This is a genomic window from Rhizobium sp. P1_C7, assembly GCF_056406295.1.
The window spans coordinates 54,926-110,147 of the sequence record NZ_JBFUAL010000011.1 but is presented as its reverse complement, the minus strand read 5'-3'; the positions used below and the strand labels follow the sequence as shown (position 1 = coordinate 110,147).

General features: G+C 60.0%; 56 protein-coding genes and 7 pseudogenes (2 of these 63 cut by a window edge). 34 read left to right on the top strand and 29 right to left on the bottom strand.

Annotated features, from left to right (window positions below):
* The 11 genes and pseudogenes from AC1D2R_RS18590 to AC1D2R_RS18540 all read right to left on the bottom strand — a co-directional run.
* A protein-coding gene (locus AC1D2R_RS18590) for a BtpA/SgcQ family protein (RefSeq protein WP_477969210.1) crosses the window boundary here: on the bottom strand, positions 1-170 show its start. The gene continues 673 nt to the left of window position 1, outside the view; the window shows 170 of its 843 coding nt (coding positions 1-170); its start codon is at positions 168-170; its stop codon lies off the left edge, out of view.
* The gene (locus tag AC1D2R_RS18585; RefSeq protein WP_477969208.1) at positions 167-1,081 is read right to left on the bottom strand and encodes a ribokinase; all 915 of its coding nucleotides are present in this window, start codon (positions 1,079-1,081) and stop codon (positions 167-169) included. Before AC1D2R_RS18585 ends, AC1D2R_RS18590 begins: the two co-directional genes overlap by 4 nt.
* A gap of 3 nt (positions 1,082-1,084) precedes the next feature.
* A complete protein-coding gene (locus AC1D2R_RS18580) occupies positions 1,085-1,855 on the bottom strand; it encodes a glutamine amidotransferase (protein WP_477969206.1) in 771 nt (256 codons plus the stop codon).
* Between the two features lie 28 nt (positions 1,856-1,883).
* Complete coding sequence (locus AC1D2R_RS18575; RefSeq protein ID WP_477969204.1) at positions 1,884-2,972, bottom strand: phosphotriesterase family protein; 1,089 nt, start codon at positions 2,970-2,972, stop codon at positions 1,884-1,886.
* 1 nt (position 2,973) lies between these two features.
* Positions 2,974-3,999 (bottom strand): ABC transporter permease, encoded by a 1,026-nt coding sequence (locus AC1D2R_RS18570; RefSeq protein ID WP_477969202.1) that lies wholly within the window; start codon positions 3,997-3,999, stop codon positions 2,974-2,976.
* Complete coding sequence (locus AC1D2R_RS18565) at positions 3,996-4,790, bottom strand: ATP-binding cassette domain-containing protein (RefSeq protein ID WP_477969200.1); 795 nt, start codon at positions 4,788-4,790, stop codon at positions 3,996-3,998. Before AC1D2R_RS18565 ends, AC1D2R_RS18570 begins: the two co-directional genes overlap by 4 nt.
* 80 nt (positions 4,791-4,870) lie before the next feature.
* Entirely contained in the window at positions 4,871-5,812 is a 942-nt protein-coding gene (locus tag AC1D2R_RS18560) for an ABC transporter substrate-binding protein (protein ID WP_477969198.1), read from the bottom strand.
* Between the two features lie 132 nt (positions 5,813-5,944).
* The gene (locus tag AC1D2R_RS18555; RefSeq protein ID WP_477969196.1) at positions 5,945-6,565 is read right to left on the bottom strand and encodes a cupin domain-containing protein; all 621 of its coding nucleotides are present in this window, start codon (positions 6,563-6,565) and stop codon (positions 5,945-5,947) included.
* A gap of 175 nt (positions 6,566-6,740) precedes the next feature.
* Entirely contained in the window at positions 6,741-7,187 is a 447-nt protein-coding gene (locus AC1D2R_RS18550; RefSeq protein ID WP_477969408.1) for a DoxX family protein, read from the bottom strand.
* Positions 7,188-7,256: 69 nt separating this feature from the next.
* Positions 7,257-7,463 (bottom strand): annotated as a pseudogene (locus AC1D2R_RS18545) (tetratricopeptide repeat protein); the annotation flags it as partial.
* Between the two features lie 108 nt (positions 7,464-7,571).
* Positions 7,572-9,104, bottom strand: coding sequence for an MFS transporter (locus tag AC1D2R_RS18540; RefSeq protein WP_477969194.1), 1,533 nt, complete (start codon positions 9,102-9,104; stop codon positions 7,572-7,574).
* Between the two features lie 171 nt (positions 9,105-9,275).
* On the opposite strand from AC1D2R_RS18540, the gene AC1D2R_RS18535 reads away from it, so the two are divergent.
* Both AC1D2R_RS18535 and AC1D2R_RS18530 read left to right on the top strand, forming a co-directional pair.
* On the top strand, positions 9,276-10,163 hold the full coding sequence (locus AC1D2R_RS18535; RefSeq protein ID WP_477969192.1) for a LysR family transcriptional regulator: 888 nt from the start codon (positions 9,276-9,278) through the stop codon (positions 10,161-10,163).
* Positions 10,164-10,521: 358 nt separating this feature from the next.
* Entirely contained in the window at positions 10,522-10,746 is a 225-nt protein-coding gene (locus tag AC1D2R_RS18530) for a hypothetical protein (protein WP_477969190.1), read from the top strand.
* Positions 10,747-10,793: 47 nt separating this feature from the next.
* Here the strand turns inward: AC1D2R_RS18530 and AC1D2R_RS18525 are convergent.
* The 3 genes and pseudogenes from AC1D2R_RS18525 to AC1D2R_RS18515 form a co-directional block, all read right to left on the bottom strand.
* Positions 10,794-11,321 (bottom strand): annotated as a pseudogene (locus AC1D2R_RS18525) (GlxA family transcriptional regulator); the annotation flags it as partial.
* Between the two features lie 65 nt (positions 11,322-11,386).
* Entirely contained in the window at positions 11,387-12,382 is a 996-nt protein-coding gene (locus AC1D2R_RS18520) for an extracellular catalytic domain type 1 short-chain-length polyhydroxyalkanoate depolymerase (protein WP_477969188.1), read from the bottom strand.
* Positions 12,379-12,858: an NUDIX hydrolase gene (locus AC1D2R_RS18515; RefSeq protein ID WP_477969186.1), complete on the bottom strand. Its 480-nt coding sequence runs from the start codon at positions 12,856-12,858 to the stop codon at positions 12,379-12,381. Before AC1D2R_RS18515 ends, AC1D2R_RS18520 begins: the two co-directional genes overlap by 4 nt.
* A 74-nt stretch (positions 12,859-12,932) precedes the next feature.
* Here AC1D2R_RS18515 and AC1D2R_RS18510 point away from each other — a divergent pair, with 74 nt between their 5' ends.
* Complete coding sequence (locus tag AC1D2R_RS18510; protein WP_477969184.1) at positions 12,933-14,015, top strand: CYTH and CHAD domain-containing protein; 1,083 nt, start codon at positions 12,933-12,935, stop codon at positions 14,013-14,015.
* Positions 14,005-14,376, top strand: a complete 372-nt coding sequence (locus AC1D2R_RS18505) for a CHAD domain-containing protein (RefSeq protein ID WP_477969182.1) — start codon at positions 14,005-14,007, stop codon at positions 14,374-14,376. Before AC1D2R_RS18510 ends, AC1D2R_RS18505 begins: the two co-directional genes overlap by 11 nt.
* Positions 14,377-14,551: 175 nt before the next feature.
* On the opposite strand, the gene AC1D2R_RS18500 is transcribed toward AC1D2R_RS18505, so the two are convergent.
* From AC1D2R_RS18500 to AC1D2R_RS18485, 4 genes and pseudogenes are all read right to left on the bottom strand, one after another.
* Positions 14,552-15,181 carry a hypothetical protein gene (locus AC1D2R_RS18500; protein ID WP_477969180.1) on the bottom strand — a complete coding sequence of 210 codons (630 nt, stop codon included), beginning with the start codon at positions 15,179-15,181 and terminating at the stop codon, positions 14,552-14,554.
* A 27-nt stretch (positions 15,182-15,208) separates the two neighbouring features.
* Positions 15,209-16,603, bottom strand: coding sequence for a selenium-binding family protein (locus tag AC1D2R_RS18495; RefSeq protein ID WP_477969178.1), 1,395 nt, complete (start codon positions 16,601-16,603; stop codon positions 15,209-15,211).
* A 535-nt stretch (positions 16,604-17,138) separates the two neighbouring features.
* Positions 17,139-17,237: pseudogene (locus AC1D2R_RS18490) on the bottom strand (IS630 family transposase); the annotation flags it as partial.
* Between the two features lie 206 nt (positions 17,238-17,443).
* Positions 17,444-17,869, bottom strand: a pseudogene (locus tag AC1D2R_RS18485) (sterol desaturase family protein); the annotation flags it as partial.
* A gap of 802 nt (positions 17,870-18,671) precedes the next feature.
* On the opposite strand from AC1D2R_RS18485, the gene AC1D2R_RS18480 reads away from it, so the two are divergent.
* Complete coding sequence (locus tag AC1D2R_RS18480) at positions 18,672-18,998, top strand: hypothetical protein (protein WP_477969176.1); 327 nt, start codon at positions 18,672-18,674, stop codon at positions 18,996-18,998.
* Positions 18,998-19,180, top strand: coding sequence for a GNAT family N-acetyltransferase (locus tag AC1D2R_RS18475; protein WP_477969174.1), 183 nt, complete (start codon positions 18,998-19,000; stop codon positions 19,178-19,180). The genes AC1D2R_RS18480 and AC1D2R_RS18475 overlap by 1 nt, the downstream gene beginning before the upstream one ends.
* 47 nt (positions 19,181-19,227) lie before the next feature.
* Here AC1D2R_RS18475 and AC1D2R_RS18470 read toward each other — a convergent pair.
* Positions 19,228-19,677: pseudogene (locus tag AC1D2R_RS18470) on the bottom strand (LLM class flavin-dependent oxidoreductase); the annotation flags it as partial.
* Positions 19,678-19,824: 147 nt separating this feature from the next.
* Here AC1D2R_RS18470 and AC1D2R_RS18465 point away from each other — a divergent pair.
* From AC1D2R_RS18465 to nuoG, 14 genes are all read left to right on the top strand, one after another.
* A complete protein-coding gene (locus AC1D2R_RS18465; RefSeq protein WP_477969172.1) occupies positions 19,825-20,325 on the top strand; it encodes an NADH-quinone oxidoreductase subunit J family protein in 501 nt (166 codons plus the stop codon).
* Positions 20,325-20,627 carry an NADH-quinone oxidoreductase subunit NuoK gene (nuoK, locus tag AC1D2R_RS18460; protein WP_477969170.1) on the top strand — a complete coding sequence of 101 codons (303 nt, stop codon included), beginning with the start codon at positions 20,325-20,327 and terminating at the stop codon, positions 20,625-20,627. Before AC1D2R_RS18465 ends, nuoK begins: the two co-directional genes overlap by 1 nt.
* Positions 20,628-20,632: 5 nt before the next feature.
* Complete coding sequence (locus AC1D2R_RS18455; protein WP_477969168.1) at positions 20,633-22,096, top strand: monovalent cation/H+ antiporter subunit D family protein; 1,464 nt, start codon at positions 20,633-20,635, stop codon at positions 22,094-22,096.
* Entirely contained in the window at positions 22,093-22,347 is a 255-nt protein-coding gene (locus AC1D2R_RS18450) for a hypothetical protein (protein WP_477969166.1), read from the top strand. The genes AC1D2R_RS18455 and AC1D2R_RS18450 overlap by 4 nt, the downstream gene beginning before the upstream one ends.
* On the top strand, positions 22,340-24,100 hold the full coding sequence (locus AC1D2R_RS18445) for a Na(+)/H(+) antiporter subunit D (RefSeq protein ID WP_477969164.1): 1,761 nt from the start codon (positions 22,340-22,342) through the stop codon (positions 24,098-24,100). Before AC1D2R_RS18450 ends, AC1D2R_RS18445 begins: the two co-directional genes overlap by 8 nt.
* An 8-nt stretch (positions 24,101-24,108) precedes the next feature.
* The gene (locus AC1D2R_RS18440; RefSeq protein ID WP_477969162.1) at positions 24,109-25,584 is read left to right on the top strand and encodes an NADH-quinone oxidoreductase subunit M; all 1,476 of its coding nucleotides are present in this window, start codon (positions 24,109-24,111) and stop codon (positions 25,582-25,584) included.
* The gene (locus AC1D2R_RS18435; RefSeq protein WP_477969160.1) at positions 25,581-27,020 is read left to right on the top strand and encodes an NADH-quinone oxidoreductase subunit N; all 1,440 of its coding nucleotides are present in this window, start codon (positions 25,581-25,583) and stop codon (positions 27,018-27,020) included. The genes AC1D2R_RS18440 and AC1D2R_RS18435 overlap by 4 nt, the downstream gene beginning before the upstream one ends.
* Before the next feature lie 157 nt (positions 27,021-27,177).
* Positions 27,178-27,543 carry an NADH-quinone oxidoreductase subunit A gene (locus AC1D2R_RS18430; RefSeq protein WP_477969158.1) on the top strand — a complete coding sequence of 122 codons (366 nt, stop codon included), beginning with the start codon at positions 27,178-27,180 and terminating at the stop codon, positions 27,541-27,543.
* Positions 27,531-28,034 (top strand): NuoB/complex I 20 kDa subunit family protein, encoded by a 504-nt coding sequence (locus AC1D2R_RS18425; protein ID WP_477969156.1) that lies wholly within the window; start codon positions 27,531-27,533, stop codon positions 28,032-28,034. Before AC1D2R_RS18430 ends, AC1D2R_RS18425 begins: the two co-directional genes overlap by 13 nt.
* Complete coding sequence (locus tag AC1D2R_RS18420) at positions 28,031-28,567, top strand: NADH-quinone oxidoreductase subunit C (protein ID WP_477969154.1); 537 nt, start codon at positions 28,031-28,033, stop codon at positions 28,565-28,567. Before AC1D2R_RS18425 ends, AC1D2R_RS18420 begins: the two co-directional genes overlap by 4 nt.
* 29 nt (positions 28,568-28,596) lie before the next feature.
* The gene (gene nuoD / locus AC1D2R_RS18415) at positions 28,597-29,811 is read left to right on the top strand and encodes an NADH dehydrogenase (quinone) subunit D (RefSeq protein WP_477969152.1); all 1,215 of its coding nucleotides are present in this window, start codon (positions 28,597-28,599) and stop codon (positions 29,809-29,811) included.
* Positions 29,812-29,827: 16 nt separating this feature from the next.
* Positions 29,828-30,340 (top strand): NADH-quinone oxidoreductase subunit NuoE, encoded by a 513-nt coding sequence (gene nuoE / locus AC1D2R_RS18410; protein ID WP_477969150.1) that lies wholly within the window; start codon positions 29,828-29,830, stop codon positions 30,338-30,340.
* A 4-nt stretch (positions 30,341-30,344) separates the two neighbouring features.
* The gene (gene nuoF / locus AC1D2R_RS18405; protein ID WP_477969148.1) at positions 30,345-31,628 is read left to right on the top strand and encodes an NADH-quinone oxidoreductase subunit NuoF; all 1,284 of its coding nucleotides are present in this window, start codon (positions 30,345-30,347) and stop codon (positions 31,626-31,628) included.
* 14 nt (positions 31,629-31,642) lie between these two features.
* Entirely contained in the window at positions 31,643-34,270 is a 2,628-nt protein-coding gene (nuoG, locus tag AC1D2R_RS18400; RefSeq protein ID WP_477969146.1) for an NADH-quinone oxidoreductase subunit NuoG, read from the top strand.
* 5 nt (positions 34,271-34,275) lie between these two features.
* Here nuoG and AC1D2R_RS18395 read toward each other — a convergent pair whose 3' ends face one another.
* The 3 genes from AC1D2R_RS18395 to nuoH are packed head-to-tail and all read right to left on the bottom strand — an operon-like array spanning position 34,276 to position 36,340.
* On the bottom strand, positions 34,276-34,716 hold the full coding sequence (locus AC1D2R_RS18395; protein ID WP_477969144.1) for a CBS domain-containing protein: 441 nt from the start codon (positions 34,714-34,716) through the stop codon (positions 34,276-34,278).
* A 45-nt stretch (positions 34,717-34,761) separates the two neighbouring features.
* Positions 34,762-35,328: an NADH-quinone oxidoreductase subunit I gene (locus tag AC1D2R_RS18390; protein ID WP_477969142.1), complete on the bottom strand. Its 567-nt coding sequence runs from the start codon at positions 35,326-35,328 to the stop codon at positions 34,762-34,764.
* A 10-nt stretch (positions 35,329-35,338) separates the two neighbouring features.
* Positions 35,339-36,340, bottom strand: a complete 1,002-nt coding sequence (gene nuoH / locus AC1D2R_RS18385) for an NADH-quinone oxidoreductase subunit NuoH (protein ID WP_477969140.1) — start codon at positions 36,338-36,340, stop codon at positions 35,339-35,341.
* Positions 36,341-36,978: 638 nt separating this feature from the next.
* Here nuoH and AC1D2R_RS18380 point away from each other — a divergent pair.
* From AC1D2R_RS18380 to AC1D2R_RS18365, 4 genes are all read left to right on the top strand, one after another.
* The gene (locus AC1D2R_RS18380) at positions 36,979-37,296 is read left to right on the top strand and encodes a PepSY domain-containing protein (RefSeq protein WP_477969138.1); all 318 of its coding nucleotides are present in this window, start codon (positions 36,979-36,981) and stop codon (positions 37,294-37,296) included.
* Positions 37,297-37,335: 39 nt separating this feature from the next.
* A complete protein-coding gene (locus tag AC1D2R_RS18375) occupies positions 37,336-37,944 on the top strand; it encodes a general stress protein (protein ID WP_477969136.1) in 609 nt (202 codons plus the stop codon).
* A gap of 96 nt (positions 37,945-38,040) precedes the next feature.
* Positions 38,041-38,544, top strand: coding sequence for a YciE/YciF ferroxidase family protein (locus AC1D2R_RS18370; RefSeq protein ID WP_477969134.1), 504 nt, complete (start codon positions 38,041-38,043; stop codon positions 38,542-38,544).
* A 689-nt stretch (positions 38,545-39,233) separates the two neighbouring features.
* A complete protein-coding gene (locus AC1D2R_RS18365; protein WP_477969132.1) occupies positions 39,234-39,542 on the top strand; it encodes a DUF736 domain-containing protein in 309 nt (102 codons plus the stop codon).
* 171 nt (positions 39,543-39,713) lie between these two features.
* Here AC1D2R_RS18365 and AC1D2R_RS18360 read toward each other — a convergent pair whose 3' ends face one another.
* Both AC1D2R_RS18360 and traG read right to left on the bottom strand, forming a co-directional pair.
* Positions 39,714-39,959, bottom strand: a complete 246-nt coding sequence (locus AC1D2R_RS18360; RefSeq protein ID WP_477969130.1) for a hypothetical protein — start codon at positions 39,957-39,959, stop codon at positions 39,714-39,716.
* Positions 39,960-40,391: 432 nt separating this feature from the next.
* Positions 40,392-42,350 (bottom strand): Ti-type conjugative transfer system protein TraG, encoded by a 1,959-nt coding sequence (traG, locus tag AC1D2R_RS18355; RefSeq protein WP_477969128.1) that lies wholly within the window; start codon positions 42,348-42,350, stop codon positions 40,392-40,394.
* 384 nt (positions 42,351-42,734) lie between these two features.
* Here traG and traF point away from each other — a divergent pair, with 384 nt between their 5' ends.
* Entirely contained in the window at positions 42,735-43,520 is a 786-nt protein-coding gene (traF, locus tag AC1D2R_RS18350; protein WP_477969126.1) for a conjugative transfer signal peptidase TraF, read from the top strand.
* Positions 43,510-44,673: a conjugal transfer protein TraB gene (locus AC1D2R_RS18345; RefSeq protein ID WP_477969124.1), complete on the top strand. Its 1,164-nt coding sequence runs from the start codon at positions 43,510-43,512 to the stop codon at positions 44,671-44,673. Before traF ends, AC1D2R_RS18345 begins: the two co-directional genes overlap by 11 nt.
* A 183-nt stretch (positions 44,674-44,856) precedes the next feature.
* Here the strand turns inward: AC1D2R_RS18345 and AC1D2R_RS18340 are convergent, their stop codons facing one another.
* The 3 genes and pseudogenes from AC1D2R_RS18340 to AC1D2R_RS18330 form a co-directional block, all read right to left on the bottom strand.
* Positions 44,857-45,042 (bottom strand): DUF3008 family protein, encoded by a 186-nt coding sequence (locus AC1D2R_RS18340; protein ID WP_477969122.1) that lies wholly within the window; start codon positions 45,040-45,042, stop codon positions 44,857-44,859.
* 80 nt (positions 45,043-45,122) lie between these two features.
* Positions 45,123-46,211 (bottom strand): DNA topoisomerase IB, encoded by a 1,089-nt coding sequence (locus AC1D2R_RS18335; RefSeq protein ID WP_477969120.1) that lies wholly within the window; start codon positions 46,209-46,211, stop codon positions 45,123-45,125.
* 162 nt (positions 46,212-46,373) lie between these two features.
* A pseudogene (locus tag AC1D2R_RS18330) lies at positions 46,374-46,717 on the bottom strand (SDR family oxidoreductase); the annotation flags it as partial.
* 78 nt (positions 46,718-46,795) lie between these two features.
* Between AC1D2R_RS18330 and AC1D2R_RS18325 the strand changes: the two are divergent.
* Positions 46,796-46,993, top strand: coding sequence for a hypothetical protein (locus AC1D2R_RS18325; protein WP_477969118.1), 198 nt, complete (start codon positions 46,796-46,798; stop codon positions 46,991-46,993).
* Positions 46,994-47,733: 740 nt separating this feature from the next.
* Here AC1D2R_RS18325 and AC1D2R_RS18320 read toward each other — a convergent pair.
* Entirely contained in the window at positions 47,734-48,294 is a 561-nt protein-coding gene (locus tag AC1D2R_RS18320; RefSeq protein WP_477969116.1) for an NADPH-dependent FMN reductase, read from the bottom strand.
* 363 nt (positions 48,295-48,657) lie between these two features.
* Here AC1D2R_RS18320 and AC1D2R_RS18315 point away from each other — a divergent pair, with 363 nt between their 5' ends.
* The 7 genes from AC1D2R_RS18315 to AC1D2R_RS18285 all read left to right on the top strand — a co-directional run bounded on the left by AC1D2R_RS18315 (position 48,658) and on the right by AC1D2R_RS18285 (position 55,024).
* A complete protein-coding gene (locus tag AC1D2R_RS18315) occupies positions 48,658-49,701 on the top strand; it encodes an ABC transporter substrate-binding protein (RefSeq protein ID WP_477969114.1) in 1,044 nt (347 codons plus the stop codon).
* 9 nt (positions 49,702-49,710) lie between these two features.
* Complete coding sequence (locus AC1D2R_RS18310; protein WP_477969112.1) at positions 49,711-50,610, top strand: ABC transporter permease; 900 nt, start codon at positions 49,711-49,713, stop codon at positions 50,608-50,610.
* Positions 50,607-51,410: an ABC transporter permease gene (locus tag AC1D2R_RS18305; protein ID WP_477969110.1), complete on the top strand. Its 804-nt coding sequence runs from the start codon at positions 50,607-50,609 to the stop codon at positions 51,408-51,410. The genes AC1D2R_RS18310 and AC1D2R_RS18305 overlap by 4 nt, the downstream gene beginning before the upstream one ends.
* Positions 51,407-52,495 carry an ABC transporter ATP-binding protein gene (locus AC1D2R_RS18300; RefSeq protein ID WP_477969108.1) on the top strand — a complete coding sequence of 363 codons (1,089 nt, stop codon included), beginning with the start codon at positions 51,407-51,409 and terminating at the stop codon, positions 52,493-52,495. Before AC1D2R_RS18305 ends, AC1D2R_RS18300 begins: the two co-directional genes overlap by 4 nt.
* A 120-nt stretch (positions 52,496-52,615) precedes the next feature.
* The gene (locus AC1D2R_RS18295; RefSeq protein WP_477969106.1) at positions 52,616-53,482 is read left to right on the top strand and encodes a TauD/TfdA dioxygenase family protein; all 867 of its coding nucleotides are present in this window, start codon (positions 52,616-52,618) and stop codon (positions 53,480-53,482) included.
* 37 nt (positions 53,483-53,519) lie between these two features.
* Complete coding sequence (locus AC1D2R_RS18290) at positions 53,520-54,173, top strand: RraA family protein (protein WP_477969104.1); 654 nt, start codon at positions 53,520-53,522, stop codon at positions 54,171-54,173.
* The gene (locus tag AC1D2R_RS18285; protein WP_477969102.1) at positions 54,170-55,024 is read left to right on the top strand and encodes a carbon-nitrogen hydrolase family protein; all 855 of its coding nucleotides are present in this window, start codon (positions 54,170-54,172) and stop codon (positions 55,022-55,024) included. Before AC1D2R_RS18290 ends, AC1D2R_RS18285 begins: the two co-directional genes overlap by 4 nt.
* Here AC1D2R_RS18285 and AC1D2R_RS18280 read toward each other — a convergent pair.
* A pseudogene (locus AC1D2R_RS18280) lies at positions 54,978-55,222 on the bottom strand (helix-turn-helix domain-containing protein) (it continues 38 nt past the right edge of the window). The gene AC1D2R_RS18285 and the pseudogene AC1D2R_RS18280 sit on opposite strands and share 47 nt — an antisense overlap.

Sequence of the window (55,222 nt, the reverse complement as noted above, 5' to 3'; positions counted from 1 at the left end):
GCATCGTCCAGGCCTTGGCTGTAGATGTCTTCCACATCCTCGCCTTTATAGCGCGGCGCGCCCGGCAGGGGAGCCAGATGCACGACACCAATTACGGCTTTGCTGCGGCCGAAGAGGGAGGTGATCGCATCGCCGGTGCCTGGACCGACCGGTTTTGAGGACTGTGTCATGCATGTTCCGTTTCTGATTTCTTGATGAGATCTGATAGTTCATCGGCTGTGGGGCAAGAGGAGAGTGTCCCTGCCCGTGTCACGGAAAGCGCAGATGCCTTGACCGCAACACGCAGGGCTATCTGCGGGGGCATTGCCTTGGCCAGACATCCCGAAAAGACGCCGCAGAGCACGTCACCCGCCCCGCTGGTATCGACCGCCGCAACTTTCAGGGCTTCGATATGAACGGGTTTGGCACCGGTGCCGGCAAGGAATAGGCAACCACGGGAGCCGAGCGTGACGACCACCGACTTTGCTCCAAGTTCGACGAGTTTGGCGGCAGCGTCTGCTGGCAGCGACAGATCCGAAATCGCCCCGGCCTCACCTTCATTGACGATGACGAAATCCACATTTCCAAGCTCAGGCTTTGCACCTGCGACAAGAGGACTGGCGTTGAGAACTGTCGTGAGACCTTTTCCACGCGCCGCACGCAGGCAGGCGTCGGTCACCGCACCGGCAAGGTTTCCCTGCATGACGAACACGTCACCCGGCTCTATCGTGGCGAGCATGCCGGTCTGCCGGAGCGGATCGAATGCTTGGGCGCAGGAGACCCCGCTGAGGATGATGTTTTCACCGTCGGCATCGACGGCAACAGTGGAGCGGTCGCTAGGCAGATCGAATTCCGCCAAGCAGATACCATCGATCTCGCCGCCCAGCGTTTCGCGGATCCAGGCGCCATTTGCATCCCGGCCGATCGCTGCCCAGAGCGTGACCGGCACCCCGGTGCGTGCGGCGGCGACCGCCTGATTGGCGCCCTTGCCGCCGAGGCCGTCGGCATGGCTCATCGCATTGCGAGTCTCGCCCGCCTTTGGAAAGCGGTCGAGACGGAAGGTGGTGTCGATGCAGACATTGCCGGCGACATGCACGCGCATGGCTCAGGCTTTCGCCGTTGCCCAGGCGAGCATCTGTTCGAACAGGGTCTTGTAGCCCGGCCAGGCGATGAAGCTCGACGGCAGCCAATGCGGGCCAACATCGGAGGTCCAGGCGACAGTGCGGCCCTTGCCGTAGGTTCCAGTCACCAGCAGCGGCTGCGAACCGTAGTCCGTCGAGACGGTCGCCAGAACCTCAGCGCCGTCCTTGACCGTCACTTCATTGTAGCCGAGGAGGATCGGCCAGTCGGTGCCGAGACCCTTCAGGATCGGGTGGTTCTCCTTGCCGGTGACGACCGGGGCAAAGCCTTCCGGCACCTCCATGCGGTCATCGACGGACAGGCAGGAGACCGGCAGCACCTCTTCGACCGGCGTCTTGTGATAGCGCGCGCCACCATTGATGCCCTGGAAGCTGTAGTAGCCGCCGAACATCAGGAGGGCGCCACCGTTGCGGACGTAATCGCGCAACAGCCGGAGACGGTTCGGCGTCGTCTTGGAGTGGATCCAGGTGTCGGGATGCAGCAACAGCGTGTTTGCACCGATATCCGACAGGATAATGGCATCATAGGCGGACAGTGCTTCCAGCGATTGCGGGAAATCGCGCTGGGCTTCGTGGGCCGGCATGAACTGGACGTCGAAGGAGCTGTCCTTCAACGCCGCCAGAAGCTCGTCGGCGCCGGTGTGATAGGTCACGGTCGGGAACTGATCGAACCCCTTGATATGGGTGGCAGTGGAAACCCAGGACTCGCCTGCGAGAAGGACTTTGGACTTGGACATGGAAACTCCTTGGACTTATTGTCAGCGCTCAAAGCACGCTGGAGAAAACGGTTTTCGGATTGTCGATCAGCATCTGGTCGATGGCCGTCTGATCGACCCCGTGACGCTTCAGGCGCGGCAGGAAATGTTTCAGGATGAAGCCGTAGCCGAAGCCGCCGTAACGGGTGAGCATGATTTTCAGGAACACGTCCTGCGAGAGCAGAACGCGATCACCATACCCCATATCGATCAGCACGCGGATCGCACGGGCGTTTTGCTCGTCGGATGGCGACTGGGCGTCCTGATCGGCATAATAAAAGTCCATGCCAATCATGTCGTATTCCAGAAAGGCACCCCGCTCGGCCAGAGCCTTCTGATAGGGCAGATCGTCATGGCTGGGGTTCATGTGGCAGAGAACGGTGTGGCGGAGATCGGCACCTTCCTTCTCGACGATGTCCAGGACCTCATGGGCCAGTCGCTCCCAGCCGGGTAGATGGATGGAGAGCGGCACGCCGGTAATTTTCGAGGCGCGTGCCGCCGCCCGCAGGGACTTCCGTTCCTCGTCGGTGAAATCCTTGCTGACGCCGATTTCGCCGATGATGCCAGCCATCACGTCGGGCTGGCTCTTGCCGCCGCCCACATCGTTGACGATGAAGTCGGTGACCTCGTCGACATCCATGGCCTTCAGCCAGTCCGGATGGCTGAATTCAAGATAGAAGCCGGTGCCCATGACGATCTTGAGACCGGACATTTTCGCAATGCGGGCGAGTTTGGCCGGATCGCGGCCGATGCCGATATTGGTGGTATCAACGACCGTGTGACCGCCCAGTGCCTGAAACCGGCTGAGTTCCGAAAGCGCCAGGTCGCTGTCGTCAAGCGAGACGTTGTCGCGGTTCATATAGGGGTTCATCCGCAATTCGCCGATGATCTCCATGCTGACCTTCTGTTCACCGATGGCCTGCGCCTCCGGGTGGCAGGGGCAGCGCCAGGACTTGGCACCGTCGAGCAGGATGTGCTCGTGCATCAGGGTAATGCCCATGTCGAAGACCGGCACGGGTCCGAGAGCGGTCATGACCGTTCCGGATTTGACGCCGATATCGGCACGCGCTCTCGGCGGCGTATCGAACAGATGATCCATGTCACTTGCCTCTGACTGCACCGCGGAAGAGGCGGAAGTTGAGCCAGACGGCAATCAGGATGATCGTGCCCGTAACGATCGGCGTCAGGAACGGCGACATATGGGCAAGGATCAAACCATTGGCGATGACTGCAACGGTCAGAGCACCAAGAACGGTACCGATAACAGTGCCCCGCCCGCCGAAGAGGCTGGTGCCGCCCAGCACTACGGCGGCGATGACCTCGAGCTCGAACCCCTGGCCCGCGTTGGAGGATCCGGAACCGAGACGGGCGGTGACGATGATCCCGGCCAGCGCCGCCGCGGCACTGGAGAGGATATAGACGAACATGGTTGTGAAGCGCGTGTCGATGCCGGCACGGCGCACGGCCTCAGCATTCGCACCGATGCCAGTAACGTAGCGGCCAAACGGGGTCTCGTTGAAGACGATATAGGCGACCAGCAGCACGGCAAGGGCGATCAGCGCCGGCACGGGAACGCCCAGGAACCAGGACCTGCCGATGACTGTGAAGAAGCTCGCCGGATCGACCGGGATCGAGTAGCCGCCGGTGATCAGCAGCGCCAGGCCACGGATGACGGACAGCCCTGCCAGGGTGACGATGAAGGCCGGAATACGCTCGTATGCAATGAAGAAGCCGTGGATGGCACCGATCATCACGCCGAGCGACAGCATCAGGAGAATGACCAATGGCCATGCGAGCCCTGCCTGCAAAGCCGTTGCCGACAACGTGGCGACCAGCGCCAGCACCGAGCCCACAGACAGGTCGATCCCGCCGGTGGTGATGACGAAGGTCATGGCGGCGGCAACGATCAGAAGCGGCGCCGACTGGCGGATGATGTTGAGCAGGTTCGGGGCAGTCAGGAAGGCATCGGTGATGATCGAAAAGACAACGCAGACGACGAGAAAGAACAGGGCGATCGACACGACGCTGCCATTGGCCAAGAGCTTGTCCCAGAGCGTTGCCTTGCGCAGTCGCGAGGACGAGACGTGAGAACCGGCATGCCCGGTTTGCGATGAAGGCATGCTCATGCGGAAACTCCGGTTTCACTGCCGTTCGCGGAGCGCGCCGAAAATCTGCGCCCGACGATCAAGTTGACGACTTCCTCGATACTGGTGTCACCGATCAGCCGTTCGGCGACATTGCAGCCTTCGTACATCACCTGGATGCGGTCGCAGACGAGAAACAGGTCCTGCAGGCGGTGGGTTATCAGAATGACGCTGACGCCGCGGGCGCTGACCGCGCGGATGAGTTCCAGCACAGCTTCGACCTCGGCAACGGCAAGCGCTGCCGTCGGCTCGTCCATGATGAGAACCTTGGGCTCGAACGAAGCCGCACGGCCGATGGCGATCGACTGGCGCTGGCCGCCGGACAGGTTTTCGACTTTCAGCCTGGTATCGGCAATGACGATGCCGAGACGGTCGAGCATATCGCGCGTCAGTCCGTGCATCTTCTTGTTGTCGAGGAAAGGCACGCCAAGAATGCGGCGGCGCGGTTCGCGGCCAAGGAACAGATTGCCCGCCACATCCACCGTGTCGCAGAGTGACAGGTCCTGGTAGACCATTTCGACATGGGCGGCGCGCGCGTCTGCCGGCGATGAGAAGGAAACGGCCTTGCCATCGATCTCGATGGAGCCACTATCTGGAATGACGGCGCCGGAAAGCACTTTGCTCAGCGTCGATTTGCCGGCGCCGTTGTCTCCGACCAGCCCCAGCACTTCACCGGGCTTGAGCGTGAGCGAGACATTGTCCAGCGTCTGAATGGGATTGTAGCGTTTCGAAATACCGGTCATCCGGACGCGGTATGGTGTGCCGTCGGTCATGGTGGGCTCTCCCCGATTGCCTGAACGGGCATGGCCAGTTTCCTCAAACCGGCCATGCCGCGATGATGCGGGAAAAACCCTTACTTGAACATGTCCTTGAACTGGGCAACGTTCTCCTTGGTGACGATGGTCACCGGAATGTTGATGACCGGCTCGATGGTTTCGCCCTTCTTCAGCTTGACCAGCGCTTCGACGGCAGCCTTGCCTTCACCGGCCGGATCCTGCTGAACGACGGCGGTGACCCAGCCTTCGTCGATACCCTTGACCGCCTGCGCCGTCAGGTCCCAACCGAAGATCTTGACGTCCTTCTGGCGGCCCTGGCTTTCGACGGCGGATACGGCGCCGATCAGCTGCGGTTCGCCAGTGGCGTAGATCGTCGTCATGTCGGGATTGGCGGTCATCAGGTTTTCGGCCGCACCCAGCGCGATGTCCTGCTGGTTCTGACCATCGACGGTATCAAGGAAAGTGACTGCCTGGCCGCCATCGGTCACAGCCTTCTTGAAGCCGTCAAGACGCTGGTTTTGGATGAAGGAGTTGAGTGCACCGACGATGCCGGTCTTGGCCGTGCCGGACATATCGGACTTCACATGGTCGGAAAAGAACTTGCCGATGTCTTCGCCGGCCTTGGCATTGTCGACGCCGATGAAGGAGATGTTGTCACCGTCCGGGATCTGCGCGTCGATGGCAATGACCGGAATGCCGGCGGTTTTTGCCGCCGTAATCGCAGGCTTCACACCGTTGACGTCGATGGCCACGAGAATGATGCCGTCGACCTTCTGGGTGATGTAGTTTTCAATCGCATCATTTTGCGCTGCAGGCACGTTGTTGGCGTTGAAGATTACCAGTTTCGCACCGGCGGCATCCGCGGCCTTCTGTGCGCCGTCATTGATCTGGTTGAAGAACAGGGCCTGCTGGTTGATAGTGACGAGCGCAAACGTGTCTGCGCTGGCGGACGCAACGCCGCAAGCCAGTGTCATGACGACTGCTGCGGTGCTGCGGATCAAAAGTCTGGAAAGGCGCATTCGGGTTCCCCTTGTTTTCGGAAAGGCCCGTAGCCGGGCTCATCAAGCGCTTAAGCGCCAGCGCATAATTCAAGAGACTTGAATTTTTGTCAAGTCTCTTGAATTGACGTTTCCGAAAGTGCTCGCGGGGGATCAGAATGTGGCTGGCGTGTTGACCCAGAAGATGCTGGCGCGCTGTTGCCCGACATTGCGATAATGATGCGGGAGCTCAGAGTTGAAGACGAAGGCATCGCCGGCGGAAAGCATGAAGCTTTTCCCGTCCACAATCAGCTCGATCTCGCCCGAAAGGAGATACCCGACCTCTTCTCCGGCATGCTGGATCGGGCCGGCGCTTTCCCCTTTTTCCTCGATATGATGGATGTTGCACTGAAGCAAATGGCCGGCCGAATAGGGGATGATCCGCTCCAGTGAGATCCCCTCGCCACGACGCAGGGGATCAAGTGCAATCAGCGGCCGGGTGCCCCCACGGAAGATAATACCCTCTTCTCCGCCGGATTCCTCGAACATCCAGCCAATATTCGTATCCAGTGCTCCCACCAGACGGTGCAGCATTGGCAACGACGGAGACGCCTTGCCATTTTCAATTTTTGACAGCAGGCTTTCCGAGCAATTGGCCGCGCCTGACAGTGCCTTCAGCGTCATGCCGCGCGTCTGGCGCGCAAGCCGCAAACGCACTCCCAAACGGGCGGGGTTGGCGGCCTGCACATCGTCCTCGTCGGGAATTGCGGCCTTCAATTCAAACCCTTTTTTCATGCGATCTTTGTCTTCTATTGTTTAATGGGAGAGCTCTTGGGTGTCTTGCACTGAGAGCTTTCTATCGGACTGCCCGGTGAAACCAGGATCACTTTTACCATTCATCTTTCATCGTAATCAAGTCTATTGAATGCGTGACGAATTGCGTCTACCCCCGCCCATTGAAACGGAAGCGCTAGAGCACGGCGCCAAGCCATCGCGGCATGGCATTTGTTCGGTCTTTGATCAGTCGAGCGATGGATATTGACCCGGCACCCGCTGTGGCCAGAACCAACATGCCTCCGGCGATTGCCAGATCCTTCTCGAAATGCAGCATCTCATTCTGGCTTTCAAAGTTGGTGTGGAAGAGAAAGGCAGTCGCCAGGCAGAAGAGGCCCAGTGCCACCGCGCCAAACCGGCTGAGAAGACCCATCGCAACAGAAAGGCCGCCGCCGATTTGAAGGACTATGACAGCGATCGCAACCGGCGCCGAAAGGCCCAGCGCAGCGAAAGTCTCGATGGTCCCGGTGATGTTGGCCGCCAGTGACAAGCCTTCATGCAGGAATATCAGGGACAAAAGAAGCCTGCCCAGAAGAAGAACGATATCGGCCAGCCGCGGCCGGCTTGGTGCGTTTTCCATCATATCCTCCAGTTTGTTGAGGGCAGGCGGTTCTGCCGCCTGCCCATGCGCGCGTGTCCTCGTCAATTGCGGCGCGATGGCCTTTTGCAGCTCCCTGAGTTCCTCGCAGATGCTTGGGCAAAATTGCTCAGCGATGACACCTGCTCGTCGGCCCTCGCCATCTCACCTGCTTCCGCGCAGAGCTCACCCAGATATTCACGCGCTGGCAGCGCGTATAGCCGTCAGATTATAGACATCCGCCTGCTGATTGTCCCGGGCAATGCCTCGAAGCTCCGTCAGGGGCGCCAGCATAAGCGTCTCCGCCTTTGACGAAGCTGCCCAAGCCGGGAAAGGCGAAATGCAAGCCGCAAATGGCGACATTGTCGCCATACGCCTGTGTCTCGAGCGCTACATAGACGCTTGAGCCGAAGCGGTCGATCCACGACCTCCAAACACCATGAAGCTCATCGCTGCCAGTACCCAGACACTCACGCCACCGTAGAGCGTGACGCGCCCGAATCCTTCCGCGAGTGCTTGGTGAACGACAATATCTGATACACTTTGACCCGATGTTCCCATTGTTCCTGCGGCAATTAACTCAGCCAGAGAGCGGAGGGTGGATATGTCCGTGTCGAGCGGCATGTTGGTCCTGAGCGACGTCAGCACACCCTCGACCAGGATCGACCCCATGATCGGGATATTGATGGCCAGCGAGATCATGCGCGCGCTCATGTCGATGCCCGACGCCATGCCGGAGCGCGAGGGAGGAACCGCCCCCGTTGTTGTATTGGTGACCGGCGTGTTGGTCAGGCCAAGCCCGACCCCTGCCAAGATGCAACCCGGCAGCATGGTCAGCCAGTTCGCATTCTCGGCGTCACCTCCGAGCTTCATCAGCATAAAGCCGAGGCCGATGGTGAAAAGCCCCGCCGGAATGACAAGGCGGGGTTGGTATCGCAGCGACAGTCGTTCGGCCAATGGCGGCACGACCAGCGCGGGCAACGTATAAGCAAGTAGCCCCAGCCCGGCGGCAACGCTGTCATAGCCAAGGCCCGCCTGGAACCAGATCGGCAGATAGATCATGAACGGCCAGAAGCTGATATTCATCGCCACCGAGCCAATGATGGCGCCCGAAAAGCGGCGTATCCGGAATACAGACAGATCGAACATTGGCCTTCGGGTTAGTTTTCCGGCGATGAGGAACGCGACGCAACTGACGAGCGAGACAGATAAAATCGAAAGCGCCGCCGGGCTTGCGAAGCCGAGATCGTGTCCTTGGGTGATGAAGAAAGCCAAGCAGAACACCGCTACAGACAGTGTCGAGATACCGATGAGGTCGATATGGGTCGCCTCCGGATCTCGCGATTCCCGCACCCCACTGGCTGCCAGCAACAATGCAAGGATGCTGACCACGACATGCACGAGGAACACCCATTCCCAGCTCCACAACGCGACGATGGCACCACCGACAATCGGCCCGAATCCCAGTCCCACTCCAGAGACGATGCCCCACCATCCGAAGGCCATGCCGCGCTCACGCGCCGTGCGGAACTGATGCGAAAGGATGGCGATCTGGCACACAAGCATCGCGCCACCGCTTAATCCCTGAAAAAAACGGGCGCCGATCAGCACCGGAACGCTTTCGGTCATCCCGCAGGCCAGAGAAGCCACGCCAAATGCGACGATGCTGGTGACGAACACCCGTTTGCGGCCGAAGCGATCGGCCAGTGCACCCGTCGCCATCAGCACCATCGTCACGCCTATGGTGTAGGCGTTCATTATCCACTGAAGCTGCCTGAAATCCGCGTGCAGCACCTGTTCCAGTGTCGGCAAGATTGCCGGAACGCTGGAGATCTCGAGGCCGAACATAAGTGCGGACAGGCAAACCGCGGCCAGTGCTATGGCGCTCCTGCTGCGGGTTTTTACGGATACGGCAAGGGTCATGGTCCGGTCTTTCATCATTGAGGATGGCAGCAAAGATGGCAGCGGCGAACTCCACTCGGGGCGGGGCGCGGGGACGTGTTTCGGTTCGACGGATTTCTCCATAGCGAAACCTTGACCATGACTGAACCGGATGATTGAACATATCAGAGATAACAATTTCGGATCATTGCCATGGCCACTCTGGACGTGGACGCCGTCCAGGCGTTCGTCACCATCGCCGATCTTCAGAGCTTCACCCACGCCGCTGAGGCGCTCGGCACTACCCAGGGCGCGATCAGTGTGAAGCTCAAGCGCCTTGAAGCGAGGCTCGGCCAGCGGCTGATCGAGCGCACGCCCCGCTCGGTGCGCCTTTCGGCGCAAGGTGCCGTGTTCCTCACGGGTGCCCGCGAATTCCTTGCGGCCCATGACCGCGCCATGGCCGGGTTGTCGGCGGCACGGCGCCGTTTCGGCCTCGGCATCGCCGCGCATGTCGCGGGACCAGAAGTCCCGACCCTTCTGGCGCGGCTAAACGCCCACGATCCCGGCCTCACCATAGAAGTGCGGATGGACCATTCGCGCGTATTGCTGGACGCATTCGATCGCGGAGAGCTCGATGCCGCCATCATTCGGCGTGATGATGACAGGCGCGACGGCGAGGTGCTGGGACCCGAGCATTTCGGCTGGTTCGCGGCCCCGCAGTTCGAACACCGTCAGGGCGAGCCTTTACGGCTTGCTGCGCTCTCCCCCGCCTGCGGTGTCCGCGATATCGCGACGCGTGCACTGGACGCTGTTTCCATGGCATGGACCGAAGTCTTCCTTGGCGGCACGTCATCAATGGTGACAGCCGCGGTTTCCGCGGGCCTCGCCATTTCGGCCTTCTCCTGTCGGCTTGCCCCTCCTGGCACGGTCGAGGTCAGCCAGCGCTTCGGTCTGCCGCCCCTGCCCTCCACCGAGATCATTATGTTCTCGACCCTCACCGACAAAAGATCCCGTGAGGCTCTACGCACGCTCGCGGCAGCCTTCCGTGAACATCGTCCGCCGACCTCACCAGCGACCGCCGCGCCTGGTTCGAGGGTCTAGCGAAACCTCATCCGGGCCAGAGAGGTAAAGCCACGCGCGATGGCTTCGGACCTGGCCGCTCTAGAACAGGGGCCGAGTGCTCCTTCGGTCGCAAGTGCCGTATTCCAGGGTTGCATCGAGGATTTCACGCCATGGTCGAGCTGGGAGATGATATTGTGGTGAAAACGGCGTCGATAGTCGGATCGTTGGTTGTTTGTTGACGGCTCATGTTCGAAACCTTCGTCCTGAGGTTTTGCCATCGCGACCTGCCACGCGGTCCGACTGCCGCGCACTTCTATGACATGCTCTCGATAACGTCCTGCGACAAAATCGTGCTATAGTTTAGCGAATACCAGAATTCGGCAAACGGAGGCTGACTATGATTACACGCAAAGACATGACTGCCGACGAATGGAAGTGGCTGGTGCGGATCTATCAACATGACGCCGGCTCGCTCCCCGCCGCTGTTTGCAAGAGGCTGAATGAACTTGGCCTCACCGAAGAACTGGTGGGTGATGCCAGCGTGAGTGACGTCGGCAGATCCCTGGTCGATCACGAGCTGCTTGCTGAAAGAAGGAATAGGCTGCAAGAAGAGCGTCATTGACCCGCTCCTGCCGCTGCTGGATTGAGTTGTGACACCCAGAGACTTCCCTACGCCTGCACTGCGCTCTCGGCGATATCAATCGGGTCGCTCTTTCCTGAGCGCCTGATCGACTGTGGAGGTAATCCGAACGCGCGAAGGAAAGCGCGACGCATGCGGTCCCGGTCGGCAAACCCCGTCTGGCGCGCGATCACGTCGATCGGATGCCGACTCTGCTCCATCATTAAACGAGCGGCTTCAACGCGAAGACGCTCAACCACCTTCGCAGGCGGTTGCCCGGTCTCCGCCTGGAAGGCCCGGCTGAACTGGCGAGGGCTGAGGCTAGCGACCTTTGCCAGTTCGGTTACCGAGAGTTCTGTCTGAAGGTTGCGCCGTGCGTACGTCAGCGCGCGCTGGATACGGTCTGATTTCGGGACGAGGTCCAGAAGTTCTGAGAACTGCGACTGGCCACCGGGGCGCCTGTGATAGACCACGAGCTTCCGCGCGACCGCTCGCGCAACCTCTTCGCCGAGATCCTGCTCCACCAACGCGATCGCGAGATCGATTGCCGCGCTCGCACCCGCCGACGTCCAGATAGAGCGTCCATCTGTGAAGCTGTTCAGGATTGGCACACACCGTGGCTGATATCGCTCCACGAGTCCGCTCACCGTCGCGACAACCCCCACGAACGCATGAGCTCAACTGGAGCGGAGATCTCAGCGGCCAGTACGAATGGGTCCTTCGATCTTGACGCCCCACTGCGCACTTTGACAGGAAGGCCATGCCCCATGTCGGTGATCGAATAGGACGCGACCTGAGCCTGGCCAGCGGTCCTCCATGAACGCAGTTCGCCCCATGCCTTCTTCTCAACAAGGCCGGAGTTTCGGTCGAGCCCGCGGGCTTCCAGCCATTGGTCAATACTCGCATCCGCATTCGTCGGATTAACCACCCGATCCGCTGTCCCGTGCCAAATGCTGATAGGGGGCCACGCCTGGCGTCCAGGTGATACCTCGACAACCCTGCTGCCCCATCCAGCCGATGGCGTCAATGCACCGGACTTCATGGCTCGGAGCGCCGACATCGCGTCTCGCACCCCGCCGAACGGCATGCCTGCCACGATCGCCGCGCCTGCGAACAAGCTTGGGTAGTTGGCAACGAGTGCTGCCGTCATGGCACCTCCTGCTGAAAGGCCCACGATATAGATACGCTTGCGGTCGATCCGGTGCCGATTGCATGCCTGTTCGATCATCTGCTTGATGGACAGCACCTCACCGCGGTCGCGGGCGACAGCACTGGGTCGGAACCAATGGAAGCATCCCTGCGCATTGTTGCTCTTCGTCTGCTCGGGAAAGAGAAGAACGAAGCCCCTCTCCTTAGCAAGCCGTGAGAAGCCGCTCGCAGCGTCCAGACTCTCGGGCGTCTGATTGCATCCGTGGAGTACCAGGACGAGCGCTGGATTCTTCGGCAGCTTAGCAGGGACAAACGATTTCATTCTGAGCCCTCCGGGGTTACTTCCGAAAGAGGCTGTGGTTTCGAGCGCAGGTTTGATCGATCTCGCGCGTCTGCGCGGGGGCGGACGTAGGAGAGCCTCGACGAGCTTGGTAACCTTCCTCTGCGTCTTGAGCGCCTTCGAAAGCGATCTGGGGAAACCAAACCTCAAAGGTCAGCCGCCCGCAGTTGGATTAGCAAAGTTCGCAGGCCCGGCTGCGCTGCGCCGCGGACTGCGACGTCCAGTGGGAACCATGTCTGTTTCCGGACTGCCTTCTCCGGGAACTCGTTCGCAAGTCCGGACACTTGGATAAGATGGACAGCGACGTGATAGCGATGCGGCGAGCTGTCCTTCTGGTAGCTGAACGAACCGAACACGCGAGTATCGACAGCGCCGACAACGCCCGCCTCCTCAAAGGATTCCCGTCCTGCGGCGGCTTGGCTGCTTTCACCCGGATCAAGGTGCCCCTTGGGAACTCCCCATCTTCCGTTTCTCCGGCTCCCGACCAGAAGAACGCTGAGCTGACCGCTGCCGTTACGTCTATAACAGATCGCACCCGCCTGCTGAACGTCGCGGGCAGCGCTGCTGGCCGAGGGCTGGTTGACGCTCGCGAGCATGGCTATTCTTGATTTCTTCCTATCTTTCATCAGATCGCTGTAGCACCGAACGATGACAGTGAACGCAGCGCTGAGGATCATTCCTTTAGCAGTCGGAGTTCGCCTTGTCGTCAGAAACCGAAATCAAGCTCGACCTTTCACCGGAAGACCTGAATTCACTTCTTGGTTCCGATCTTCTTGGGGAGCCCGACCGCGTCCTCGAACAGCGCTCCACCTACTTCGACACGTCCGACCGAACGCTCTGGCAGGAAGGCTTCACACTCCGCATCCGGCGGGTTGGGGAGGCGCACACCCAGACAGTAAAGGCCACTGGTAAGAGCAGGTCCCTGTTCGCCCGATCCGAGTGGGAGACGCCTGTCGAGGGGGACGAACCCGCTCTTGACCATACGAGCCCCCTTGTGGGCGAGTTCGGCGGCCATCTGAAGCTTGAGCCAGCATTCGACGTCGTCATCGAGCGACGCCTGTGGAACGTTGACGAAAACGGATCCAAGATAGAGATCGTCGTAGACCAAGGCGAGGCCGTGTCGGGCGACCGCCGCTCTCTGATCCGGGAAGCCGAGATCGAGCTGAAGGACGGCAGCCCGATCGATCTATTCGTGTTCGCCAGGAAGATCGATCCCGTCGCGCCTTTCAAGTTTGGTGTCCGCTCGAAGGCGGAGCGCGGCTTCGATCTCATTGAAGCGCAGAAGTCAGTGTTTAAGGCCGAACCCATTCATCTTGAGCGTGACATGGATGCAGCCGCTGCGTTCCAAGCCATCGCAATTTCATGTGTGCGGCAGTTTCGACTAAACGAGGAGGTGCTCCTCGCGAAAGGAAATCCGGAAGCACTGCACGAGGCCCGGGTCGCGCTCAGACGGTTGAGATCTGCGTTCTCGCTTTTCAAGTCGGCAATCCACGGCGACGAGCCACAACGGCTCAAGGATGAGCTTCGATGGTTGGCCGGGGTGCTCGGCGAAGCGCGCAACGTCGATGTATTGCTGATGAAGGCGACGGACGCCGATCTTGTCTTCAAGCTCAAGACAGCGCGCGAAGCGGTGTATCGGGAGGCGATCGAAGCGTTGAACTCGTCGCGGGCGCGCGCGCTTTTGCTCGATCTGCTTCAGTGGCTGGAATGCGGTGCCTATCTCCCTAACAGCCGGGAAACGTCGGCGGATACTCAGAGATTTTGCGTCGCGGGTGCTGGATAAGCAGCGCAAGCGGCTCAAGAAAGACGGCAGCTCGTTGGCAAAAGTGGATGACGAGCATCGCCATGAAGTCCGGAAAGATGCCAAGAAGTTCCGGTATGCTGCCGAGTTTTTCGCCTCACTTTTCGGCGACAGACGAGGTGCGCAGCGACATAAGAAATTTCTGGCTGCGATGGAGACCCTTCAGGACGACCTTGGGGTCTTGAACGATCTGGCGACTGGGCTGGATGTGCTGGAGAAGCACGGCCTCGCCGAACATCCGGCGAAGGACACGGTCGTTTCCCATGCCGATAAGAGCGCCTTGATCGGTACAGCTCAGGCCTCGGTCGACGACGTCCTCGATACGAAGAGATTCTGGCGCTGACGGCCGTCTGGAGAAGAGCGCCAGTTAGGTCAATTCGTCGGCTTCCGGATGATGGCCGCGCGGAAGGCAGGCAGCGAAGCCGACATCCACAACAGTTGTGGAAACGGCACTATCGCTGACATGGTTTGGCGGAGAAGCTGGATGAGGAACATTGCCTCCGATTTTTTTCGTCTTGCTAGACAATCAACAGCAGCGAGCCGGTGACGAACAGTACGATTGCCCATAGGAGATCAACATTGATCCAGGCGCTTCGCAATATCTCGAGCCCGACCCAGCGATAGACCGCCATGGCGACGAGACTTGTGACCGCCAACATCGCAAACGTGTGGACGCCGACCGCTGCGATCGCCATCGCCGCGGACCCAGCGCCGCCGATTTCTCGTAGTGGCGACTCCGTGAGACAGAGGGGCATCAAGGCCGGCACGATCATGAACCCCGCACCATGGGCCGTCGCCATCAGGAACGACCAGAACGCAAGACCCGCAAGCCCCGTGCGCAGGCCGATGCGTACGCGGCGTCGGTGTCCGAAGACATGATGCCAGATAGCCCATGCAACAAGCGCCCCTCCGGTGGCAGTGCGCACAGCATCCTGGTTGACGAAACGCCCGGCGGCGACCAGGGCTCCGGCCACCAGTGCGATGGACACGGCGTGTCCGAGGGCGATGGCGGGCACTGCCTGGACCACCGCGGCAGAACTCTGCCGGTGAACGCCAAGCGCAACGGCAAACAGCCATCCCATCGCCGGATTGAGGCCATGGAAGGCCCCTAGTCCCGCCAGTAGCATCCAGGGCCAGAGCTCGTTCATGGGCGCCTCACCGGCTGACGCCGTTCATTACGGATAGCAATAGGAATCTGACGAGCAATCGCCACCCTGCAGGCGGATCTGGTGTGGGCGATGCGACTTTGGCCATTCGACGAAGAATTTCTCGTCGAAGGCAATGCCGCCCTCAGGTTTCGCGTCAAGCTTTACCATCCAGCCAGAGACGCCATCGGGATAGAACTGCTCGTCGATCGCTCCATAGAGCGAGTTGGTGAAGTAGACCCGGCGGCCGTCGCGGCTGATCTCGACCATCTGCGGGCCGCCGTTCAGCGCACCATTCCTCGCCCCTGGATGCGAAGCACGCGATACGATGCCGCCGATCCGGACCTTGCCTGTCAGCTTTGGCTTGAACGGATCGGAGACATCGTACTGGTGCAGGTCGCCGGTTCCCCAGCATGACACATAGAGATATCGGTCATCCATCGAAAGATCGATGTCGGTGACGAGCGGCGGCACTGCCTTGAACCCCTTGAGCATCGGCGGCAATTGGTCGGCATCGGCGGCCTCCGCCGGAATGTCGATCACCTTTGTCACTCCCCATTTCGCGCCGTCACGGTGCCAGACCCAGATCGAGGAGGAGAGGTCCTCGAGACTGAGTACACAGTTGACAAACCCATAGGCTTTGGTCGGGTCGTGCGCGGGTCTGAGTTCGAAGACGAGCTGATACTTGTCGCCGAAATCGATCGTCTGCAGGTGCTTGCGCTTGTGCAAATCCCAAAAATGCAGGCGTCGGCCGTATTTTGCGCCGAGCAGGATTTCCGGGATCAACCCGTTTTCGAAGGTATCCGGCGTGCCCCATTCGCTCGTGACGAGCGTATCGTGGCCAAGGTGCCACCAGACGTCATAGGAAAGTTGTTGCGGTCCGCGATCCATTTCCCACTGGCCGCGCACCTCGAATGTCTCGTGATCCATGAGGAACACGCCGCCTGGTGCCTTGCCCTCGGCATTGCCAAGTGCTGCGACATAGATCCCTTCCGGTCCGCAGTGAACGGTATGAGGCCTGGAGTAACCGGCCCGTTCAGCCACTTCGCCGGGCTCGATCACCTTGACGATAGACGGATTCCTGCCATCCGGCTTGGTGTCGATGATATGGATGCGGGATGATCTCAGTCCCGGTACGACCAGGTAGCGGCGTTCCGCGTGCGGATGTGGTGCGTTCGGACACAGGCAGGACGAGCAGGCGTTCCAGCCGAAATGATGCAATTCGTCGCCGACGTTGGGCATCGCAACGGTATTTACAATCTGTCCATAAGAGGCCGATTTCGGGTCGACATCGACGACCGCGAGCTCGTCAGGGACCACTCGTGTCGGATCGAAGGCGACGACATAGGCGATTGTCTCCGGCGCGGCCTTCATAGCCATTCGCGGTGACGGATAAAAGCTCGGATCGGGTTTCCACGTTACCATGTGAAGCGCTCCTGGCTCGCGTTGAACAAGGAAAGATGTTCGCTAGATGATTGCCGACAGCCGACGCATCGCTGCGGACGGGGCAGGATCCAAGGATGGTTCGACGACACGTCGATTCGAAACCGTCCTGTGCAGCTGCACGAGCAATAGAGGCAATCCTCCCCGCTGTAATTATCTCAGATAATGGCGGGTTTGGGCAGTCCCTTTTTCGCCGCCTCCCTCACCGCGGCTTCGACCAATTGCAAGCCGTGCCTCCCACGCGACAGACGTCGCGAAATTCGGCACTTCCGGCAGCAATCGCGCCCATAAGCGGAAGTTATTGCCGCTCGGCCACTCTTCAAAGGCAATTTATTAGGCCTTTGAAATCAGGTGGGAATCCGAATTTCCGCCAGATTAATTCATGGGGCGGCCGGTAGCGTAAATTTCCAACCGGAAACCTGTCTGCTTAAACCACCGACCAGAAAATCGGCTCAAATCCTGCTTGATTGGAACCGGAAATCGCCTTTTCATGCAGCATTGTCCACGTCTCCCCGCGCAGGCGCACGACCATCTCGTTGAGCGTGACGACCTTCATCGCCTCGATCATTCCGACGATAAAGGCCTCGTGCGCGTCCAGACGCGAACATCCGCGTCGCTCGCATCTGTCGGTTCGGATGATATCGGAACGGTACTATTCGGTTTGGGTCGGACCAGCTTCACTAAGGTCCTGCCGCTCCTCAGCATGGGAGTGATAAATGCGCCCTTGATCGTATTGAACTTCTGCAACGAACTGTCGCTATAGCCGGAAATGCCGAAGACAACTTGCTCTCCCTTGGATGGTCGATATCGAGTTCGGAAAAGCCAGTCAAAAACCGAGAGATTTGTACCAAAGTTCTTGTCCCAATGCGGCTGGAGCTTGCTGTGGTGAATTTGATGCATATGCGGGCTGATAAGGAAGGAATCGAACCATCCAAGGCCGACGGGAATATGCGAGTGCTTGAGGGGATCAAGCGTCCAGACGGTAAAGATTTTGATCACTACTGATTTGAGTAGCAGCGCTTCCGGCAGGCTGATGCCAAACACGTACATGAAGACACCGGCTGTCGGACCTGTGATCATCCCAGCCATGGCTCCCCCATAAACGAGTGGAAGCGAATGGCCGCGCTTGGAGGTAAGTGGATTCAGGAAATCCGCCGAATGATGGACTTTGTGCAATTCCCATAGCGCAGGGATCTTATGTTCGAGATAGTGCACGAAATAATCGGCGAACTCCGCAGCGAGGAACATTGCGATCGTGCATATAAAAGTGGCCAAATAGCCAACATGATATGGCGTCATCTCGCCAAGCAGACGCCGCAAAATCAAATCCGTGGAGGCTGCTGCGAAGGCCATGACGGCGATGCCGGGTGCGGCAAAAACAAAGTCGGTGAATTTCCTGTAGACGTAGATAAGTACGTCCATGTGGAAGCTTTTCGATTTCCAGGGGCTGAATGGAATACAGTGATCAAACATTTCCCTGATCGAGAATTGACCACGATTGCGATACAGCTGGAAGGCAAAGGTAAGTAGTCCAGCGCCGAAGAACATCCCCCAGGTGATGGCAAATTGGGGAAAGCTGATGAAATACGAGTACACCGTGTCCAGGTCAATCACGCTGCTTTCCTCACATTGCCATCTCGCGAAGTAGCGTCGGTCACTCGGTGACGCAGTCGAGTGGAGTGGTTCATTGCCAAGACCTCCTGCTCTGTGCCCGAGGCTGCAACCGTTCGGCAAAGTCTCTGCGCAAGAAGTGTCTACGGTCGTCGCCGCTCCGAAGACAGCAATCTCCATTGGCTGACAGTTAGCGCAGCCTCATCACCAAAGTTTAAGGCTACAGATCGCAGTATGAAGCATGTTGCAAGAACATCAATATGAAGTATGTGTCATATATAAGGAGAAAAGGCGTGATTTAGCCGCCGCTCTATCGAGAAAAGCTTGTTTTTATTACGCATCGTCCAAAGTAGCGAATGGAGATTCCCTTTCAGATAAAATTGTTATTTATTGAGGTAGCAACTGCCACTAGTCAGTTGCTACCTTTGGAGGGCAGTTCATGGAAATCCACGCAGTCAGTTCTCTGTCTGACTTCGAAGAGGCGCATGCGCTCATCAATGTCATGGGCAAATGGGACGCCGAACAGTCTCGCAAGTTCGGAGTGCCCGATGTTGTATTGATGGAATACATCTACGGACACACTGTAGAAACTCTGATGGAAAAGTTCAGACAACGCGCCGCGGGATTCTTCTTAGCCCGCATGGACAAATATGTTGTCGGGTGCGCTGGCTATTCGAAGTCAGATGACGGTATTGCCGAAATACAGAAAAATGTACGTTCGCCCGGAGGCGAGAGGCGAGAGGCAAAGGCGTTGCGAAGGGCCTGATGACCGCCTGCTTAGATAGAATGCGCGATGACGGATACGCTAGTGTGCGATTGGAAACCGTCACGTTTATGAGTGACGCCATAGCTCTGTACGATGCCTTTGGCTTCAAGCGAAGCGGCCATTTCCGAGCCGTTCCCCAAAGCTTGCAGCCCATCACGATTTTCATGGAGAGGAAGCTCTAAGCACAACAAGCGATCTCCGCCGCGCGACGATCATCTCTCTGCGTCTCGCGCCCTTTGAGATCGCTGTAGATGGCGACGGAAGTCTCCAGCGTTTTGCTGGACGGTAAAGAGATTCGGCCGTTCTAGCCGCGAGCTCGGCCGGGCTCCGGTAAATATTCAGCGGCCCGCGAACTTGGAACAATACGCCACGATGATTTAGGGGGCGAACCTTCTCAGGATCAAAGTAGACACCGCTTTCCCTATCCCGTGGGAAGGCGCGTCATCGTCTGAGGTGTCCCGGAGACCGGTGGACGACATCGACGAACTCCTCTGCCCGATTGGAGCGGTCGGCATGCGCGATGATCGCATCGCGGCTGAGATTGTAGGCTGGGGTCGACGGAAGTAACCAGGTTCCATCCGGAGCGGCCGCCGGAAAGATGATCGAGAGAGCCTAACTGCCCTGCGAGATTAGAGGGATCGGGGAAACTCGTGGAAGTGGTGGCCACAAGACCGATCCGGCTCCCCGGTTTCGGTACGGCGATGACAATAATCTTGTGAAAAATCCGATACTGGGGCACAATTTGTGAACGCATCTGAAGTTGCGGCGCAAGCTCAAATCCGGCCGTCTCGCGCCGAGTGACAGTTCGCGTCGGAGGGTCGCGTCGATGGATCAGGGGTTCTTTCTTCTGTTCGCTACGGTATCCGTGATCACGGCCCTGATGGTGGTCCTTGCGCGCAATCCGGTTCACAGCGCATTGGCGCTGATGGCGTGTTTCCTGCAGGTCTCGGCAATCTTCGTCTTGCTCGAGGCGCCGCTGCTCGCAGTCATCCAGATCTTCGTCTATGTCGGCGCAATCATGGTCCTGTTCCTATTCGTGATCATGATGACCGATGTGCGCGAGGCGGGGTTGCAGCGGTTCTTGCCGGGCAGCAACCTGCCGGCTCTGGTGCTGCTTGTCCTGCTTGGGGTCGAGATGTTTGTGCTGGTGCTCCGGAGCGACCGCTTTTCGGTCACGGAGCCCGTCGCGATGCGTGGCGGCGATGCGATCAGGCAGCTCAGCACGACACTTTTTGCCGACTATCTGCTGCCGTTTGAAGTTGCCTCCGTGATCCTGCTGGCGGCCCTGGTCGGCGCCATCGTGCTGGCGCGGAAGGAGTCGGGGTAATGGTTCCGCTCTGGTGGTATATTTTGCTCGGAGTAGTCCTGTTCGTGATCGGAGCGGCGGGCGTGCTACTGAGGCGCAATATTCTGGTCGTGCTGATGTCGCTGGAGCTGCTGCTCAACTCGGTCAACATCAATTTCATCGCTTTCGGACACTACTACGGCGATTTCCGCGGACAGATCTTCGCGATCTTCGTCATCGCAATCACCGCGGCGGAGGTTGCCGTCGCCCTGGGTATCTTGGTCGCCCTTGTGAGGAATAAGTCCACCCTCAAGGTCGATGACGTGACCATGATGAAAGGATAGCGGCTTTGGACCAGGTTGTATCGATCCGGCCGCTGCTTGCCGTCGCGGTCGCAGGTCTGGCGGCCCTTGCGGTTCTCCTTCTGAACAACCGAGAGAGACTCCGCGATGTCGTCTCGCCGGTGGCCGCGATCGCCATGTTCGCAATTGTCGCCTCGATGGCGCCCACGGTGCTGGCGGGCGGGACAGTCGACTTGCGGCTGTTCGAGGTTCTGCCCGGAATTGACTTCGCTTTCCGGGTCGATGCCCTCGGCATGGTGTTCGCCACCGTCTCGTCGCTGCTGTGGATCGTGGCGGCGGTCTATTCCATCGGCTACATGCGCCACTTGAACGAGCATGCGCAGACCCGATTCTTTGCCTGTTTCGCCGCCAGCCTCGCGGCGGCGGTCGGGGGCGCCTTCGCCGCCAATCTGTTGACGCTGGTGATCTTCTACGAGGCGCTCAGCCTGGTTACATACCCGCTCGTCTACCACCACGAGGACGAAAAGGGATGGACCGGCAGCCGCAAGTACCTCGTCTATTTGATCGGCGCGTCGAAAAGCTTGCTGCTCGCCGCGCTGGCACTGACCTACCAAATTGCGGGGTCGCTCGACTTCGTGGCGGGGGGGCTGCTGGCGGGGGTCGATGCCTCGGCAGCGCTGCTGACGGTCGTCTATTTCTGCTATCTTTTCGGCTTTGCCAAGGCCGCGGTGATGCCCATGCACGCCTGGCTGCCTGCCGCGATGGTGGCGCCGACACCGGTCAGCGCGCTCTTGCATGCAGTGGCCGTGGTCAAGATGGGCGTGTTCTGCGTTCTGCGGGTGGTGTTCCATGTCTTCGGCGTCGGGCTGGTCGGTGGGCTGGGCCTGGGCATCGCCACGGCCTATCTGGCTTCGTTCACGATTGTGATGGCGTCGGTCTACGCCTTGACGCGGGACGACCTCAAGGCCAGGCTCGCCTATTCGACGGTCAGCCAGCTCTCCTATATCGTGTTGGGCGCGGTTATGTTGTCGCCGGTCGCGATGGTCGGTGGGATCATCCACATTGCAGCTCATGCATTCTCAAAGATCACGCTCTTTTTCTGCGCCGGGTCGATCTATTGCGCGTCTGGCAAGCGAAACATCAGCGACATGGCCGGCATCGGCCGCAGGCTTCCCTGGACCATGGGGGCGTTTTTCATCGCCTCGCTGAGCATGATCGGGGTGCCGCCGACCGCGGGCTTTATCAGCAAATGGTATCTGGCGTGGGGGTCGGTGGAGGCCGGGCAGATCGTGTTCCTGGCCGTGCTCCTGGTAAGCTCGATCCTCAACGCCGCCTACTTCCTGCCGGTCACCTACACAGCCTTCTTCGAGGTGGAGACGCAGGAGAGCCGGGCAACCGTCCGTGAGATTCCTATGGTCACCATCCCGCTGGTGGCGACCGCCATCCTGTCGGTCTTGATGGGCATCTTCCCCGATTACTTTCTTACTCTGGCGGACGGAGTGGTCAGATGATCAAGCGTGTCGTCGACTTCTTCGGTGACGGAAAATACCTGAACCAGCGCCGTCGGCTGTTCTATCTTGTCCTCGTTCTGATTGTCGTCGCCGACTTTCTGGTCTCTCGCGAACACGCCGAATACCTGTGGGACAGCCTGCCCGGCTGGTCCGCCGTCTACGGCTTCGGCTCCTGCGTGCTGCTGATTTTCGTTTCCAAGTTCCTCGGCCATCGGGGTGGGCTCATGCGGCGCGAGGACTATTATGACTGACTTCGTCCATCCCACCCTCCTGTTCATTCTCGGCGCCCTGCCGATCCCCCTTCTGAAAGGGTCCATCCGCAAGGTCTATCTGCTGCTGATCCCGGCCCTGGCGATCCTCGCCGTGCTTACGATGCAACCGGGCAACTACGGCGCGACGCAGATCATCGGGCAGGAAATCCTGATCGCGAAGGTCGACAAGTTGAGCATCCTCTTTGCCACCGTTTTCACCATCATGGCTCTGATCGGAACAGTCTACGCGCTTCACCTGACGCACGCCGGCCAGCATGTGGCCGCCTTCATCTACGTTGGCAGCGCGCTCGGCGTGGTATTTGCCGGCGACTACCTGACCCTGTTTCTGTTCTGGGAAGGTATGGCGTTTGCCTCTGCCTATCTGGTCTTTGCGCAGCGCGGCGAACAGGCGATCCGCGCTGGATTCCGGTATCTCATGGTCCATATCACCGGCGGGGTCGTTCTGCTCGGTGGCATCATTCTGCTTCGGGTCGCCACCGGTTCGCTGCTCTTTGGCCCAATGGGGGGAGAAATGGGCGTTGCCGCTTACCTGATCCTTGCCGGGTTCATCCTCAACGCTGCAGTGCCGCCGCTCAACGCCTGGCTGACAGACGCCTACCCGGAAGCAACCGTCACCGGGGCGGTGTTCATGAGCGCCTTCACCACCAAGACCGCCGTCTATGTACTGGCGCGGGCGTTTCCGGGAACCGAGCTTCTGGTTTGGCTCGGCACAGCAATGGCGCTCTACGGCGTCATCTACGCAGTACTGGAAAACGACTGCCGACGGCTCCTGGCCTATCACATCGTCAGCCAGGTGGGCTACATGGTCGCGGGTGTGGGCATCGGGACCGAGATGGCGGTCAACGGGGCCACCGGCCATGCCTTCGCGCATATTCTCTACAAGGCACTCCTGTTCATGGGTGCGGGGGCGGTCATCCACGTCACCGGCCGTCGCAAGCTCACCGAGCTCGGCGGGCTCTACAAGACCATGCCGGTGACCGTGGCGCTTTATATGGTCGGCGCCCTCGCGATCTCGGCATTTCCATTCTTCTCGGGCTTTGTCACCAAGTCGATGGTGGTGGCCGCTGCCGGACAGGATCATCGGGCGCTGGTGGTGCTGGCGCTGACGATGGCGTCGTCGGGGACGTTCCTGCACACCGGGCTAAAGCTCCCATATTACATGTTTTTCGGCGCGGACAGGAAACTGGAGGCGCGGGAGCCGCCGCGCAACATGCTGGTTGCGATGGGCATGGCGGCGGTTCTCTGCATTGCAATCGGGGTGTTTCCCCGGCCGCTCTATGCGCTTCTGCCTTACGCGGTCGATTTCGAACCCTACACGGGCCTCCATGTAACGGAGAGCCTCAGCCTGCTGATGTTCACCGCCTTGGGATTCGTGCTGTTCCTCAGGGCGCTCGACCCCGAGAACACGATCAGCCTCGACACAGACTGGTTCTATCGCAAGGGCGCACGGGTCTTCATGTGGCTCGCCGAAAATCCGCTGGCGCGCTACGAGAAGGCGGTGACCAACGTCGCCGAGGCAGCGGCGCTGCCCTTCCTGCATGGGGCGGCACGGGCGGGACTATGGATCGATCGCACTGGCGTGGACGCCGTCGTGAACGGCGTCGCCCTGTCCATCCTGCGCGGCGGCGGGGCACTGCGGAGGCTCCAGACAGGCGTCGTGACCCATTACGCGCTGGCGATGATCGTCGGTGTGATCGCAGCCACTGTCGTTTTCGCCGTGGTGTGGAGGTAGGGGGTGCGATGGGATTACCGCTGCTCAGCCTCATCGTATTCACGCCCGCCGCCGGGGCGGCGATTCTGGTGTTTCTGCGCAGCGACAATGCGCTGCGGTGGACTGCGCTGGGCGTCGCCGTCCTCGACCTCGCTCTCTCCACCGCCATGCTTGCCAGTTTCGACACCACGACCCACGAGATGCAGTTCACCGAGACGCGCCCGTGGGTGCCCGCGCTCGGGATCACTTTTGCGCTTGGCATCGACGGAATCAGCGCGCTCTTCGTTTTCCTGACCACGCTGTTGGGCTCAATCTGTGTGGTCGCCTCGTGGGTCGCAATCGACCGCAAGGTGAAGGAGTTCATGATCTGTGTGCTGGTCATGCAGTCGCTGATGCTGGGGGTGTTCTGCGCGCTCGACCTGTTCTTGTTCTACGTCTTCTGGGAGGCGATGCTGATCCCGATGTACCTGATCATCGGCGTCTGGGGCGGCGAGGGCCGGGTCTATGCGGCGTTCAAGTTCTTCCTCTACACGCTGGCGGGCAGCGTCCTGTTCCTGATCGGTGTCATCGTGCTCTATTTCAACGGCGGCGAGACCTTTGACATAGTCGCCCTCACAGCGCAGGATTTGCCGTTCCCAGTCCAGTCCTGGCTGTTCTTCGCCTTCCTGATCGCCTTCGCGGTCAAGGTGCCGATGGTCCCGCTGCATACATGGCTACCGGACGCCCATGTGCAAGCGCCGACTGCGGGCAGCATTATCCTCGCCGGAGTGCTCCTGAAGATGGGTGCCTACGGATTCCTCCGGTTCTCGCTGCCGATGCTGCCGGAGGCGTCGGTTTATTATTCGACGCTGATGCTGGCGCTTTCTGCGCTTGCGATCGTCTATGGCGGGTTGCTCGCGCTGGCGCAGGACGATCTGAAGAAGCTGGTAGCCTATTCCAGCATCAGCCACATGGGCTTCGTGACACTGGGGATCTTTGCGCTGAACCTGAGAGGGATAGAGGGCGGCATCCTGCAGATGTTCAATCATGGCGTGACGACGGGGGCCCTGTTCCTGTTCGTCGGCCTCATCTACGAGCGGACCCATACCCGCAGCATCGCCGACTATGGCGGGTTGATGAAGGTAGCGCCGGTCTACACCACGTTTCTGGCGCTGTTCACCCTGTCGTCAATGGCACTGCCGGGTACGAATTCGTTCGTCGGCGAGCTACTGGTGCTATCGGGCGGGTTTGCGGCAAACATGGCCGCCGGCGCGGCCGCGGTTTTGGGTGCATTGCTAGGCGCGGCCTATCTGCTTGGAATGTATGGCAAAGTCGCGCTCGGCCCGGCCAGCGTCGGCGTTCAATCCAAGATACGCGACGTGAACGGCCGCGAGATGGCTGCGATCCTGCCACTGGCAGTCTTCGTGCTTTGGGTCGGGCTCTATCCGAAACCCTTTCTCAACGTCATCGACGCCTCGGTGCAGCATCTGTTGGCGCAGGTGCACGGCAAGGGGGGCGGCCAATGACTGCCGCGGCGCTTTTCCAGTCGGCTCTCGCAAGCCTGCCCGAGATCGTGGTGATCGCCGGCGCCTGCATACTGCTGATCCTGGGGCAGTTTGTGCGGAAGGGACAGGAACATTTCCTCGTCTTTGCCTGCATCGCGGTCGTGCTGATTGCCGCCTCGGCGACACTCATCCTGGCGAGCGAGGTACGGCCGGCTTACACGCGCATGTTCATCGCCGACCGCTTCGCGATCTTCTTCAAGTTCCTGTTCTACCTGGCCACCATTCTGACATTCCTGCTTTCGCGAAAATATGCCGACATCGAGGGGATCGAGAGCAGCGAATACTATGTTCTGCTGCTATTTGCGCTTTCGGGCATGATGATCATGGCCTCGGCCACTGATCTCCTGTCAATCTATGTGGGCGTCGAACTGACGGTGATTTGCACCTATGTGCTGACCGGCTTCCTGCGGCGTGAGCGGCGGTCGAACGAAGCGGCGCTGAAATACGTGATCCTTGGCTCGGTCTCGACCGGGATTTTCCTCTACGGCGTTTCGCTGGTGTACGGGCTCACCGGCACGACACAGCTGGATGAGATGGCTGCGGCTGTGATCGGCGATCCGCTCGATCCCGGATTGTTGCTGGCGGTGGTCTTCATCGTCGCGGGGTTGGTCTTCAAGGTCGGCGCGGTGCCGTTCCATATGTGGGTGCCGGACGTCTATGAAGGCGCGCCCACAACGATTACCGCCTTCATGTCGGTGGGGCCCAAGGCGGCGGGGTTCGCAGTGATCCTGCGGGTGTTCCTCAACCCTCTGGTCGCGGCGTCGGACGTTTGGGTCATCGTCGCGGTCATCGCCGTGGTGACGATGGCGCTCGGCAGTTTTGTGGCGCTGGTGCAGGATAATTTCAAACGTCTCCTGGCCTATTCCAGCATCGCCCATGCCGGGTTCGCCATCTTCGGCGTGGCAGCCGGCGGCGCCGACGGGATCGCCAGCGTGATGCTCTATCTGCTGATCTACACCTTCATGAATCTCGGCATGTTCGCCATCGTCGTGATGATGCGAAACGGCGATTTCTCGGGCGAGGGTATCGAAGACTATGCGGGTTTGGCCAAATCACATCCCGGGCTCGCGCTTCTGATGCTGCTCTATCTATTCTCGCTGGCCGGCATTCCGCCGACGGCCGGGTTCTTCGCCAAGTTCTACGTGCTGGTCGCGCTCGTCGAGCGAGGTTTCATCATGCTGGCGGTGATCGCAGTCCTGCTGAGCGTCGTCGCCGCCTACTTTTATATCCGCATCGTCATGGTGATCTACATGCGCGAACCTGAAAAGACGTTCGACCCGGCGCTGACACCCTTGGTGCGCGCCACGCTAGCCTTCACCGCCGCCGGCACCATCGGCATCGGCCTGTTTCCGGCGTGGTTTCTGAGGCTTGCTCAGCATTCTGCGATCGGCGGCTAATCGATTGGATTTGCAATGCCCCCCCCGTGGGAATAAACTGGATGCTCAAGAAAGGATTGCCCAAGTCGCTTCCCCGGCGACCGCATTCCCGGTCCCGAACGGGGTCGGTGGCGGCGACGTGAGAAAGCCCTCGGTGGGTGACCGGGTGCAGTGCGATATGACTGCAATGGAATTCTTGCCGGTTCTTTTCATGGTCGCCGGAGTTGTCCTGGTGGCGGGGGCGACGCTTTTTGTCTCCTCGCTTCTTCGCCCGTCCAATCCCTATCCCGCCAAGAACATGCCCTATGAATGCGGCATGGATGCCGCCGGCGAGGCCGCCGGGGGCCGCCTCAGGGTACAGTTCTTTATCCTTGCGATCCTGCTGGTCGTCTTCGATGTCGAGACGATGTTCCTCTTTCCCTGGGCCGTTATCCTGAAAGAGATCGGGCTGGTCGGCTATATCGAAATGTCCATCTTCATATTGCTGCTTCTCGTGGGCTTCGCCTACGCTTGGCTGAAGGGGGCGCTGGAATGGGAGGCGTAAATAACGCGATCCGCGACAGCGTGCTGTTCACCACGGCCGACAGCCTGATCAGTTGGAGCCGAAGATCGGCGCTGTGGCCCGAGACCTTCGGAATTGCCTGCTGTGCCATCGAGATGATCTCGGCGGGGTGCGCCCGCTACGATCTTGACCGGTTCGGCGTGGTGTTCCGACCATCGCCCCGCCAATCCGACGTGATGATCATCGCCGGCACCATAACGCGGAAGTTCGCGCCCGTTGTGCGCCGGCTCTATGATCAGATGCCGGAGCCCCGCTGGGTCATCGCCATGGGCACCTGCGCCATTTCGGGCGGGGTCTACAACACCTATGCCGTGGTGCAGGGCGCGGAAACCTTCGTGCCGGTGGACGTGCATGTGCCCGGCTGCCCGCCACGGCCCGAAGCGCTGATGCACGGCTTCCTCCTGCTTCAAGAAAAGATCAAGACATCCCGCGCGCTGGCCGGGACGCCTCTGGATCGGGTGGTAGTGCCATGAGTCTGGAGCCGTCTCACTATCGTGCTCTTATCATGGAGCGTTTCGAAGGAGCGATCGCGGACCTCGGCGCCACGCACGGCATTCACGCCTTTGCTGTTGCGCCTGAGAAGATTGTCGAGTTCTGCCGGTTTCTGAAAGACCATCCGGCGCTGCAATTCAATTTCCTCTCGGACATCTGCGGGGTTGATCATTATCCTGAAAAGCCGCGGTTCGAGGCGGTGTACCACCTCTATTCGCTGCCCAACAAATGGCGGGTTCGCATCAAGTGCCAGCTTGGCGATCCCCCACAGGTTCCCTCGGTGACCGGAATCTGGCGCACCGCCAACTGGCATGAGCGCGAAGCCTGGGACATGTATGGCATCAGGTTCCAGGGGCATCCGGATCTGCGCCGGATCTACATGTGGGAAGGTTTCGAGGGCTTTCCCCAGCGCAAGGATTTTCCGCTGCGAGGCTACAAGGACCAGCTGAACCCCTTCGGTTCCGAAGGTCCGCCGCCAACACAGCCCGACCTTGCCACCAGGGACATTCCGTAAGGGAGGCGGTTTTACGCCGGAAAGTGGAGATGACCGAAGTCACCGAACTCAGCAGGCCGAACGACGAAGCGCTCAATACCAAGGAAGTGCTTCTCAACCTCGGCCCGCAGCATCCCAGCACTCATGGGGTTCTTCGGCTCGTCCTCGAACTGGACGGCGAGTATGTGAAGCGCGTGGACCCGCATATCGGCTACCTCCACCGGGGCACCGAAAAACTGGCGGAGAGCTTCACCTATACCCAGATCTTCCCGCTGACGGACCGGCTCGACTATCTCTGCCCGCCTTCGAACAACCTGGCCTTCGCGCTGGCGGTAGAGAAACTCCTCGGCATAGAGGCCCCGCTGCGGGCACAGTATATCCGCGTGATGATGGCCGAGCTGGCACGAATCTCCGGTCATCTTCTGATCACCGGCGCGCTGCCGCTGGACCTGGGCGCCATGACCGCGTTGCTCTACGTCATGCGCGAGCGCGAAATGATCATGGACCTGTTGGAGATGATCAGCGGGGCGAGGATGCACACGTCCTTCTGCCGGGTCGGCGGTGTGCGCGAGGATCTGCCCGACGGGTTCGTCCCCAAGATCCGGGAATTCTGTGACATCTTCCCGAACCGGATCCGCGACTATGAACGTCTGATCGATAACAACCGGGTGTTCCTGAAGCGCACCGAGGGGATCGGCGTGATCTGCGCAAAAGACGGCATCGATCTCGGCCTCAGCGGCCCGAACTTGCGCGCTTCGGGTGTCGATTGGGACATCCGCCGCGACGAGCCCTACGAGATCTATGACCGACTCGCGTTCAACGTCATTATCCGCGATGAGGGCGATTGCTACGCGCGCTGGCGATGCCGCGTCGACGAGATGCGCGAGAGCGTCCGGATCATCGAGCAATGCCTCGACCAGATGCCCGAGGGGCCGTTCCAGATCGACATGCCGACAATCGCCTTTCCGCCGGACAAGGATCGGGTGCACTGCTCGATGGAGACGCTGATCCAGCATTTCGACCTATCGGCCTATGGCTTCAAGGTGCCGAAGGGCGAGGTCTATTCGGCGATCGAGGCGCCAAAGGGCGAGCTCGGCTTCTACATCATCAGCGACGGGTCGCCAAAACCGTTCCGGATGAAGGTGCGGGCACCCTCGTTCGTCAACCTTCAGGCACTCTTCGGGGTTACCAACGCCCGCTATCTGGCGGACATGATCGCCGTGCTCGGCAGCCTCGACCCGGTGATGGCGGAGGTGGACAAGTAGCAGGGATTTGGAATCCATGACCATGCGCGAAAAAATCGAAGAGGCGGCAGCGCGGTACCCCGACCAGCGCTCGGCGATCATGCCCGCGCTTCTGATCGCGCAGAGGGAGCGTGGCCATCTCCCCGGACCGGTGCTGGAAGAGGTCGCCGACATTCTCGGTGTCGAGCGGATCTGGGTCTACGAGCTGGCGACCTTCTACACACTCTTTCATACCGAGCCGGTGGGCATGTTTCACCTGCAACTTTGTAACAATGTCTCCTGCATGCTGTGCGGATCCGAGGACCTGCTGAAGCATCTGGAAACGGCGCTGGGGATCAGGACGAGCGACACCACCCCGGACGGGCTGTTCACGCTTACCACCGTCGAGTGCCTCGGCGCCTGCGAGATGGCTCCGGTGATGCAAGTGGGCGACGATTACCACGGCAACCTTGACGTTGCGCAGATAGACTCGCTCTTGGACAGCCTCCGGGCCGTGGCGGGGCGGGTGGCGAGCGTTGAGCCCGACGCTACGCGACCGCCGGGGGAGTAGCGCCATGTTCGAGCCGGTCCTTCTCAGAACCGTCGACGTGCCGAACGGTCATTTGCTGTCGAGCTATGAGACCGGCGGCGGCTACCAGGCGCTGGTCAAGGTGCTGCGCGAGTACACCCCCGATGAGGTCGTCGACCTCGTCAAACGGTCAAACCTGCGCGGTCGCGGCGGTGCGGGATTCCCTACGGGCATGAAATGGAGTTTCGTGCCGAAGCGGACCGACAAGCCGAGATATCTGTGCTGCAATGCAGATGAGGGCGAGCCTGGCACCTTCAAGGACCGGATCCTCATGGAGCGCGACCCGCACCAGCTCATCGAGGGGCTGGCTGTAAGCGCCTATGCGATTGGAGCCAAAACCGCCTATGTCTACATCCGCGGAGAATATGTGACGGCGATCCGTCGCCTGGAGCAGGCAATCACCGAGGCTCACGCAAAGGGCTATCTCGGAACGAGCGTTCTGGGCTCGGATTTCAATTTCGCCGTCCACATCCACTGCGGCGCCGGCGCCTATATCTGCGGCGAGGAGACTGCGATGCTCGAGTCGCTCGAGGGCAAGCGGGCGCAGCCGCGGTTGAAGCCACCGTTTCCCGCCGTGGCCGGGCTCTACGCCAGCCCTACAGTGATCAACAATGTCGAGACGCTCGCATGCGTGCCACATATCGTCATGCGGGGTCCGGACTGGTTTCGCGGCATCGGCCCCGATAAGAGCCCGGGCCCAAAACTCTACTGCCTCAGCGGGCAGGTGCGCAAACCCGGCCTCTACGAGTTGCCGATGGGCATACCGCTGCGCGAACTGGTGGAGAACCACGCCGGTGGCCCGTTGCCGGGACGTAGAATCAAGGCGGTCATCCCCGGCGGGGTCTCAGCGCCTGTCATCCCGGAGCACGGGCTGGAGGTGGGGATGGATTTCGACTCGCTGGCCGCCGCCGGTTCGATGCTCGGTTCAGCCGGCGTTGTCGTGATCGACGACGCGACCTGCATGGTCAAGGTCGCCACCCGGATCATCGAGTTCTTCCACCATGAGTCCTGCGGCAAATGCACACCATGCCGGGAAGGATTGAACTGGGTCGTGAAGGTCCTGCGCCGGATCGAGGCCGGAGAAGGCACACCCGGCGATCTGGAGCAGTTGGAGATGCTCTGCAAAGGCATTTTCGGCAATACGTTTTGTGCCCTGGGTGACGGCGCAGCGATGGGGCTGCGGGCCGCGCTCGCGCATTTCCGAGATGAATTCGTCGCCCATATCGAGGAGCGGAGGTGCCCGTTTCACGGAAGGCATGCGCTGGGATAGGACTGCGAGGAAGTATGGTTAGCATTACGATCGATGGACAAACGCTGGACGTTGAAGCTGGCTCGACGGTGCTGCAGGCCGCCCGGCATCTGGGCATCGACATCCCGACCTTCTGCTATCTGAAGCGCCTGCCCCCGCTGGCATCCTGCCGCATGTGTCTGGTGGAAATCGAGGGACAGCGGAGGCTGCAGCCGTCCTGCGCCACCGCGGCTGCCGACGGCATGGTGGTACGGACGAACACGCCTCTGATCGAGGAAACGCGCTCTTCCATGCTCGACATGCTGCTCGCCAACCACCCCCTCGACTGCCCGATCTGCGACAAAGGCGGCGAATGCGAGCTTCAGAACATGGTGATGGCCCATGGGCCCCGCCAAAGCCAATTCCGCGATGAAAAGCGTGTGTTCCACTCAAAGGACATCCGTCTCAGCCCGGTCATCATCATGAACGTCAACCGCTGCATCCAGTGCCAGCGCTGCGTCCGGATGTGTGAAGACGTCGTCGGCGCTGTGGCCCTGGGCACCATCGAAAAAGGCATGGATACCGCTGTCACCGGCTTCGAGGGCAGCCTTGCGAGTTGCGACCAGTGCGGCAATTGCATCGAGGTCTGCCCGGTCGGCGCGCTGATGAGCTTTCCCTATCGCTACAAGGCGCGACCCTGGGATCTGGTCGAGACCGACACGGTCTGCCCGCATTGTGGCACCGGTTGCCAGTTGACGGTGGGCACGCGAAAGGGCGATTTCATGCGAGTGCGTTCGAAGTGGGACGAGGGAGTCAACCGCGAAACGCTCTGCGTGCGGGGGCGCTTCGGCCTCGATTTCGTCGCGAGCCGGGACCGGATCACGCGGCCAATGATCCGTCGGGACGGCGCGTTGGCTCTGGTTTCCTGGGACGAAGCAGGTGACTATTTGCGCCGACGGCTGTCGGCCGTCGAGGGAAAGGCTGCCGGCGGGCTGGCCTCGCCGCGCCTGCCCAACGAGGTACTTTATCAGTTCCAGAAGCTGATGCGGACGGTGTTCAGGACCAACAACATTGACTGCTCGACGCGCTGGTCCACCCCCTTCGATACGCTGGGTCCGTTGATGGCGAACTTCTACAGTCGCGCACCGCTTGACGAAGTGATCGGCAATGACTGCGTGCTCGTCGTCGGCGGCAACGTAACCGAGGGGAACCCGGTCACCGAATACCTGCTGCGGGACGGCGCGAGGCGGCGACAGACCGGATTGCTCATGCTCTCGGCGCGGCCGTCCCGTCTGGACGGAGATGCCAGCGTGGTGGTTCGCGTGCGGCCGGGCGGGGAAGCGGTGGGCCTCGGGGCGGTGATAGCCGAACTCACGGCGGCGGCCGGTCAGACCCTGGCGGGCGACGCTGTTGCGCAAATCGGTGCGATCATCGGCAGGCCTGTGGCCCGCATCAACGGTGACGGGCCGCAACGTCTGGCAACAGTGCTCAAGGACAGTCGGAGCGTCACCGTGCTTGTCAGCGTCGATCTCCTGAGATCACCCGAAGCGCGCGCGACGCTGCAGCAGCTCGATAACCTGCTGCAGGTTCTCTTCCTGCTTGGCAAGGGCCTGGCGATGCAGTTCCTCTTCGACCGTGCCAACCAGATGGGCGCGTGGGACATGGGGGTTCTGCCGGCGGCCCTGCCGGGGTTGCGGGCGGTCGCCGACGATACGGCGCGCGCAACTTTTGCACGGAATTGGGGCGCCGAGCTCCCGTCCGACCCCGGCGCGGACCTCGACGCCATGATGGAGCTGTGCGTTGGCGGGCGCATGGGCGCGTTCTACATCGCCGGAACAGACCCCCTGATCGCCTATCCCGATAGGGATCTCGTGAAGCGGGCGCTTGACGCTGCTGATCTCCTGATCGTGCAGGACGCCTTCCTCTCGGATACGGCGGGCCTGGCCGAGGTCGTCCTGCCGGCTGCGGGTTATGGCGAGGAATCCGGCACGTTCACAAACAATGAGGGCCGGACGCAGAAGGTCAATAAATTCCGCGAACCCGCCCTGGAGGTGCGGAGCAATCTGGCGATCTTCGACTTCGTCGCGTCGCTTCGCAACCAGGCGCTGCGGCCATCGACGCAAGGTGAAATCTTCGACGAGATTGCCCGGCTGGTTCCGGCCTATCAGGGGTTGACCCAGGACGCGCTTGGCGCCGACGGCGCACTCACCAAGGCGGTCCCGACGCCACCGGCTGGCACATTCCTCGCAGCACCGCCTGCCCTGAATGCAGCCGACGGGCTCATGTTGGTCACTGGCGACTGCCTGTTCCATAACGGATACCTTTCAGAACGTTCGGAGATCCTGAATACGGTCGCAGATGACCCCTATGTCGAGATGAGCGTGCTGGACGCTGAGCAACTTGGCCTTTCGGATCGAGATCAGGTGGTCGTGCGATCCGCCCAGGGCGAATTGACGGCGAAGCTCAAGGTCAACAGGCGCTTCCCCAGGGGCCTCGTGTTCGTTCCGGAAAACTACAGAGCCCTGCGTCTCAACAGCCTGATGCGGCGGGGCGAATACCCGTGTCCGGTGGAGGTTCACGAAGCCAGGTCCGTCGCCCGTCTCACCGGCTCTGCGTCAGGGCCCGAGGATAAACACCAAGGCATGTCCGATGGCTTGCCTCGCCCCGCGTCGCACCCTGAATAGTTTTGTTAGTGATACCTGGTCCCGCAGATGTAATCCTGCAGATCCTGCTCGGTGCGCTGCGCTTCGTCGAGCCTGTGTTTGACCACATCGCCGATGCTGACCACGCCGACAACGTCGTTCCCATCCATGACCAGCACATGACGCGTTCGCCGCTGGGTCATGATCCCCATCGCGACGGGCAGCAAATCCCGTGTCGAACAGGTCGCCACATTGCGGTTCATGATGTCCGCGACCCGCATCGTTGCCGCCTCGGCCCCGTACTGGGCCACCGCGTTGCAGCAGTCCCGCTCCGACAGCGAACCCAAATATTCGTCGTTCGATCGGCCGACGACGACGAAGCCGATGTTGTTGTCGCGAAACAGCCTCAAGACCTCCACCATCGTCTGATGGGGAGTGACCGCGATGACACCGGCACCCTTGTTCTTCATGATTTCTCCGACCAGCATCTGAGCCTCCTGTCTGCGCGATCCGGCCCGTTGGATGGCGCGCGTTCACGTTCGTCGGATATTCCGCCACCAGTTGTACCCCTGCGACTCGCTCGTCTCGACCAGAACGTCCTGTTCGGTGTTCAGGCGCGCAGCGACTACGCCGCCGCCGGTTGCCGCCTTGCCCGGCTTGGCGAGCAGATCGTCACGTCCGATCACCAAGTCACGCGAGGAGAAACTTGAGAATTCGTACTGCTGGCCAAGCGCGATCGCGTCCGCCGGGCAGGCGTCCTCGCACAGCCCGCAGAACAAGCAGCGGGCAGTGTCGATCTCGAATTTGGCCGGGTGCCGGTTGCCCTTCTGGTCCTCGTAAGGGACGACTTCGATGCAGTCGCAGGGGCAGATTCGCGCGCAGAGTTCGCAGGCCACGCACTTGATCTCACCCTCTTCGTCGCGCGTCAGAAAGTGATGCCCGCGATAGCGCGAATAGGGTAGCCATTTCTCCTTGTCCGGATACTGCATGGTCACGGATCTGGAGAACATGTAGCCGAAGGTCAGAGTCAACGCACTCGCCACATCGGCGAAGAACGCCCAGCCAATCCATATTCCAACTCTGTCCTGTGCGCGCGACATCGCCGCCTCGCTACGGAGCCGCTGCGGCCCCTAGAAGTAGACCAGTTATAATTATGTTCGCCATCGAAAGAGGAAGCAAGACTTTCCATCCGATCGCCATCAATTGGTCGTAGCGGTAGCGGGGGAAAGTGAAGCGGAACCAGATGAACACATAGACGAAGAATGCGACCTTGAGCGCAAACCAGAGGAGCGGTGGCAAGGGGACCAATACGCCGTTCCAGCCGCCGAAGAACAGGATCACCGCCAGGACCGACACCAGCAACATGATGGCATATTCGCTGACCATGAAGAACGCAAAGCGGATACCGCTGTATTCGGTATGGAACCCGGCCCCCAGGTCGCCTTCCGCTTCCGCCAGGTCGAAGGGAATGCGCTGTGCCTCGGCCAGTCCGGCGACGAAGAACACGAAGAAGCCGACCGGTTGGTAGACGACGTTCCAGACATCGGATTGCGCCCGCACGATATCGAGCAGGCTCATGGATTGCGCCACCATGACCACGCCGATGACGGCGAACCCCATCGGGATCTCGTAGCTGATCATCTGCGCGCAGGTCCTGAGGCTGCCCAGAACGGCGTATTTGCTGTTGGCGGCCCAGCCACCGAAGATGACGCCATAGACCTCGATCCCGATCACCGCAAAGACGAAGAGGATCGCCACATTCATATTGGAGGCGTAGAGCGTGATATCGGCGCCGAGGACAGAGACGGTTTCGCCGAAGGGGATCGTGACGAACACCACAAAAGGCGGGGCGAGTGCCAGGATCGGCGCGAGTTTGAACAGGAAGCGATCGGCCTCGGCCGGGATGTGGTCCTCTTTGGTCAGGAGCTTGATACCGTCCGCGACCGGCTGCAGCAAGCCGTGCCAGCCGACGCGCATCGGCCCCATCCGCTGCTGCATGTGCCCGGCGATCTTGCGTTCCAGCCAGGTTAGCGGCAAGGGCAGCAGCAGCAGGATCGCAATCAGAAATGCGACCTTGAAGGCGATCAGGCCAAGGGCGACGATAAGTTCCATGATCCGCGGCTACTTATTCATCGGGTTGAAACGCGGGAGCGAGCTTTGGCTCGGCTATACACTGACACTTTACGCGCAACTGTCGGGCGACATCGTACCGCGTCGACGCGCAGCATACAATGCCATCGCAGGCGGCGTTCCCATTGACGAAGTCATAGCAATGCACATGATCTCTCTGCCGATTATGGCGCCGTCGTTCCTCCGGGCCAGGGAGATGACCCCGGATCGAACGACGTCAAGACTGGCGCATTACACGGTTTTGGGCATTCTGGCTGGATCCAGCTGCAGGCCAAAGCGAAGCGGGGATCGAGCCAAGCGCTGGCTACTCCGCCTTCAGTGTGCGTGACTTCTTCTGAGGAGGGCTGGAGATGCCCCTTGCGGCGTCCTGAGCGAACCGCGCCAAGCGTTGAGCTTTCAAACGAGCGGGCGTGAGGGCCCGACCGTGATCGTTTTGTCGATGATTTCGTAGACGCTTCGGTTGTGGCGTCGCGCTTCACCGTCCCATGCTGGATCGTCTTCCGACAGACTGCCGGACATAATGTGCGCGACGCCGAAAACCGGCAGCGGAACCTATTGCCGCTCTGCGGGTTGTCTAATCACGGACGGGTGATCTCGATCCGGTAAAATGAGGAAACCCAATGAAAACCATGATATTAGCCGCGGCGCTCGTCGGAGCGTCAGCGCTGACAAGTGTCGCTCAGACGACCCCTGCTCCTTCGGCCGACGCCACCACTCCTGCAGTCGTCACGCCTGATGCGAAAAACCCGGCTGCCCCGGTTGCCGGAGCCAATAGCTTCACAGAGGCGCAGGCGCAGGACCGCCTGGAGAAGGACGGCTACACAACCTTGACGGGATTAACCCTCGACGACAAGGGCATCTGGCAGGCTTCTGCGATGAAGGATGGAAAGCCCGTCAAAGTCAGCCTTGATTACCAGGGCAACATCGTCGGCATGTGATCGGCCACGACAATCAAAAACACTTTCAGGAGAATTTTCATGCAAACCATCACCGGACTGTTTGACCACTATGCGGACGCAAGCTCGGCTGTCAGCGCACTTGAAGCCGCGGGCGTTCCGTCAAGCGACATCAGCATTGTCTCCAGCAACGCGGATGATCGTCACGCCAAACGCGAATCTGATGCCGAAACCGGCGCTGAGTCGGGAGCCGGAATTGGCGCTGTCGTCGGCGGCGCAGGTGGGCTACTGACCGGGCTTGGAATAATGGCTATTCCCGGCGTCGGCCCCGTTGTCGCTGCGGGCTGGCTGGCCGCGACCGCAGTCGGCGCCGTTGCAGGTGCTGTTGCGGGGGGCGCAGCAGGCGGGCTCATCGGTGCCTTGACCAAGTCGGGTGTATCCGAAGAGGACGCCAATCTTTATGCCGAGGGCGTTCGCCGTGGCGGATCCCTGGTAACGGCAAAGGTGGACGAAACGCTCGCCCCGGAAGCGGAAGCGATCCTGAGACGCTCGAACTGGGTCGATCCGGTCGAACGACGGGCGGTCTACAATCAGCAGGGGTGGACCGCGTTCGACGACACGCTGGACCCCTACTCGCCGAACCAGATCGAACAGGAGCGCGACCGCTACCGCCGTGCGTCGACGATTTGATCGCAACCACTCGGCCGCCCATGCTCGGGCGGACGAACAAGACGACCGGGCAATCGCCCGGATCGTGCCAGAGACAATCAACGAAAGGAGCCAATCATGGCCAAGGAAACCAAAACGCTCGACGTGCTGTTCCACGACACACTGAAGGACGTCTACTTTGCTGAAAACAAAATCGTCGCCACACTGCCGAAGATGCACGATGCCGCAAACAGCAAGCAGCTCAAGGATGCCTTTACCAAGCATCTCGGCGAGACGAAGGTCCATGTTGAACGCCTGGAGCAGGTCTTCAAGATCATCGGCAAGAAGCCTGAGCAGAAGACTTGCGACGCAATCATGGGCATCACTAAGGAAGGTGCTGAGATCATGAAGGAATATGCCGGCACGCCGGCCCTCGACGCCGGCCTTCTCTCGGCCGCCCAAGCCGTCGAACATTACGAGATGTCGCGCTACGGCACGCTCAGAACGTGGGCGTTGGAACTGGGCATGAAGGACGCGGCCAAGCTCCTTCAGACCACGCTTGACGAAGAGCAGGCCACGGATATTGCCCTCACCTCGATCGCCACCAAGGTCGTGAACCAGAACGCAGAAAAAGCCGCCTGACCCGACCCGATGATCCGGCCTGCAAGGGCCGGATCATCGGAGCGTGAAACCCCGGTGTGCCTCGAAACCGCCGGGCTTTGATGGGGTCGTTCTTGGCGCGGGGGAACCTCGCGCGAAGCTTCTGGAGGGCGCTCTTGGACTGGCAGACGGCCAAAGGAAACACATACCGCGTCGCCGGTCGTCGTGTTTGCGAGCCTGGAGAAGATAGCTGTCTCGCTGTCTGGAACGCTTCGGTTGGTCGCTCGATTTTCCTCGCCAGCACCGGATTCCGGTTCACACCCACAGAGAAGATGGCGGCGTCCCCGCATCCCATGTGCGGGCAAACGCCACCTGCTTCCACGCGAGGCGTGAGAACTCGGGACGAAGATCTTTTCCCAAGGACATGACGTCTGGAGCTGCGTGACTGGCGTGTCGGCAATCGGTCCCCGAGGCTAACCGCGGGCTCGATCGGCGTCTCAGACCGGAGATCGGCTGCCCCTCGATCGTCTTTCCGCACCGGTCATCCGCAACTTCCTGTCCCACCGGACTCCCCCGAGGCGCCATCGTTCCTTCGCGAACCAACAAAATTGCGACTTGCCGCCCTCCACTGCAATCCGGTCCTATGGGTGCGGTTCGATCGTCCCCAATCTTTTCGACAGCCATCGAGGCCCGCAATGGTGCGGCCCGAAACATCAAAAAGGAACACATCAATGGCAACCATCGGCACCTTCACCTCCTCCGAAAACGGCTTCAACGGCTCAATCCGTACTCTCGCACTCAACGTCAAGGCGCGCATCGCCCGCGTCGAAACCCCTTCCGACAAAGGCCCGCACTTTCGCATATACGCCGGTAATGTCGAACTGGGCGCGGCCTGGCAGAAAACCTCAGAGCAGGGCCGCGACTACCTCTCGGTCAAGCTCGACGACCCGAGTTTCCCGGCTCCGATCTACGCAACACTGGCCGAAGTCGAAGGCGAGGAGGCCCTCCAGCTCATCTGGTCCCGCCCGAACCGGGACTAAGGTTCCCGCTGCGGCCCCGCCTCTCCGGCGGGGCCAATATCCCTCGGGTAGCCAGAAGCGAGCTGGCGTCTTCTTTGGTGCCGGAAGATCGGCTCCCCAAGTCGCCAGCTCTCCTGGTTACTCAAGCGACCCCTGGCTCGCCGTCTCGTCCCCGCCGGGGAGTGATCGTTCTCAACCTTCAAGACGATAACGACGATGAACATCGAACAGCACATCGAAGAACTGCTCGCGGAACTGAGGAGCGCTTTCGACGCGGCCGAACGCCGCCAGATCCAAAGGGAGCTTGTGATCGCCCAGGCCGATCTGGCGGTACTCGTCGCCGACCAAGGCGGTGATTGCCGAGATCGAGTGCCGTGCTCGAACGCATGCCGGGACGTTGCGCCACGTCTCATGCAAGCGATTGCGGACGAGACGCATGGTGCGGCGGTTTATGACCTTGAGACTCGGCCCATACCAGTTTCGCACTGCCCGCCATTGCCCAGGATGGTAAGCGACAGCTGTCCGAAAAGTGGTTCCGCATCCAGTGGAGGTCCGCTGCAATCAGATCAACCGCGACCCTCACTGCCGATCGGACGCACTCTCCGTCGAGGTCTACCTGATTTGCCTTGCACCGGGCCTTGTTTGCGACGGATGGCTGAAAGCTGGCTATCGGTGAGGTCAAAGCTATTGAAGTAGCGGAAAGGCGTCGCGCGGCTATTGTGGCAAGAGCACGTCGAATCTCTCAATCGACAGCGCTCGTACCGATGGTCGACGACATACCCACGGCATCTGCAGGCGTTGACAATGTGGCTGCTTAGAGGGCTTGCTGTGGTGCAGGTTTATGCGCAAATCTACGATCTTGATGCCTGACTACCAAGGGGCGGATCGGATCGGAGTTTCATGATGATACCTCGCACCCCTATCAGCGTGGCTGGGCAGATCAACGCATGTCTTCATATCGCTGCGGCGGAACCAAATGGCACGACCACAGCGAAGCGGGCGATGTCCAGCGGTGAACACGATCTGTTCATCGGCACGCATGCGGAGAACTTCATGCGGCTGAATCAGTGGCCTGGCAGCGAGTTGCTTCGAGCGCGTGCGCGACGTTCCTTTCGACTGAAAACTCCGACTGACCTGATCGATCTCGACCGTGGTCGTGCCGCAGCGTCGCGAGATATAATCAGCCGTCTCGGGGTCGTTTATCGCGGCGAACGAGATCCAGCTCGCGCTCTCGAACCATTTGCTGGCAGCGTCGCGGCCGCCGTAGGTTTCGCGCATCTGGCCAATCGACTGATAAATCATTGTCAGTGCGATACCGTATTTGCGGCCGGCATCCCGGGCGGTTTCCAGTATGCGCATGTAACCTAGTCGCGCGACTTCATCGAGCAGGAACAGAGCCTCTCCCTTCAACTTTCCGTCTCGATTGTAGATCGCGTTCAGAAATGAACCGATGATCACTCGCGCCAGGCCCGAATGGCTCTCCAAAGTCTTGAGGTCGATGTTGATGAACACGTCTGTATTCCCGGCTGCCAGCGCTTCGGTCGTGAAGCTCGAGCCGGAGACCAGTGCCGCGTAGTTTGGATATGATAGCCAGTGCGTTTGCTTGATCGCATTGGCATAGGCGCTGCTGAATGTCTCGGACGTCATGTTGACGAAAGCCGCCACGGTCTCCCGCACGAACTCAGACTCCGAATTGTCATAGATGTCTTGAAGCCGCTGACGAAGCTTCGGCTCTGGTTCCGAGAGGTTGGCGCGAACCTGCCGCAGCGTCTGGTTCTTTTTCTCCGTATGGCCCGAAATGCATACGTCAGCGATCATCGCTGTCAGCAGTTGCAGCCCTGATGCGCGAAAGAGGTCATCCCGCACACCGGTCGCAAGCCCGCTGTCGCTCATGATCCATGAGGCAACAGCGGCAATGTCCTCTTCCTTCGTGCCGCCGTAGCTGCCGATCCAGTCAAGAACGTTGAAGCCGGTCTGCGGCTGCTTTGGATCGAGGATGCGGACCGCGCGACCGGCATTGCCGCGATGCTTGGAGACCATCGGCGCCACCTCGTTCGAGGGGTCGAGCACAACAAGCGTGCCGCCCCACTTCAGCGCAGTCGGGACCGTGACCGCGGTTGTTTTGAAACCGCCGGAACCGGCAAAGACAATCCCATGAGAGGACCCGAAGGAGCCATCGAAGCAGAGAAGCGGCGACCTGCCGCCTGCACCCCATGTTTCCGGGCTATCGGCTCGAAACGATTGCGCTGCTACCGTATCCCGGTCGACACGATAGCACTCGCCGATCACGATGCCGCCGGCATCGGGAAAGAGCCTGGTAGCCTCCGGCATCGTCATCCATTCAGCCTCACCATAAAGCGCTCGCTTGCCGCGAATGCGCTTTGGCTCGGCCTTCACAAATGCCGAGTTGCCGATGATCGCGACACGCAAAGCAAAGCATCCGGCGATGACGGCTGCCCCTTCACTGATCATGGTCGCCGGGTCGAGGTAGGAGAACACCGACTGGCCGGCCGGTACGGTTTTGGAGAAAGCAACCAGACGCATTGCCTCCCGCATTGCGGCGATCGTCATCAGACAAACGCTTCCTGACAGGACACCCCATCCGGCGATCTTGATATTTGCTGATCCCGCGCATGCGAACAGAAAGACGATGCCGCCGACAGCCGCGGTAGCGTAGGGCAATACGTTCCCCGCACGCTCGAGCGTAAGCTTCGCAGCCTCTGTCTTCCCGAAAGCTGCAAGCCAGAGTTCGATCCCATTCGTTCCGACGGTGATGGTGATCATCAACGCAATCGGCGCGGCGACGAGCCAAATCCTATTCGCCTTCATGGCCCGAGCCGCCTTGAGCGCAATCCAGCCGATCCGTTCGGCTTCTCGCCTTTCCGAGTGCTTCGACTGCTCCTGAAGCTCGGCATCGCTTCGCGGATCTTTGAGGGGGCTTCTTCATTCCGGTTGGTCCTTCATTCCGGTTGGTCCTTCATGCCGTTTTGGCTTCGAACGGCGAAAGATTCCCAAAGATCGGCGTGCCGATCTACCAACAGAAATGCGAGTTGGCGAAGACACCGCCTTTGCGCAGGATGCTAGCCGTTGCGAAGGGAGCGGCATCCAAGGGCGCAAGTATACGTCGCTGACTGACATGCCTGCCGGGAGCACGCGCGGCCGCCGCTCCCGACGAACTGTTGATGTTGTTTGCAACCAGGAGAGAACCTCGCCGTGGCGTTCCTTATTTCTTTTCTCCGTCAGTATCGTCGCCCGTGGCTCCGGCCGCGGCGCCACGGGATCGCTGCGAGGGACGTCAACGGCGAGACCTTCCGCAAACTCACGGATGCCATGCTCGCAATCAAGAAGACCGAAATTCATCGCGCATGGGATTTCAGGCGGACGGTCGGGCACGCCTATTCGCCAGACAAAAGTCCAGGCGCCTTCACTGAAATGACAGGGCCCGTGCACAGGAACGGCTGTAGGAATGGGAATCGAAAAACCGTCACGGCCATTTTACTCGCCGCTGCGCTCGCGGTGGGCACCCCATGCCTGGCCGGATTCCTCGGCGGCTACCGGATCAATTTGACCGCGAGCGAGCCGCTCGGCCTGTGGCGCGTCTTGCCGGTCCGTCACCCAATATCAGCCGGCGATCTTGTGTTCATCTGCCCGCCTGACAACCCCAGCATGCGAGCGGCGCGCGAGCGCGGCTATCTGCATTCCGGACCCTGCGATGGCGGTTTTGCACCCTTGATCAAGAGCGTCATCGCGGTGGCGGGACAGACTGTCGAGGTCGATCACGAGGTTCGCGTCGATGGCAGGCTTATTGCCCATTCGGCTATCTCGAAAGCGGACGGCAGGGGAAGGCTGTTGCTGCCTTACGCCGGTGGCACAATGCCCGAAGATTTTGTGTTTGTTCATTCCAGCTTCTTTGCGTCATACGACTCTCGCTATTTCGGTCCAATCCCCGCGTCGGGTATTCTCGGCCTGGCTCAAGAGGTGCTGACTTTTGCGGGGTGAGCGAGGCCAGACGGTTGCAATTGTCGCGCTGGCTGTGACAAGTGGCTGGGTCGGTTGGAGCGGTGTTGCTCTCCTCTTTCCCGTGGCGTTGGCATTTCCCGTTCTATGGTCGATCGCGTCAAGCAGAGGCACTGCAGCACTTGCCTCAGCTGGTTATTTTCTGGCGGCATCGCGAGGGTTGTCGCAGGGGGTTGCCGCTTTCTACCACTCTGATTTTTGGCCGGGATTGCTACTCTGGCTGCTGGCATCGATGAGCTTCGTCACCGTTCACACATTGCTCTGGACACCAAATGCACGACAGCAGCGCCTTCGCTTTCTTCTTGCATCCTTGCTGGTCGCACTCCCCCCGTTCGGAATCACCGGATGGGCGCATCCGATAACAGCAGCCGGGATCCTGTTCCCGGAATGGGGATGGTGTGGTCTGGCTGCGACGACAGCCGGCCTGATGGGCCTCGTAACCCGTATCCGGCCCGCTGTTGCCATTGTCCTTGCGGGATTTTGGCTCTGGTCCGCCGCAACCTGGACCGAGCCGAAAACACCTGACGGGTGGCATGGTGTTGACCTCGATCTCGGCGCTTCGCTCGGAAGGGATCCCCTTCTCGCCTATCAGCGTGACTTGATTGCAACGGCGCGTGGGTTGGGTGCTGGGGGCGCGCAATCTGTTGTATTGCCGGAAAGCGCGATCGGAAGCTGGACGCCTACAGTCGAAGGCCTTTGGGCGACGGCGCTGAAAGATGTGTCCTTGACGGTGGTTGCTGGAGCTTCAGTCATCAACGCCGAAGGCTACGACAATGTCCTCGTCGCGATATCAAGCGGTGGCGGCCAGATCATTTACCGCGAACGAATGCCGGTGCCGGGTTCGATGTGGCAGCCATGGCGGTCATGGTTGGGGGAATCGGGCGGCGTACGTGCGGACTTCTTCGCAAACCCGATGGTTGAATTGAACGGACGGAAGCTCGCTCCCCTGATCTGCTACGAACAACTGGTTGTCTGGCCGGTCCTGCAATCCATGTTGCACGACCCGGACGTGATTGTCGCCGTCGGCAATGGCTGGTGGACGGCAGGCACATCCATTGTCGCAATCCAGCGTGCCAGCGCGACCGCATGGGCACGGCTCTTCGGCAAACCGCTCATCCTGTCCTTCAATATCTGATGCGTAGATCCAGACTCAGTGTCGGCCCACTCGTCAAATGGCGGGCGCACGATCCACTCCATTCACCGCCGACTGAAGGCAAGGACGTTGCAAAAGGTCACAACCTCCCTCCCAGATCCCGACTTCAGGCACTGCCTGGTTAGTTCAAGCGACCACGCGCGCGTTCCTGCGATGATGCGTCATTTACTTGGACACGTGCTGTGGTTTCCCCTTGGTCTTCGTGGATGCAAACTCCTCGAGCTGTTTCTCGCTCATGGAGTCGACCATCTCCTTGGACGCCCCTTTGAGTTTACTCTTCGGCGTCTCGCCACGCTTTGCAGACAGGGCGGCGCCTGCAGCTCTTTGCTGTGCTTGGGATTTGGCTGGCATGAGGTATCTCCTTTCACTGTTCAAACTCTCCTGGCGCGAGCAAGTTCCCGACGAAGGGTGCGCGCCGCCGGCCTGGCCGTTCACGCGCCCGCGCTGTCGACTGGGCGCATCTTCAGCCACCGAAGCACCCTGATCTCCTCCTCATCCATCCAGTTCAGCAAGCGCTCGCTCGTCGTCTTCCGGAGCCTCAGGACGTCGCCGAGGCGGCCTGCGCGAAAGTCTTCAAGGACAGCCGGATGTATATAGGAGGAGCGGCAGACGGATCGTGTGTTCACGAGCTTTGCCGCAACGGCATCAATTGCGCTGTTGAGCTGAAGTGTTATTGCGCGCGTGGATGTTGGCACCTCCAGAGGAGCGAGGATCGAAACCGCCATGCAAGTCGCCCCCCACGTGCGGAATTGCCGTGAGCTGCTGCAATCATCGCCGGTTACCTCTCGAATGTAGGAATTGACATCCTGCGATGATATCTGGCGGCAATCACCATCGTTGCAGACATATTTGAAGAGTTGCTGGCCTGGCAGTTCCTGCAACTTTCGCACAATGTTCGCGATGCGCCTGTCGCAGTGCACCAGATTCCATTCCTTTCCGGATTTGCCCTTAAACCGAAACCGAACACTGGAACCATCGGTCTTCACATGGCGATTTCGAAGCGTCGTCAGGCCGTAAGACCGGTTCGTCGCGGCATAGCTCGCATTTCCAATCCGGATGTATAGGTTGTCCAGCATCCAGACGACGGTCGCTAGCGCCTTGTCCATCGTCAGTCCCTTCGCCCGGAGATCCATGTCCACGCGCTCGCGTATATCAGGAAGCCGCACGCCGAACTCGACGAGACGCTCGAACTTGGCGCGACCGCGTTCTGCGTGCCAGTTGGCATGATATCGGTATTGCTTGCGGCCGCGGGCGTCGATGCCCACAGCTTGCAGATGCGATAGCGGATTGGTGGAGATCAAGACGTCGCGGTACGCTGGAGGAATTGCCAGAGCATTCAGGCGCGCGATCTCGTTCTTATCGACAATCCGGCGCCCGTCCGGCGTGCAATAGAGGAAGCCCCGCTTGCCTTCCTTGCGGGTGATCCCCGTTTCCAGACCCGGAATGTAGACCAGGCCGCAAAAGAGTTTTGCTTCCGCCGCCGTCGCGTCGATGATGTGGGTTTGAAGCATCTGGTTCATGTGCGCAAAACACTTGGACTGCATTCTGGTTCCACCGAGTTACGCTTCGTACTCGGGATTGACCTCGGGACGTTTGCTGTTTCGTTGGAGTGTTGCGGCATGACGTGCCGTACCAGGACCGGTACTGACAATTTTCGCGCGCCTGGCGACGGTTTTGTGGCGTCAATTGCCGCCAATGATCGGCAGGATTTTCCACGTGATATAGCTCGACATGTGAAGGTATGGCAGGAAGACGCAGGCCGGTCCAATATCTTCCGGGCGGCTCTCTTCATTGGTGTGCCGTGCCCCGACGTCGCGACGTCTTCTGCCTCTTCGTCAGAAGGATTCCATGGTGTCCGGACTGGTCCCGGAGCGACGGAATTCACGCCGATACCCTTCGGGATCGATTGCGCTCCATGTGCGGGTGAACGTGTGAATGCTCCCCTTCGTCATGGAACCGTCGAGCAAATACCTGATCCTTCGAGGCCGGTGACCGTGGATCGCCATAGTGGCCCTTTGGCCAAGTGGCTAGGGCACAAAGGCTGCGGTACCTTTCAACCGCTGACAAGCAAGCAGGGAGGATTTCAACGGCTACTTTCACCCTCATGGTTGGAACCGGCGACAATAACCTTGCCGCACCGAGCACCGTTCGCCATTCATCGGAAATCCACGCACCAACGGTAGCGAACGCCATCGCGCAGGCGACGCAAAAAATCGAGAGAGATCCTGATTTCTATGGGACCGACCGCGTCGTCGTCAAAGCAAGTGATGGTTCGGTCGTGTGGAGCAAGCCTGATCCCTAGAGACCCGTCGACACAGCACAGCTTGGGACGCTCGAGGAGTGCCTGAGCCCAGTGTGTGCCCTCCGGCATGCCGCTGACAGGAATGAGAGGGCCTCCAGCGTTATCAATGGCTGGGTCTGCTATCGCCAGCACGGCCATCGAAGGCAGTCGCTGCTTGATGCGGTAGCAACTGGCGATAGGCAGGTTTTGAACGGCCCTGGGTGTGGCGACGAGCCGGGCCGCTGACCAGACGACGCCGCTCATCGCTGCCACATTGGGCAACCAAGCTCCATAGTCGAATTGCTGCTGGGCAAGGGGCCGGAACTTTTTTCAGGCTGGATAGTTCTGTAGCCAGATACCCTGAATTCCCGCCGAAGGGAGGGTTCCATGTCTTCCGAATTGACGTCTCGCTACTTGACCACCGACGAGCTCCGCCTCCTCCAGCAAGTGCTCATTGATTGCGGGTACACCTGCGATATTGCAAGTGGTCAGTCTGCCGGTCCCAACCTGGCAGCTAGGTTGCTCGTTTGCCTTTATCAGGGCGGCACGACAGATCCGGCGGAGCTTGCCGGTGAGCTGGTGCGGCGTTTTGGGCAGACGAAAAAGGAAGTCCTGGTTGCCGAGAAGCAGCTGCATAGGAATGCCATTCGTGGACTATACTCGCCCAGTCACGCTGGTAGAGGGTCGAAGTACCACCATGAAACGCCGAGCGACCTAACCAATGATGCTCTCGAGCCGTACTCACAAGTTGCGATTGGGTACTAGTGGTGTCTCGACTGGGTGAACGAAACAAAGCCCGTCAGGAATTCTTGAAGATGCGCCTCGGTCTTCGGGTCAGCGAGCACTAGCTCTGCGTCAAAAACACCGGATGCTCGCGACACGAGGAGCCTGCCTTCCGACCATAGCTCCGCTCCAAGCGTCCGGAGCACCGGGAGCCAAGCGTTCTGCGAGAGGATTGTACCCATGCCACCTGGAGAAGCGCCCATGAGCGCCACGGGTTTGCCGCCGAACACGCGGCCAATATCGGCGGCCGGCCGCGACAACCAATCTATTGCATTCTTGAAAACGCCCGGGATCGAATTGTTGTACTCCGGCGTTGCGAGGAGGAGACCATCGGCCGTCGCTATAGCCTCCTTGAGTTCTGTGACAACTGTCGGAATTCCATGCTCGGCCTCCAGATCTCCATCATAGAGAGGGATGTCTCGAATGGAGCCGATAACGAGTTGTGAGCCGGAAGGCATGAGGGGCGAAGCGGCATTGAGAAGCGCGGAATTGAAGGACCCTCGGCGCAAGCTCCCGGAAAGCCCTATAATCATCGTCATGTCGTCCTCCATTTTCAGGTCGCGGCAAGGCCGCCCGCGATGCATCAAACGCTGCCATCGGCTGCCCCGGCTGATCCTATCTCATTTGTGATCTTTCGCGCCGCCAAAAGCGCATACTCTATGCTTTGTTCGGTCGATGAAAATCTAAAGCGAGTCGGCAGTCCGCAAGGCTTGCCTTGCGCCACTCTGGCCAAACAAGCTCCTCATAGCGGAAGACGGCCGCCAACTCGCGGCACCCGACTTGGCGATTCGGGCGTCGATTGATCCTCCCAATGCAACAATCCTTGGCGTTCTTTATTGGACCGGTCCCCGGTCGCTGTTCAGCATTCCCTCGGGAACAACATAAAACAGCGAGATATCCTCATGGAACGAGACCGACGCCTGATCCTACTCGCAGCATTGGCGACCGCCACGCTGTCCACGCCACTCCGCGCCGAGACTTTGGTCGTCAACAGCTATGGCGGACCTTACGAGGCGATCATTCTCGAGAGCATCATCGAGCCCTTCGAGGCCAAGTTCGGCATCGACGTCGTCTATGATGCCGTTGGCTCTGCATCCCAGGACTACGCAAAGATCAAGGCAACGAAAGGCCGGCCGGGGTTCGATGTCGTCGTCATGACGGCGTCGCAATCCCTGCAGGGCTGCAGGGACGGGGTTCTGGAAAAACTCGATGTGAAAAGCATCCCCAACCTCGCAAGGCTCGTACCGACTTTGAGCGCGGCGGCGGGCCACTGCGGGGCGGTCCACGAAGTGCAGTATATGTCGCTTCTCTACCGGACAGACAAACTTGCCACGCCATCCTCCTGGTCGACGCTGCTCTCGCCCGAGTTGAAAGGCAGAATCGTGCTGCCAACATTCCAGAACATCATGGCGCTCTATCTCGTGGAGATGATGTCGGTGATGAACGGCGGAGATCTCGTCGACAATCTCGATCCGGGGTTCAAGGCGATGGGAGCGGTCGCAAAGCAGGCGATCGGTTTCGAACAATCCTCGGCGATCCTCGAGCGATACATCAAGGACGGGACGGTTTGGGCCATGCCGTTCTGGAACGGGCGTGCGCAACTCCTCGTCGATTCCGGCCTGCCCGTCGACTACATCAGGCCAAAGGAAGGCACCATCCCGCTGATTGCCACACTCAACGTACCCGTCGGTGCCGAGAACAAGGCGGCGGCCAAGACGTTCATCAACTTCTTCCTGGAGAAGACCAGTCAGGAAGCCTGGGTGAATGGCTACAAGGTCGGAAGCGCCCGCACTGACATCGAAGTGCCGGAGGCCATCCGCGCGCGACAGATCACCACCGAGGCCGATCTGCAATCGCTTCTCCTTCCAGATCTGTCCGTCATCGCAGAGAAACTCCCCAGGTGGGCCGATCAGTGGGAACGCGACGTCGTTTCTCAGGCGAACTGAGGAGGACCCATGCACACCTTGACACTCGCTTCACCTGCATCGACGTCTCGTTGGGCAAACTGGATCTCCAGCTATCTCGCCCTCTTGCCTGCCGGATTGCTTCTGACCTTGTTCTTCGCCCTTCCGATGGGCATGATGATCGGCCTCAGTTTCTCACAGGAGGGCGTCGAGGGTTTTAGCCTCGACAGCTACGGGCGTTTTTTCACGGACGGTCTGTCCCTGGCGGGCTTCTCTCGAACTGCGATCATGTCCGCGCTCGTTGCCGTCTCTGTCACCGTGCTGGGTTATCCGGTCGCCTATTTCCTGGCTCGCTCAAAGAGCCGATGGCGCGCTGTCGTCTTTGCCCTGGCACTTGCCCCCGAACTTGCAGGTGTCGTCCTGCGGACCTATGGGTGGTTGATCATCCTCGAGGACAGGGGCTTCATCAATGATGCCCTCCTTCACCTCGGCCTCATATCGTCGCCGCTGCCCCTGTCGAAAAATCTCTTTGCCGTCGTGGTTGGTCTGACCCACGTTGTGCTGCCATTCGGCATTCTTGCTTTGACCACGAGCCTTCAGGGGATTGATGAAAACCTCGAGCGTGCGGCACAAATGCTAGGCGCTTCGCGCCTGGCGGTCATGCGTCACGTCATCCTCCCGTTGTCGGCGCCAGGGGTCGTCAGCTCGCTTCTGATTGCCTTCACGATGGCTGCAAGTGCCTACGCCACGCCCGCCTTGCTTGGAGGGGCCGGATTCAAGGTCCTGGCAACAATGATCTCTGAGCAGGTTCTGTTCTACATTGACTGGCCGTTCGCCGCCGTCATGGCCAATGCGCTTCTCCTCCTGATGCTGACGATCTCCGTCATCGGTGTCAGGTTTGAAGCCCGGCAGTCCCTGTGGCGGGATGGCCGTGCAAGGAGAGCCCAGTGAACAGGATCCTCTCCTCGCTTTTCTGGCTGATGCTTGCCGGCGTGCTCGCCTTCATCACCTTGCCTCTCGTGGTCGTCATTGCCGCATCCCTCAGCCCAACCTCCGAGGTGACCTTCCGGCCTTGGGAGTGGACGCCGATGTGGTACGGCGAGCTTGCGTCTGACCGTTGGCTGCTGCCTTTCCTGCTTAGCGTCAAGATCGCTGCGATCGTCTCCGTGATCAGTGGTGTCGTCGGAGTGATGGCCGCCTACATCATCGCCTTCGAGAAGGTCCAGGGCAGCGAGGCGATCATGTCTGCGCTGCTTTCACCGCTCTCGGTGCCGCAAATTGTCAAGGGGGTGGCGATTGTGCTGTTCCTGTCGCGCGTCGGGATGCAACCGCTTCTTGGAACGCCGGCCCTGATCGCTGCCCACTGCGTCCTGGCCCTGCCTTTCGTCATGCGGATGGTGGCGACGTCGATTGCCAATTTTGATGCCAACCTCGATCGGGCGGGCCAGATCCTCGGCGCTAGCAAGCGCCAGCGGGTGCAGCACATCCTGTTGCCGGCGATCAAGCCCGGCATCCTCTCGGGGATGACGCTCGCGTTCATCATCTCCTTCAACAACATCCCACTGTCGGTTTTTCTGGTTCGCCCCGGCGACACCACGCTCCCGATCACGGTGATCAACTACCTCGAATACAGCCTCGATCCGGTGATGGCGGCAGTCAACGTCGCCTCTATGGTCTTCATCCTCGCAGTAATCTTTTCCTTTGAAAAAGTCGGCGGGTTTTCCGCGCAGCTTCATGGTGGCAGCAAATGAGCAACATCGACATCGAACTCGTTTCCGTGAGCAAATCGTTTGGAACAGTTTCCATCGTCAACGACATCAATCTCCAAATTCCGCAAGGAGAGTTCGTCAGCATCCTTGGCCCATCGGGCTGTGGGAAAACGACCACCCTCAACATGATCGCCGGGTTCAACGAGCCATCCGTCGGCGACATCAGGATCCGTGGAAGGAGTCAGGCGCGCGTTCCGCCGGAAAGGCGCAACATCGGACTCGTGTTTCAAAACTATGCTCTGTTCCCGCATATGACGGTGGCCGAAAATGTTGGATTCGGCTTGAAAATGAAGGGAGCAAAGCGACAGGAAATCGACGACGCTGTAATGGTGGCATTGCGCAGCGTCCACCTCGACCAGTATGTGTTTCGCTACCCGAAGGAGCTCTCGGGCGGTCAGCAGCAGCGTGTGGCGCTTGCGCGGGCCATCGCTCCGCGCCCTTCTGTGCTCCTTCTTGATGAGCCTCTGTCCAACCTTGATCTCAAGCTACGGGAGGCGATGCGTGTTGAGCTCAAGGACCTCCAGGCCAAGCTCGGAATGACGTTTGTATACGTGACGCACGATCAGGAAGAAGCCATGGCCATGTCCGACAGGATTGTCGTCATGTGGCAGGGGGAGATCGCGCAACAGGGAGACCCCGCCTCGGTCTATCGGCATCCGAAAAGCTCCTTCGTCGCGAACTTCATCGGAAAGTCCAACATTCTCAAAGTCTCAAGTATCGTTGAGCTGCGGTCGGGCCACGAGGTCCGGTTTGCCGATAGTGCCGTCAGTCTCCGTGCAACGACGGCGCCGGACCAAGCACAAGTCCGCTTCTGTTGCATCCGCCCCGAGGACATTGTCGTGTTGTCCGGTTCGGGCGCCGTGATCGACGATCGCTGCAATCGATTGAACGGGACACTCCGCCGCGTCGCGAATCTTGGCGCCTCCCTCGAGCTTTCAGTTGAGGTGGATGCCAATCTCGTTTTGACGGTCCTGGTGCGCTCGTCGCTGTCCGGCTCGCTGCCGCCTGTCGATGGACGGGTCGAATTGGGCGTCGATCCGGACGCCGTCCAGCTGCTCTCGCATTAGCGACTGCAATTGATACACGGCGCAGATCAATGGCCCCCCATCGGTATTGGAGCCGCCTTCCCTCTCCGGCCTAGCATCATCCTGACCTTGAGAGGAATGGTCATCAACAGGAGATTGAAAATGCTTATGAAAAAGAGGATTCGCGCCGTCCAGACTGGCTGCAACGTCTGCGCTGACATCGAAGGGTTCGACTTCGACGATTATGACACTCGCGATGTCGCTGCGATCACCAAATACTGGTTGCAGTATGGTGTGCTTCGCTTCAAGAAGACCCGCATCACCGATGCCCAGCAGGTGGCTTTTTCCCGTCATTTCGGCGAGTTTGTCATACATCCCAAGCAACTCCAGGAGGGCGGCCACCCGACCCACAAGGAGATATTGGTCATCAGCAACGCGATGAAGGACGGCAAGCCGAGCGGCGCCATGGGCAACAGCGAGGCAACGTGGCACACGGACACATGGTTTTACGAACGCCCTCCGGCAGGGGCAATCTTGCGTGCCGTTGCAATCCCGCCTTTCGGTGGCGACACCTACTTTCTTTCGACCTACATCGCCTACGAGACTCTGCCGGAAGCATTGAAGACCGCAGTCGACGGACGTCAGATCTTCTTCCAGAATGTCTATGACAAGACGGGCACCTTGCGCCTTGGAAAGTCCGCACCGCGAAGTGCCGACTTTCGGGAATGGAGCGGTGTCGTGCATCCCCTCGTCCGTACACATGGCGAGACTGGCCGGAAGGCGCTCTTTCTCGGTGGGACAATTGAAGGCGCCTGGATCGTCGGCATGAGCAGGGACGAGAGTGATGCCCTGCTCGCCGAGCTTTGGGATCACACAACGAACTCCAGGCATGTCTTTATCCAGCAGTGGGACGAAGGCGACATCATGATGTGGGATAATCGCTGCACCATGCACCGGCGCGATTCCTTCGATCCCGCCTTTGTCCGCATCATGCATCGCACCACAACATCAGGCGAACGGCCGGTCTGAGCTCTCAGCCAACCGCAATCAACAGAAAGCAATCGTGATGACGGCGCATTATCGAATGATGGATCGTTGCCCGCCCCTGCCCGATCATTTGGTCGAACTGCTGTCTTGCGTAGACACGGCGACCATCGGCCATGTCGAGCACCTGGGGTTTGTTGGAGACAATATTCGCTCCGTGTTTCCTGCACGAGTGGCTGGGGCAGCGCTCACCGTCGCGGCTCCTGGCCGCGACGGGACCATTGTCTACAGGGCGATCGACAGACTGCTGCCTGGTGATGTCCTGGTGATTTCGCGGGTCGACCGCGATGACATTGCCTGCGTCGGAGGCGGTGTCGCAACGGCGGCGAAGGCGAAGGGCGCCGTAGGAATCGTCATCGACGGGCCCTGCACCGATGTCGATGAAATCGTCAGCGTCGGTCTTCCTGTCTGGTGTCGCGGGGTGTCGGCCAAAACCACAAACCGCCAGCTTCAGATCGGGGGTTCCCTCAATGTGCCGATAGCCTGCGGGGCCGCCGCGGTACTCCCCGGCTACGCGGTTCTTGCGGACAATGAAGGTGTGTTTGTTGCTGATCCCGAACGGATGCGTGAACTCGCCGAAGCGTCGCTCGAACGCCAACAACGCTCGGTGGACATCCGTCACCATCTGGCCTCTGGCCGATCAATATTTGATTTTCGCGAGGAGACCACACCTTGAAGATATCGCTTGTTCAAATGAACTCGCAGCCCAACCAGAAGCACAATTTCGCCCAGGCAGAGAGGCTCATGAGGGACGCCATGGCCGGCCGTCCGGACCTCATCGTTCTGCCGGAGCATTTCGACTGGATGGGCGGAACCGCTGACGACAAGAAGCGCGTGGCTGCCTCCGTCCCCGGGGGAGAAGCATACGCGCTCGTCCAGCAGTTTGCCAAGGACAACGCCGTGTGGATCCATGCCGGCAGTCTCCTTGAGCGAGACGCCGAAAACGATCGCGTCTTCAACACGTCAGTGGTTTTCAATGCGCGGGGCGAGCAGGTCGGATTGTACCGAAAGATCCATCTGTTCGACATCACCTCGCCTGACGGCAAGACCTATTCGGAATCGACCACTGTCACCGCTGGGAACGACCTTCTGATCTACGAGCTCAACGGCTATCGGATCGCCTGCGCGATCTGCTACGACCTGAGATTTTCGCGCCTGTTCGATCGCCTCGCAAGCGAAAAAGCCGACATCTTTGTTCTGCCGGCAGCGTTCACCCGCCAGACAGGACGAGCTCATTGGGAGGTCCTGTGTCGCGCACGGGCGATAGAGTTCCAAGCCTATGTTATCGCATGCGGCCAATGCGGAAGCTACCCGGTGCCCAATGGAGAGCGCCGCCAGACTTTCGGCCACTCGCTGGTATGCGATCCCTGGGGCAAGATCATCGCACATACGGGAAGCAATATCTGCGTGCTGAACGCCGTCATTGATCCGGTTTGCCTGACCGACGCCCGTCGGCTGATCCCGATGGCGTCACACCGGGTTACTCTCGCACACAAGGCAGTCCATGTGAGCTCTGAAAGGGGATAGGAGTGGGTTGAAGCCAATCAGCGCTTTCGTCGGCCCGGACGAGATCGATGTGGCTCACTCCGATAGACTGGGCGAGTTCGTAGAGCGTGACGATCGTCGGATTGCGCTTGCCGCGCTCCAGGCCACTCAAATACTGCTGGCTAAAGCCAGACCGTGACTCGACATCCTCCTGCGTCAGTCCCTTCTCACGACGCAGGC

Excerpts from the sequence above, each read along its gene's own strand:
- AC1D2R_RS18585 (WP_477969208.1), bottom strand. The coding sequence starts at position 1,081 with ATGCGCGTGCATGTCGCCGGCAATGTCTGCATCGACACCACCTTCCGT.
- AC1D2R_RS18580 (WP_477969206.1), bottom strand. The coding sequence starts at position 1,855 with ATGTCCAAGTCCAAAGTCCTTCTCGCAGGCGAGTCCTGGGTTTCCACT.
- AC1D2R_RS18575 (WP_477969204.1), bottom strand. The coding sequence starts at position 2,972 with ATGGATCATCTGTTCGATACGCCGCCGAGAGCGCGTGCCGATATCGGC.
- AC1D2R_RS18570 (WP_477969202.1), bottom strand. The coding sequence starts at position 3,999 with ATGAGCATGCCTTCATCGCAAACCGGGCATGCCGGTTCTCACGTCTCG.
- AC1D2R_RS18565 (WP_477969200.1), bottom strand. The coding sequence starts at position 4,790 with ATGACCGACGGCACACCATACCGCGTCCGGATGACCGGTATTTCGAAA.
- AC1D2R_RS18560 (WP_477969198.1), bottom strand. The coding sequence starts at position 5,812 with ATGCGCCTTTCCAGACTTTTGATCCGCAGCACCGCAGCAGTCGTCATG.
- AC1D2R_RS18555 (WP_477969196.1), bottom strand. The coding sequence starts at position 6,565 with ATGAAAAAAGGGTTTGAATTGAAGGCCGCAATTCCCGACGAGGACGAT.
- AC1D2R_RS18550 (WP_477969408.1), bottom strand. The coding sequence starts at position 7,187 with ATGATGGAAAACGCACCAAGCCGGCCGCGGCTGGCCGATATCGTTCTT.
- AC1D2R_RS18540 (WP_477969194.1), bottom strand. The coding sequence starts at position 9,104 with ATGACCCTTGCCGTATCCGTAAAAACCCGCAGCAGGAGCGCCATAGCA.
- AC1D2R_RS18535 (WP_477969192.1), top strand. The coding sequence starts at position 9,276 with ATGGCCACTCTGGACGTGGACGCCGTCCAGGCGTTCGTCACCATCGCC.
- AC1D2R_RS18530 (WP_477969190.1), top strand. The coding sequence starts at position 10,522 with ATGATTACACGCAAAGACATGACTGCCGACGAATGGAAGTGGCTGGTG.
- AC1D2R_RS18515 (WP_477969186.1), bottom strand. The coding sequence starts at position 12,858 with ATGAAAGATAGGAAGAAATCAAGAATAGCCATGCTCGCGAGCGTCAAC.
- AC1D2R_RS18500 (WP_477969180.1), bottom strand. The coding sequence starts at position 15,181 with ATGAACGAGCTCTGGCCCTGGATGCTACTGGCGGGACTAGGGGCCTTC.
- AC1D2R_RS18495 (WP_477969178.1), bottom strand. The coding sequence starts at position 16,603 with ATGGTAACGTGGAAACCCGATCCGAGCTTTTATCCGTCACCGCGAATG.
- AC1D2R_RS18480 (WP_477969176.1), top strand. The coding sequence starts at position 18,672 with ATGGAAATCCACGCAGTCAGTTCTCTGTCTGACTTCGAAGAGGCGCAT.
- AC1D2R_RS18475 (WP_477969174.1), top strand. The coding sequence starts at position 18,998 with ATGACCGCCTGCTTAGATAGAATGCGCGATGACGGATACGCTAGTGTG.
- AC1D2R_RS18465 (WP_477969172.1), top strand. The coding sequence starts at position 19,825 with ATGGATCAGGGGTTCTTTCTTCTGTTCGCTACGGTATCCGTGATCACG.
- nuoK (WP_477969170.1), top strand. The coding sequence starts at position 20,325 with ATGGTTCCGCTCTGGTGGTATATTTTGCTCGGAGTAGTCCTGTTCGTG.
- AC1D2R_RS18450 (WP_477969166.1), top strand. The coding sequence starts at position 22,093 with ATGATCAAGCGTGTCGTCGACTTCTTCGGTGACGGAAAATACCTGAAC.
- AC1D2R_RS18445 (WP_477969164.1), top strand. The coding sequence starts at position 22,340 with ATGACTGACTTCGTCCATCCCACCCTCCTGTTCATTCTCGGCGCCCTG.
- AC1D2R_RS18440 (WP_477969162.1), top strand. The coding sequence starts at position 24,109 with ATGGGATTACCGCTGCTCAGCCTCATCGTATTCACGCCCGCCGCCGGG.
- AC1D2R_RS18435 (WP_477969160.1), top strand. The coding sequence starts at position 25,581 with ATGACTGCCGCGGCGCTTTTCCAGTCGGCTCTCGCAAGCCTGCCCGAG.
- AC1D2R_RS18430 (WP_477969158.1), top strand. The coding sequence starts at position 27,178 with ATGACTGCAATGGAATTCTTGCCGGTTCTTTTCATGGTCGCCGGAGTT.
- AC1D2R_RS18425 (WP_477969156.1), top strand. The coding sequence starts at position 27,531 with ATGGGAGGCGTAAATAACGCGATCCGCGACAGCGTGCTGTTCACCACG.
- AC1D2R_RS18420 (WP_477969154.1), top strand. The coding sequence starts at position 28,031 with ATGAGTCTGGAGCCGTCTCACTATCGTGCTCTTATCATGGAGCGTTTC.
- nuoD (WP_477969152.1), top strand. The coding sequence starts at position 28,597 with ATGACCGAAGTCACCGAACTCAGCAGGCCGAACGACGAAGCGCTCAAT.
- nuoE (WP_477969150.1), top strand. The coding sequence starts at position 29,828 with ATGACCATGCGCGAAAAAATCGAAGAGGCGGCAGCGCGGTACCCCGAC.
- nuoF (WP_477969148.1), top strand. The coding sequence starts at position 30,345 with ATGTTCGAGCCGGTCCTTCTCAGAACCGTCGACGTGCCGAACGGTCAT.
- nuoG (WP_477969146.1), top strand. The coding sequence starts at position 31,643 with ATGGTTAGCATTACGATCGATGGACAAACGCTGGACGTTGAAGCTGGC.
- AC1D2R_RS18395 (WP_477969144.1), bottom strand. The coding sequence starts at position 34,716 with ATGCTGGTCGGAGAAATCATGAAGAACAAGGGTGCCGGTGTCATCGCG.
- AC1D2R_RS18390 (WP_477969142.1), bottom strand. The coding sequence starts at position 35,328 with ATGTCGCGCGCACAGGACAGAGTTGGAATATGGATTGGCTGGGCGTTC.
- nuoH (WP_477969140.1), bottom strand. The coding sequence starts at position 36,340 with ATGGAACTTATCGTCGCCCTTGGCCTGATCGCCTTCAAGGTCGCATTT.
- AC1D2R_RS18380 (WP_477969138.1), top strand. The coding sequence starts at position 36,979 with ATGAAAACCATGATATTAGCCGCGGCGCTCGTCGGAGCGTCAGCGCTG.
- AC1D2R_RS18375 (WP_477969136.1), top strand. The coding sequence starts at position 37,336 with ATGCAAACCATCACCGGACTGTTTGACCACTATGCGGACGCAAGCTCG.
- AC1D2R_RS18370 (WP_477969134.1), top strand. The coding sequence starts at position 38,041 with ATGGCCAAGGAAACCAAAACGCTCGACGTGCTGTTCCACGACACACTG.
- AC1D2R_RS18365 (WP_477969132.1), top strand. The coding sequence starts at position 39,234 with ATGGCAACCATCGGCACCTTCACCTCCTCCGAAAACGGCTTCAACGGC.
- AC1D2R_RS18360 (WP_477969130.1), bottom strand. The coding sequence starts at position 39,959 with ATGCGTCTCGTCCGCAATCGCTTGCATGAGACGTGGCGCAACGTCCCG.
- traG (WP_477969128.1), bottom strand. The coding sequence starts at position 42,350 with ATGAAGGCGAATAGGATTTGGCTCGTCGCCGCGCCGATTGCGTTGATG.
- AC1D2R_RS18340 (WP_477969122.1), bottom strand. The coding sequence starts at position 45,042 with ATGCCAGCCAAATCCCAAGCACAGCAAAGAGCTGCAGGCGCCGCCCTG.
- AC1D2R_RS18335 (WP_477969120.1), bottom strand. The coding sequence starts at position 46,211 with ATGAACCAGATGCTTCAAACCCACATCATCGACGCGACGGCGGCGGAA.
- AC1D2R_RS18325 (WP_477969118.1), top strand. The coding sequence starts at position 46,796 with ATGGTTGGAACCGGCGACAATAACCTTGCCGCACCGAGCACCGTTCGC.
- AC1D2R_RS18320 (WP_477969116.1), bottom strand. The coding sequence starts at position 48,294 with ATGACGATGATTATAGGGCTTTCCGGGAGCTTGCGCCGAGGGTCCTTC.
- AC1D2R_RS18315 (WP_477969114.1), top strand. The coding sequence starts at position 48,658 with ATGGAACGAGACCGACGCCTGATCCTACTCGCAGCATTGGCGACCGCC.
- AC1D2R_RS18310 (WP_477969112.1), top strand. The coding sequence starts at position 49,711 with ATGCACACCTTGACACTCGCTTCACCTGCATCGACGTCTCGTTGGGCA.
- AC1D2R_RS18300 (WP_477969108.1), top strand. The coding sequence starts at position 51,407 with ATGAGCAACATCGACATCGAACTCGTTTCCGTGAGCAAATCGTTTGGA.
- AC1D2R_RS18295 (WP_477969106.1), top strand. The coding sequence starts at position 52,616 with ATGCTTATGAAAAAGAGGATTCGCGCCGTCCAGACTGGCTGCAACGTC.
- AC1D2R_RS18290 (WP_477969104.1), top strand. The coding sequence starts at position 53,520 with ATGACGGCGCATTATCGAATGATGGATCGTTGCCCGCCCCTGCCCGAT.